Annotated in this window: 59 protein-coding genes and 3 pseudogenes (1 of these 62 running past the window's edge); 36 read left to right on the forward strand and 26 right to left on the reverse strand. The window is 51.9% G+C overall.

Going from position 1 to position 56,500, the window contains the following annotated elements; all coding sequences use genetic code 11:
• The first annotated feature begins 66 nt into the window (after positions 1-66).
• Positions 67-663: a nucleoid occlusion factor SlmA gene (slmA, locus tag KGP21_RS28150; RefSeq protein WP_094981571.1), complete on the forward strand. Its 597-nt coding sequence runs from the start codon at positions 67-69 to the stop codon at positions 661-663.
• 34 nt (positions 664-697) lie between these two features.
• On the opposite strand, the gene pyrE is transcribed toward slmA, so the two are convergent.
• Both pyrE and rph read right to left on the reverse strand, forming a co-directional pair.
• A complete protein-coding gene (gene pyrE, locus KGP21_RS28155; protein WP_059199331.1) occupies positions 698-1,339 on the reverse strand; it encodes an orotate phosphoribosyltransferase in 642 nt (213 codons plus the stop codon).
• 82 nt (positions 1,340-1,421) lie between these two features.
• Positions 1,422-2,138 carry a ribonuclease PH gene (gene rph / locus KGP21_RS28160; protein ID WP_037376445.1) on the reverse strand — a complete coding sequence of 239 codons (717 nt, stop codon included), beginning with the start codon at positions 2,136-2,138 and terminating at the stop codon, positions 1,422-1,424.
• A gap of 126 nt (positions 2,139-2,264) precedes the next feature.
• On the opposite strand from rph, the gene KGP21_RS28165 reads away from it, so the two are divergent.
• From KGP21_RS28165 to KGP21_RS28185, 5 genes are all read left to right on the forward strand, one after another.
• Positions 2,265-3,128: a YicC/YloC family endoribonuclease gene (locus KGP21_RS28165; RefSeq protein ID WP_021181835.1), complete on the forward strand. Its 864-nt coding sequence runs from the start codon at positions 2,265-2,267 to the stop codon at positions 3,126-3,128.
• Between the two features lie 188 nt (positions 3,129-3,316).
• Positions 3,317-4,576, forward strand: a complete 1,260-nt coding sequence (locus KGP21_RS28170; protein WP_223536661.1) for a site-specific integrase — start codon at positions 3,317-3,319, stop codon at positions 4,574-4,576.
• A gap of 95 nt (positions 4,577-4,671) precedes the next feature.
• Positions 4,672-5,559: a hypothetical protein gene (locus tag KGP21_RS28175; protein WP_223536664.1), complete on the forward strand. Its 888-nt coding sequence runs from the start codon at positions 4,672-4,674 to the stop codon at positions 5,557-5,559.
• A 103-nt stretch (positions 5,560-5,662) separates the two neighbouring features.
• Complete coding sequence (locus KGP21_RS28180) at positions 5,663-5,884, forward strand: AlpA family transcriptional regulator (protein WP_186529176.1); 222 nt, start codon at positions 5,663-5,665, stop codon at positions 5,882-5,884.
• A complete protein-coding gene (locus KGP21_RS28185; RefSeq protein WP_223536667.1) occupies positions 5,877-6,509 on the forward strand; it encodes an ORF6N domain-containing protein in 633 nt (210 codons plus the stop codon). Before KGP21_RS28180 ends, KGP21_RS28185 begins: the two co-directional genes overlap by 8 nt.
• A 162-nt stretch (positions 6,510-6,671) precedes the next feature.
• Here the strand turns inward: KGP21_RS28185 and KGP21_RS28190 are convergent, their stop codons facing one another.
• Positions 6,672-6,986 carry a YlcI/YnfO family protein gene (locus tag KGP21_RS28190; RefSeq protein WP_223536670.1) on the reverse strand — a complete coding sequence of 105 codons (315 nt, stop codon included), beginning with the start codon at positions 6,984-6,986 and terminating at the stop codon, positions 6,672-6,674.
• Between the two features lie 196 nt (positions 6,987-7,182).
• On the opposite strand from KGP21_RS28190, the gene KGP21_RS28195 reads away from it, so the two are divergent.
• From KGP21_RS28195 to KGP21_RS28240, 10 genes and pseudogenes are all read left to right on the forward strand, one after another.
• Positions 7,183-7,377, forward strand: coding sequence for a host cell division inhibitor Icd-like protein (locus tag KGP21_RS28195; protein ID WP_223536674.1), 195 nt, complete (start codon positions 7,183-7,185; stop codon positions 7,375-7,377).
• Positions 7,370-7,561: a hypothetical protein gene (locus KGP21_RS28200; RefSeq protein ID WP_223536677.1), complete on the forward strand. Its 192-nt coding sequence runs from the start codon at positions 7,370-7,372 to the stop codon at positions 7,559-7,561. Before KGP21_RS28195 ends, KGP21_RS28200 begins: the two co-directional genes overlap by 8 nt.
• Positions 7,554-7,772, forward strand: coding sequence for a hypothetical protein (locus tag KGP21_RS28205; protein ID WP_223536679.1), 219 nt, complete (start codon positions 7,554-7,556; stop codon positions 7,770-7,772). Before KGP21_RS28200 ends, KGP21_RS28205 begins: the two co-directional genes overlap by 8 nt.
• Positions 7,773-7,776: 4 nt before the next feature.
• Positions 7,777-8,076: a DUF4222 domain-containing protein gene (locus KGP21_RS28210; RefSeq protein ID WP_223536680.1), complete on the forward strand. Its 300-nt coding sequence runs from the start codon at positions 7,777-7,779 to the stop codon at positions 8,074-8,076.
• Positions 8,076-10,844: a TOPRIM and DUF927 domain-containing protein gene (locus KGP21_RS28215; protein WP_223538552.1), complete on the forward strand. Its 2,769-nt coding sequence runs from the start codon at positions 8,076-8,078 to the stop codon at positions 10,842-10,844. The genes KGP21_RS28210 and KGP21_RS28215 overlap by 1 nt, the downstream gene beginning before the upstream one ends.
• Positions 10,845-10,980: 136 nt before the next feature.
• A complete protein-coding gene (locus KGP21_RS28220; protein WP_223536682.1) occupies positions 10,981-11,664 on the forward strand; it encodes a M50 family metallopeptidase in 684 nt (227 codons plus the stop codon).
• 41 nt (positions 11,665-11,705) lie between these two features.
• Positions 11,706-12,830: a hypothetical protein gene (locus tag KGP21_RS28225; RefSeq protein WP_223536683.1), complete on the forward strand. Its 1,125-nt coding sequence runs from the start codon at positions 11,706-11,708 to the stop codon at positions 12,828-12,830.
• Between the two features lie 722 nt (positions 12,831-13,552).
• On the forward strand, positions 13,553-14,476 hold the full coding sequence (locus tag KGP21_RS28230; RefSeq protein WP_223536684.1) for an IS5 family transposase: 924 nt from the start codon (positions 13,553-13,555) through the stop codon (positions 14,474-14,476).
• Between the two features lie 245 nt (positions 14,477-14,721).
• Positions 14,722-15,257 (forward strand): annotated as a pseudogene (locus tag KGP21_RS28235) (plasmid pRiA4b ORF-3 family protein).
• A 179-nt stretch (positions 15,258-15,436) separates the two neighbouring features.
• Positions 15,437-16,840, forward strand: coding sequence for an ISKra4 family transposase (locus KGP21_RS28240; RefSeq protein ID WP_223536686.1), 1,404 nt, complete (start codon positions 15,437-15,439; stop codon positions 16,838-16,840).
• 153 nt (positions 16,841-16,993) lie between these two features.
• Here KGP21_RS28240 and KGP21_RS28245 read toward each other — a convergent pair whose 3' ends face one another.
• Genes KGP21_RS28245 through KGP21_RS28255 form a run of 3 tightly spaced genes read right to left on the reverse strand, consistent with a single transcriptional unit; the run spans position 16,994 to position 18,416 of the window.
• Positions 16,994-17,266, reverse strand: coding sequence for a hypothetical protein (locus tag KGP21_RS28245; protein WP_223536688.1), 273 nt, complete (start codon positions 17,264-17,266; stop codon positions 16,994-16,996).
• 21 nt (positions 17,267-17,287) lie between these two features.
• Positions 17,288-18,205: a fimbrial protein gene (locus KGP21_RS28250; protein ID WP_223536690.1), complete on the reverse strand. Its 918-nt coding sequence runs from the start codon at positions 18,203-18,205 to the stop codon at positions 17,288-17,290.
• A gap of 13 nt (positions 18,206-18,218) precedes the next feature.
• Positions 18,219-18,416: a hypothetical protein gene (locus tag KGP21_RS28255; protein ID WP_223536693.1), complete on the reverse strand. Its 198-nt coding sequence runs from the start codon at positions 18,414-18,416 to the stop codon at positions 18,219-18,221.
• Between the two features lie 284 nt (positions 18,417-18,700).
• Here KGP21_RS28255 and KGP21_RS28260 point away from each other — a divergent pair, with 284 nt between their 5' ends.
• From KGP21_RS28260 to KGP21_RS28270, 3 genes are all read left to right on the forward strand, one after another.
• The gene (locus KGP21_RS28260; protein WP_223536695.1) at positions 18,701-19,624 is read left to right on the forward strand and encodes an IS5 family transposase; all 924 of its coding nucleotides are present in this window, start codon (positions 18,701-18,703) and stop codon (positions 19,622-19,624) included.
• Between the two features lie 929 nt (positions 19,625-20,553).
• The gene (locus tag KGP21_RS28265) at positions 20,554-20,922 is read left to right on the forward strand and encodes a hypothetical protein (protein ID WP_223536698.1); all 369 of its coding nucleotides are present in this window, start codon (positions 20,554-20,556) and stop codon (positions 20,920-20,922) included.
• A gap of 335 nt (positions 20,923-21,257) precedes the next feature.
• Positions 21,258-21,425, forward strand: coding sequence for a hypothetical protein (locus KGP21_RS28270; RefSeq protein WP_223536701.1), 168 nt, complete (start codon positions 21,258-21,260; stop codon positions 21,423-21,425).
• Between the two features lie 13 nt (positions 21,426-21,438).
• Here KGP21_RS28270 and KGP21_RS28275 read toward each other — a convergent pair whose 3' ends face one another.
• Positions 21,439-21,699 (reverse strand): excisionase, encoded by a 261-nt coding sequence (locus KGP21_RS28275; protein WP_223536703.1) that lies wholly within the window; start codon positions 21,697-21,699, stop codon positions 21,439-21,441.
• Complete coding sequence (locus KGP21_RS28280) at positions 21,696-22,190, reverse strand: toxin YdaT family protein (protein ID WP_223536705.1); 495 nt, start codon at positions 22,188-22,190, stop codon at positions 21,696-21,698. The genes KGP21_RS28275 and KGP21_RS28280 overlap by 4 nt, the downstream gene beginning before the upstream one ends.
• A 175-nt stretch (positions 22,191-22,365) precedes the next feature.
• On the opposite strand from KGP21_RS28280, the gene KGP21_RS28285 reads away from it, so the two are divergent.
• The gene (locus tag KGP21_RS28285; RefSeq protein WP_245398495.1) at positions 22,366-22,530 is read left to right on the forward strand and encodes a DUF4224 domain-containing protein; all 165 of its coding nucleotides are present in this window, start codon (positions 22,366-22,368) and stop codon (positions 22,528-22,530) included.
• 389 nt (positions 22,531-22,919) lie between these two features.
• Here KGP21_RS28285 and KGP21_RS28290 read toward each other — a convergent pair whose 3' ends face one another.
• Together KGP21_RS28290 and KGP21_RS28295 are read right to left on the reverse strand one after the other, a co-directional pair.
• Complete coding sequence (locus KGP21_RS28290) at positions 22,920-23,792, reverse strand: hypothetical protein (protein ID WP_223536707.1); 873 nt, start codon at positions 23,790-23,792, stop codon at positions 22,920-22,922.
• A complete protein-coding gene (locus KGP21_RS28295; RefSeq protein ID WP_223536709.1) occupies positions 23,789-24,550 on the reverse strand; it encodes a HipA family kinase in 762 nt (253 codons plus the stop codon). Before KGP21_RS28295 ends, KGP21_RS28290 begins: the two co-directional genes overlap by 4 nt.
• A 423-nt stretch (positions 24,551-24,973) precedes the next feature.
• Here KGP21_RS28295 and KGP21_RS29820 point away from each other — a divergent pair.
• Both KGP21_RS29820 and dinD read left to right on the forward strand, forming a co-directional pair.
• A pseudogene (locus KGP21_RS29820) lies at positions 24,974-25,145 on the forward strand (IS3 family transposase); the annotation flags it as partial.
• A 208-nt stretch (positions 25,146-25,353) separates the two neighbouring features.
• Positions 25,354-25,614, forward strand: a pseudogene (gene dinD / locus KGP21_RS28305) (DNA damage-inducible protein D); the annotation flags it as partial.
• Positions 25,615-25,731: 117 nt separating this feature from the next.
• Here the strand turns inward: dinD and KGP21_RS28310 are convergent.
• Genes KGP21_RS28310 through KGP21_RS28330 form a run of 5 tightly spaced genes read right to left on the reverse strand, consistent with a single transcriptional unit; the run spans position 25,732 to position 28,803 of the window.
• The gene (locus KGP21_RS28310; protein WP_223536711.1) at positions 25,732-26,409 is read right to left on the reverse strand and encodes an ABC transporter ATP-binding protein; all 678 of its coding nucleotides are present in this window, start codon (positions 26,407-26,409) and stop codon (positions 25,732-25,734) included.
• Complete coding sequence (locus KGP21_RS28315; protein WP_371824833.1) at positions 26,403-27,080, reverse strand: energy-coupling factor ABC transporter ATP-binding protein; 678 nt, start codon at positions 27,078-27,080, stop codon at positions 26,403-26,405. Before KGP21_RS28315 ends, KGP21_RS28310 begins: the two co-directional genes overlap by 7 nt.
• A complete protein-coding gene (locus tag KGP21_RS28320) occupies positions 27,065-27,775 on the reverse strand; it encodes an energy-coupling factor transporter transmembrane component T (RefSeq protein WP_021807284.1) in 711 nt (236 codons plus the stop codon). The genes KGP21_RS28315 and KGP21_RS28320 overlap by 16 nt, the downstream gene beginning before the upstream one ends.
• Positions 27,775-28,353 (reverse strand): ECF transporter S component, encoded by a 579-nt coding sequence (locus tag KGP21_RS28325; RefSeq protein WP_021807285.1) that lies wholly within the window; start codon positions 28,351-28,353, stop codon positions 27,775-27,777. Before KGP21_RS28325 ends, KGP21_RS28320 begins: the two co-directional genes overlap by 1 nt.
• A 27-nt stretch (positions 28,354-28,380) precedes the next feature.
• The gene (locus tag KGP21_RS28330; RefSeq protein WP_094981604.1) at positions 28,381-28,803 is read right to left on the reverse strand and encodes a PPC domain-containing DNA-binding protein; all 423 of its coding nucleotides are present in this window, start codon (positions 28,801-28,803) and stop codon (positions 28,381-28,383) included.
• A 224-nt stretch (positions 28,804-29,027) separates the two neighbouring features.
• On the opposite strand from KGP21_RS28330, the gene KGP21_RS28335 reads away from it, so the two are divergent.
• Positions 29,028-29,411 carry a hypothetical protein gene (locus KGP21_RS28335; protein WP_094981556.1) on the forward strand — a complete coding sequence of 128 codons (384 nt, stop codon included), beginning with the start codon at positions 29,028-29,030 and terminating at the stop codon, positions 29,409-29,411.
• Positions 29,412-29,453: 42 nt separating this feature from the next.
• Here the strand turns inward: KGP21_RS28335 and KGP21_RS28340 are convergent, their stop codons facing one another.
• Positions 29,454-29,843, reverse strand: a complete 390-nt coding sequence (locus tag KGP21_RS28340; RefSeq protein WP_024482934.1) for a hypothetical protein — start codon at positions 29,841-29,843, stop codon at positions 29,454-29,456.
• A gap of 465 nt (positions 29,844-30,308) precedes the next feature.
• Between KGP21_RS28340 and fdnG the strand changes: the two genes are divergently transcribed.
• From fdnG to fdnI, 3 genes are read left to right on the forward strand one after another with little or no spacing between them, the layout of a single operon-like run.
• Complete coding sequence (fdnG, locus tag KGP21_RS28345) at positions 30,309-33,356, forward strand: formate dehydrogenase-N subunit alpha (RefSeq protein ID WP_209529702.1); 3,048 nt, start codon at positions 30,309-30,311, stop codon at positions 33,354-33,356.
• 12 nt (positions 33,357-33,368) lie between these two features.
• On the forward strand, positions 33,369-34,262 hold the full coding sequence (gene fdxH / locus KGP21_RS28350; protein ID WP_024527856.1) for a formate dehydrogenase subunit beta: 894 nt from the start codon (positions 33,369-33,371) through the stop codon (positions 34,260-34,262).
• Entirely contained in the window at positions 34,249-34,890 is a 642-nt protein-coding gene (gene fdnI, locus KGP21_RS28355; protein WP_024482937.1) for a formate dehydrogenase-N subunit gamma, read from the forward strand. The genes fdxH and fdnI overlap by 14 nt, the downstream gene beginning before the upstream one ends.
• A 43-nt stretch (positions 34,891-34,933) precedes the next feature.
• On the opposite strand, the gene KGP21_RS28360 is transcribed toward fdnI, so the two are convergent.
• Positions 34,934-35,821, reverse strand: a complete 888-nt coding sequence (locus tag KGP21_RS28360) for a LysR family transcriptional regulator (RefSeq protein WP_209529705.1) — start codon at positions 35,819-35,821, stop codon at positions 34,934-34,936.
• Positions 35,822-35,930: 109 nt separating this feature from the next.
• Here KGP21_RS28360 and KGP21_RS28365 point away from each other — a divergent pair, with 109 nt between their 5' ends.
• Complete coding sequence (locus KGP21_RS28365) at positions 35,931-37,010, forward strand: linear amide C-N hydrolase (RefSeq protein WP_209529707.1); 1,080 nt, start codon at positions 35,931-35,933, stop codon at positions 37,008-37,010.
• 190 nt (positions 37,011-37,200) lie between these two features.
• Complete coding sequence (locus tag KGP21_RS28370; RefSeq protein WP_071683771.1) at positions 37,201-38,385, forward strand: NupC/NupG family nucleoside CNT transporter; 1,185 nt, start codon at positions 37,201-37,203, stop codon at positions 38,383-38,385.
• A gap of 45 nt (positions 38,386-38,430) precedes the next feature.
• Here KGP21_RS28370 and KGP21_RS28375 read toward each other — a convergent pair whose 3' ends face one another.
• Positions 38,431-38,868, reverse strand: coding sequence for a DUF3574 domain-containing protein (locus KGP21_RS28375; protein ID WP_209529709.1), 438 nt, complete (start codon positions 38,866-38,868; stop codon positions 38,431-38,433).
• Between the two features lie 231 nt (positions 38,869-39,099).
• Between KGP21_RS28375 and KGP21_RS28380 the strand changes: the two genes are divergently transcribed.
• Positions 39,100-39,717: a trimeric intracellular cation channel family protein gene (locus KGP21_RS28380; protein ID WP_024527839.1), complete on the forward strand. Its 618-nt coding sequence runs from the start codon at positions 39,100-39,102 to the stop codon at positions 39,715-39,717.
• On the opposite strand, the gene ligB is transcribed toward KGP21_RS28380, so the two are convergent.
• Entirely contained in the window at positions 39,714-41,438 is a 1,725-nt protein-coding gene (ligB, locus tag KGP21_RS28385) for an NAD-dependent DNA ligase LigB (RefSeq protein ID WP_209529712.1), read from the reverse strand. The genes KGP21_RS28380 and ligB overlap by 4 nt on opposite strands.
• A gap of 284 nt (positions 41,439-41,722) precedes the next feature.
• Here ligB and gmk point away from each other — a divergent pair, with 284 nt between their 5' ends.
• From gmk to recG, 5 genes are read left to right on the forward strand one after another with little or no spacing between them, the layout of a single operon-like run.
• Positions 41,723-42,346 (forward strand): guanylate kinase, encoded by a 624-nt coding sequence (gene gmk, locus KGP21_RS28390; protein WP_024482944.1) that lies wholly within the window; start codon positions 41,723-41,725, stop codon positions 42,344-42,346.
• A 54-nt stretch (positions 42,347-42,400) separates the two neighbouring features.
• Positions 42,401-42,676, forward strand: coding sequence for a DNA-directed RNA polymerase subunit omega (rpoZ, locus tag KGP21_RS28395; RefSeq protein WP_024482945.1), 276 nt, complete (start codon positions 42,401-42,403; stop codon positions 42,674-42,676).
• Positions 42,677-42,694: 18 nt separating this feature from the next.
• On the forward strand, positions 42,695-44,809 hold the full coding sequence (spoT, locus tag KGP21_RS28400; RefSeq protein ID WP_223536715.1) for a bifunctional GTP diphosphokinase/guanosine-3',5'-bis pyrophosphate 3'-pyrophosphohydrolase: 2,115 nt from the start codon (positions 42,695-42,697) through the stop codon (positions 44,807-44,809).
• Positions 44,810-44,814: 5 nt separating this feature from the next.
• Positions 44,815-45,513, forward strand: a complete 699-nt coding sequence (trmH, locus tag KGP21_RS28405) for a tRNA (guanosine(18)-2'-O)-methyltransferase TrmH (protein ID WP_024482947.1) — start codon at positions 44,815-44,817, stop codon at positions 45,511-45,513.
• Positions 45,510-47,591, forward strand: coding sequence for an ATP-dependent DNA helicase RecG (recG, locus tag KGP21_RS28410; protein WP_209523663.1), 2,082 nt, complete (start codon positions 45,510-45,512; stop codon positions 47,589-47,591). The genes trmH and recG overlap by 4 nt, the downstream gene beginning before the upstream one ends.
• Before the next feature lie 243 nt (positions 47,592-47,834).
• Here the strand turns inward: recG and KGP21_RS28415 are convergent, their stop codons facing one another.
• Together KGP21_RS28415 and gltS are read right to left on the reverse strand one after the other, a co-directional pair.
• A complete protein-coding gene (locus KGP21_RS28415) occupies positions 47,835-48,434 on the reverse strand; it encodes an ester cyclase (protein WP_223498629.1) in 600 nt (199 codons plus the stop codon).
• 283 nt (positions 48,435-48,717) lie between these two features.
• The gene (gene gltS / locus KGP21_RS28420) at positions 48,718-49,929 is read right to left on the reverse strand and encodes a sodium/glutamate symporter (RefSeq protein WP_094981549.1); all 1,212 of its coding nucleotides are present in this window, start codon (positions 49,927-49,929) and stop codon (positions 48,718-48,720) included.
• A gap of 237 nt (positions 49,930-50,166) precedes the next feature.
• Here gltS and KGP21_RS28425 point away from each other — a divergent pair, with 237 nt between their 5' ends.
• Together KGP21_RS28425 and KGP21_RS28430 are read left to right on the forward strand one after the other, a co-directional pair.
• Entirely contained in the window at positions 50,167-51,564 is a 1,398-nt protein-coding gene (locus KGP21_RS28425) for an NCS2 family protein (RefSeq protein ID WP_024527836.1), read from the forward strand.
• A 141-nt stretch (positions 51,565-51,705) separates the two neighbouring features.
• Positions 51,706-53,370 (forward strand): AsmA family protein, encoded by a 1,665-nt coding sequence (locus tag KGP21_RS28430; protein WP_223536718.1) that lies wholly within the window; start codon positions 51,706-51,708, stop codon positions 53,368-53,370.
• 64 nt (positions 53,371-53,434) lie between these two features.
• Here the strand turns inward: KGP21_RS28430 and bamE are convergent, their stop codons facing one another.
• From bamE to KGP21_RS28455, 5 genes are all read right to left on the reverse strand, one after another.
• Positions 53,435-53,785, reverse strand: coding sequence for an outer membrane protein assembly factor BamE (gene bamE / locus KGP21_RS28435; protein WP_209523655.1), 351 nt, complete (start codon positions 53,783-53,785; stop codon positions 53,435-53,437).
• Positions 53,782-54,309 (reverse strand): hypothetical protein, encoded by a 528-nt coding sequence (locus tag KGP21_RS28440; protein ID WP_223500553.1) that lies wholly within the window; start codon positions 54,307-54,309, stop codon positions 53,782-53,784. The genes bamE and KGP21_RS28440 overlap by 4 nt, the downstream gene beginning before the upstream one ends.
• A 212-nt stretch (positions 54,310-54,521) precedes the next feature.
• The gene (locus KGP21_RS28445) at positions 54,522-54,827 is read right to left on the reverse strand and encodes a hypothetical protein (RefSeq protein ID WP_223500554.1); all 306 of its coding nucleotides are present in this window, start codon (positions 54,825-54,827) and stop codon (positions 54,522-54,524) included.
• A gap of 7 nt (positions 54,828-54,834) precedes the next feature.
• Complete coding sequence (locus KGP21_RS28450) at positions 54,835-55,926, reverse strand: hypothetical protein (protein WP_223536720.1); 1,092 nt, start codon at positions 55,924-55,926, stop codon at positions 54,835-54,837.
• Between the two features lie 233 nt (positions 55,927-56,159).
• On the reverse strand, positions 56,160-56,500 hold the 3' portion of the coding sequence (locus tag KGP21_RS28455; RefSeq protein ID WP_223500557.1) for a hypothetical protein. It continues 43 nt past the right edge of the window; only the last 341 of its 384 coding nucleotides appear in the window; its start codon lies off the right edge, out of view — the gene reads right to left on this strand; the stop codon is at positions 56,160-56,162.

A 56,500-nucleotide genomic window follows, 5' to 3' on the forward strand; every position in this document is an offset into this window, starting at 1 on the left:
GTTTTCGCAAATCTATACCCGAAGAGATTGAGGGGATAAGCCGTTTTAGCAAGGGTCTAATCAAACATGGCAGAAAAAGAAAATACCAAAAGGAATCGGCGTGAGGAGATATTGCAGGCGTTAGCCCAGATGCTGGAATCCAGCGACGGCAGCCAGCGCATTACCACAGCCAAGCTTGCCGCAAACGTTGGTGTCTCTGAGGCTGCCCTTTATCGGCATTTCCCCAGCAAGACGCGGATGTTTGATAGCCTGATCGAGTTTATTGAAGATAGCCTGATAACGCGCATCAACCTGATCTTGCAGGATGAAAAAGAGACGTTCAACCGCCTACGCCTGATTGTATTGTTGGTACTGGGGTTTGCAGAACTCAACCCAGGCCTGACCAGGATCATGACCGGCCACGCGCTGATGTTTGAGCAGGATCGCCTGCAGGGCAGGATCAACCAGCTGTTCGAGCGGATTGAAGCGCAACTGCGTCAGGTGTTGAAGGAACGTAAGCTACGGGAAGGAAAGGGCTTTATCGTCGATGAGACCTTGCTGGCCAGCCAGATCCTGGCTTTTTGTGAAGGGATGCTGTCGCGCTATATTCGCTCTGAATTCCGCTACCGCCCAACGCAGGATTTTGATGCACGCTGGCCGCTGTTAGCGGCGCAACTGCAGTAACAAGTATCGCCGGGTTCAACCCGGCGCTATTATTTTAAACCCCGTACTGCTCGCGATATGCCTTCACGGCCACTAGGCTTTCGGCCATTTCCGGCTGCTCTTCCAGGTAAGCAATCAACTCCTTGAGCGTAATAATCGAGATCACTTTGCAGTGATAATCACGCTCCACTTCCTGGATTGCAGAAATGTCGGCACGGCCACGTTCCTGACGATCGAGAGAAATCAGCACACCTGCCAGGCTGGCGTTATGGGCACTGATAATTTCCATCGATTCGCGGATGGCCGTCCCGGCGGTGATCACGTCATCTACCAGCATCACACGCCCCTGCAACGGGCTGCCTACCAGCGTACCGCCTTCACCATGTTCCTTGGCTTCCTTACGGTTGAAGCAATAAGGCACATCGAGATTGTGATGTTCTGCCAATGCCACTGCGGTGGTGGTCGCGATCGGGATACCTTTGTAGGCTGGGCCAAACAGCAGATCGAACTCGATGCCGGAATCCACCAGCGCTTCGGCATAAAAACGCCCTAACAGCGCCAGATCACGCCCGGTATTAAACAGGCCGGCATTGAAGAAATAGGGGCTGGTACGGCCGGATTTCAGGGTGAACTCGCCGAATTTCAATACCTGCTTGCGGAGCGCAAACTCGATAAACTGGCGCTGGTAGGCTTTCATTACTGCTTCTCCTAATTGGGTCGATAACTTTGGTTCTATTTTCCGGGCATAAAAAAGGCGACTGCTTGGTCGCCTTTAAAAATCAGTCTGCCAGCGCCGCTTTCTGCGCCTGGAAGATGGTTTCGATGCCCCCTCGGGCCAGCGCCAGTAGCGCCAATAGCTCATCGTGGCTGAACGGCTCACCCTCGGCGGTGCCTTGCACCTCGATCATGCGGCCATCTTCCATCATCACCACGTTCATATCGGTTTCTGCGGCGGAATCTTCCACATACTCCAGATCGCACAGCGCTTCGCCGCCAACGATACCGACTGAAACCGCAGCCACCAGCCCTTTCATCGGGTTGGCTTTCAGTTTACCGGCGGCAACCAGCGCATTCAGCGCATCGGCCAGCGCCACACAGGCTCCGGAGATGGAAGCGGTACGGGTACCGCCATCGGCTTGCAGCACATCGCAGTCCAGAGTGATGGTGAACTCACCGAGCTTTTTCAGATCCACTGCGGCACGCAGTGAACGAGCGATCAGACGCTGGATCTCCAACGTACGGCCACCCTGCTTGCCTTTGGCCGCTTCGCGGGCATTACGGCTGTGGGTAGAACGCGGCAACATGCCGTATTCTGCGGTGATCCACCCTTGCCCTTGGCCTTTCAAGAAGCGCGGAACGCCCTCTTCTACCGTGGCGGTGCACAAAACTTTGGTATCGCCAAACTCAACCAGCACTGAACCTTCAGCGTGTTTCGTGTAGTGACGGGTCAGTGTCAGGGGGCGAACTTGTTGTGGTGCTCTGCCTGCAGGACGCATGGGCTCTCTCCGGCTTCTTATTAACGTTTGGCTGCGCATTATACGGGCTTCGTGACGTTATGCCTATCCTGCCCGCAGGTGCGACGCTATAATCGTTCCATCTTTTCCTATTTACGGGTACGCACAATGATCCGCAGCATGACCGCCTACGCCCGGCGTGAAATCAAGGGTGAATGGGGCAGCGCAGCTTGGGAGCTGCGTTCCGTTAACCAACGCTACTTAGAAACCTACATCCGTCTGCCTGAGCAGTTCCGTAGCCTCGAGCCAGTGATCCGCGAGCGTATCCGTGGCCGCCTGACGCGTGGCAAAGTGGAGTGCAACCTGCGCTTTGAGCTCGACCCAAGCGCGCAAAGCTCGATGATCCTGAACGAAAAACTGGCCAAGCAGCTGGTTGAAGCCGCTAACTGGGTCAAAATGCAGAGCGACGAAGGAGAAATCGATCCGATCGACGTCCTGCGCTGGCCGGGCGTGATGTCCGCTCAGGAACAGGATCTGGACCTCATCAGCAACGAGCTGATGCAGGCGCTGGAAGGCGCACTGGATGATTTCATCGTGGCACGCGAAAGCGAAGGCACCGCGCTGAAAGCCCTGATCGAGCAACGCCTCGACGGCGTGAGCGCCGAAGTGATCAAAGTCCGCGCCCAGATGCCTAATATCCTGCAATGGCAGCGCGAACGTTTGGTCAGCAAGCTGGAAGAAGCCCAGGTACAGCTGGAAAACACTCGCCTGGAGCAGGAACTGGTGCTGATGGCACAGCGTATCGACGTCGCCGAAGAGCTGGACCGCCTGGAAGCGCACGTCAAAGAGACGCACAACATCCTGAAGAAGAAAGAAGCCGTTGGCCGTCGCCTCGACTTTATGATGCAGGAATTCAATCGCGAATCGAATACGCTGGCGTCCAAGTCGATCAATGCCGAAGTGACTACCTCAGCGATTGAGCTGAAGGTGCTGATTGAGCAGATGCGCGAGCAAATTCAGAATATCGAGTAAGTATTCAGGAAGAATCAAGAAGCAGCAAAAAACCAGAAGGCCCGCCAAACAGCGGGCTTTTTTGTTGTCATGAGCTAGCATAAAGAATCAAGAAAGCGCATCATTACCGTGTACACCTGGGTGTACCCCTAGCATTAGATGTACACGACTAGGTGTACACCCCTCCATTCAATACTCAGGGCTTCATGATGCCAAAACTAACAGACATGCAGATCCGCGCATGGATAAAGGCCGGAGAACGATTTGAAGGCCGCTCAGACGGCAATGGGCTTTATCTTTCCTATCGGGAAAGCTATCAAACGCCGGTTTGGCGCTTCCGGTATAAATTTGCCGGAAAGTCACGGGTAATGATGATCGGCTCCTATGCAGAACTGTCGTTGGCTAAAGCGCGGGAGACAGTCAAAGAGCTTTCAGCCCGCGTTGCCCTGGGTTATGACGTGGCCGGAGAGAAGCAGGAACGTAAATCCGAAGCGCTGGAAAAGATGGAGCAGGAGAAGCACGCGATGCGAGTATCAGGGCTGGCCGCTGAATACTTTGAACGCCAGATCCTGCCACGCTGGAAGCACCCCGACATACTGCGCCGCCGCATCGACAAGGATATAAACCCGCACATTGGTAGCATGAAGGTGGAAGACGTTAAACCGCGCCACATTGACGACATGCTAAAAGCTATCGTTGATCGTGGAGCACCGACCATAGCAACCGACGTCTTAAGATGGACGCGCCGCATATTCGATTACGGCATCAAGCGCCATGCATTGGAGATTAACCCTTGCTCGGCCTTCGAGGTTTCCGACGCTGGCGGGAAAGAGATAGCGCGTGACAGGTGGTTAACCCGTGACGAACTGATCCGACTGTTCCAGGCTATGCGAACCGCCAAGGGATTCAGTAGGCAAAACGAACTCACATTCAAGTTATTGTTGGCCTTATGTGTGCGCAAGATGGAGCTATGCGCGGCACGGTGGGAAGAATTCGATCTAGATGCTGCTATCTGGCATCTACCAGAGGAACGCAGCAAGAACGGTGACGCCATCGACATCCCATTACCGCCACCAGCGGTTGAATGGTTGAGAGAACTTCACACGTTCTCATGCAATAGCGCCTGGGTACTGCCAGCCAGAAAGATGCAAAACAGAATGATTCCCCACATACAGGAAAGCACCCTACCTGTGGCACTGGCAAAGGTACGGGCAGAAATGCCAGATGTGCCAAACTACACCATTCACGACTTCCGCCGCACGGCACGGACTCACCTTGCAGCGTTGGGCGTTGATCCTGTTGTGGCTGAACGCTGCCTGAATCACCGTATAAGGGGCGTAGAGGGCATCTACAACCGGCATCAATACTTTGACGAGCGCAAAGCAGCACTGGCGCAGTGGGCGGCATTGCTGGTGGCTTTGGAGCGTGGCGAAGGCTACAACGTGACACCAATCAAAAAAGCTAAGTAACCGAACAGATTGAGCCTAGTCCGACGGGGCGAAAAGCGGAAAGCCTTACCGCCTGGCTCAATCACTTTTTAAGGCATGGCGTCAAAGGTGGCGTGATGAATAAATTATTTAAATTAAAAGAATGGCTAACTCTGGAAGAAACATCCAGACGATTAACCACTTCCTTTCAGGAAGCCGTGTCTGTTGCAGATTGTTTACAGCTCGCCTTAGATGGACACATAAAAATATCTGTATTAATAGAGAAATCTAAGTTTGGGATACGTTGCAAAGAAGAAATTATTGGTTCAGAGCTATTATATGGATTTGTAGAATTTATGAAAGATACAGGTAAATTCTCAGAGGAAATGATAAAAACTGCGGAAAATGGCTTAAAAAGTCATGCTAACCAAAAGGAAATAGTTCAGTACGGTGATGTGTTTAAAGTATCACATGGGGTTTACGATTTACCAATGATGGGAGCGGAACGCCTTGATGTGCTTCATCTTTGCTCAATGTTGCAAGGGAGAGAGCCCGCCACACTCATTAATATGGACGGGCCTTTACTTCACTGCGGGGATGGTTTTATAAATATAATAGAACCATTTGATCATAACGACATCGAATACAAGACAAACGAACACGGAAAAATCAGTTTATTTGACAAGAAAAACGGAAGATTTATTAATGAAAAAAACCACTCCTCGGTATTTTACCCCGCTGATGGATTAGGAAATGTTGAATTTGTTTTCCGTAGGTTAAATATTGAAGCCTTCGAAAAAAGTCAGATAGAAAATGACCAAAATGACTTAAACATTTCTCTAAATGGAAGCCTTGAAATTATTGGAGCAATCATTTACTCAATAAAAAACACCCCAACAAAAAGCAAAAGATGGACTCAGGATGCGCTTAAAGCTGAAATGATAGAGAACAGAAAATCATTGAAGCCTCGAGAAATTGATGATTATTTTGCTCAATCAAATAAGGTATATAAAACAGATAGTTAATTTCGCACCGAAAATCCATTTTTCGCTGCGATGACTTTCCATCTCATTCTTTCAATCATTACCCCGTAACGACTCAACAACCACCAACAAGGGGTTACGGGCTATGACCACAGCACAAAAGACACAAGTCGCAATTCCCACCACCGGCTATATCCGCCGCTTTCGCCTAGCTGAAATGCTGGGCGTTAGCGTTGCTACCATCGACCGCAAAGTTAAAAACGGCACATTGCCGCGCCCGGTTAAGTTAGGCGAGAAAATCACAGCTTTCGACGCAGTAGAAATCAATCGTTGGCTGGATGCACGGCGGGAGTCTAGCAATGCGTAGCGTCATCACCGTACACAACAACCGTGTGCCGCTGGTGGAGTTCCAGGGGCAGCGAGTGGTCACATTCGCTATGGTGGATATAGCCCACCAGCGGCCCAAAGATACAGCCCGGAAAGCTTTTAAACGCAACCGCGCCCGATTTATTGAGGGGGAAGATTTTTTTATCGTTGCCGCGTCAAAAGTAGATTGGGCGAATACTGGTTGCTTAGCCAGGGGCATGAAACGCCCAGGCAAAGAATTGAACAGTGCCATTCCGATTCGCGGGAAGGTCACGTTGATTACTGAATCTGGCTATCTGCTGTTAACGAAGCCTTTCAACGATGATTTGGCTTGGCAGGTACAGCGCCAGTTAGTCAAAGCCTATTTTCGGCACATTCCCCAATTCCCAGAACTGCATAAGGTGCGCGTTCCTGATGCTGCTGAACTGATTGAAATGCCATTGCCGCAGGCACAAAACCTGATTGCAGAGATCGAACGCGAGTCATTTACCCAGCACGGGCAGAAAGGCAGCGCAGCTATGCGCCTGCGTCGCGATGAGCTTAAAAAACTGCGTCCGGCGACAAGGTTTGTGCGGGAGCGAGGACAAATTGAGGTTGCCGATACCGGGGATTATGCCGATGAATAATTTCAGTGACACTACCCGGCAGCGCCATACATCTATGAATAGCACCGGCCAGAAAAAATCCCTTCCCCTGGCTGGCATCCGTTGCCGTGCAGCTGGTGGATCGGCCCCAATAAAAAAAGGCGAGGATTGCGCCCCCGCCCTTTGGTATCACCTGAACAAAACTCAACTTTCTGGCGTTCCCTGCTTTGCTTTGCGGCGCTGTAGTTCTTCACGCGCCACGCTGATCAGCCGGTTAATTTCCTCACTGGCAGTAACGCCGATCGCTTCGACTTGCTCCAGCGCATCGAGCGACGAAAGCAGGTGGTTTTCTGTCGCGCCATCTGTCTGGCGCCTGGTTATCTCCCCGCGCATGGCTGCGACAATAAACCCGGCGGTGCTCTCGTCCGCGCACTTAACTGCATCCATGTCATCCATGACGTCATGGGGAATGCGGATAGAGATCTGTTTTGATTTGTCGTTGATGGTGTTCTTTGCCACGTACATTCTCCTGATAACTGACTGTGATTCAGTATACACGAAAATGAATCACAGAAAACACTTGACCTGTGATTCAGTTAAACTTAATTTAAATCACACCATGAGTGTTCAGGTGGCAAAAAACGGCGAAGCCCGGCAGTGCGTCAACACTAACCGGGCCTCTAACCACAACGATAGAATCAGTATCGAGGTAGCCATGTCAAATATTACCACAGCGCCGCAGCGCTTCACCTTCCTGTTTTTGGCCGTAGTTCGTGCCAATCCACAGGCCTTACCTCACCGCGAGCAGGTAACAGCCGCCACCGAGCGCGAAGCCCGTTCTTTTCTGGCTGGCCGCTATGTCCTGCTGTTCGCTGGCCGTCTGCCAGTACGGGAGGTGAGCCATGTTTAAAATCATCGTCACCACCACGAACCACCGCACCGGTAAAACAACGGTAGAAACCTGCCGCCGCCGTTATAAAACCTATTGCGGTGCTGAGAAAGCCGCTCAGGGCATGCGCTGGGTATGTAGACCGGATGGCGTAACCGCCACCGAGGAAGTTTCCGCCGAGGTTGTGGAGGTACGCCATGCATAACCAGATCCCTCAATGCGTATGCGACGTAAGTTTGCATGTATCCCCTGAGTTCTCTGGCAGAGTCTTGCTGCATATGGAGCAAGGACGCCTTATTTCCGATCTGCGCATACATGAAAGTTATCACCTGTTAAATCTGGAAGGCTTTATCGAGTTGGCACGCCGTGCCGGATGGCGAGTTGAACCCATAATCGAACCGAATAGCGGGGAATAAAACCATGAAAAAAATAAATACCGGACCAGCATCCGGGGGATCCGCTCACCCTGAAATCCGCCCAGGGGATATTTACCGCGATGGCCGAGGCGTCCAAATCACTGTTACAGATTACGCCTACAACCGCGTGACCTATTTACGCGACGGTTATCAAAATCCCTGCATCTGCACGCCTGAGCGGTTCGAGCGTGAATTTAAACGGGTAAGGGGCGAAACGATTACGGAATGGTGCAGCAAAACGCCCGTATCCGAAAAAATAGAAAAGTTGAAAAAGGTTATTCGCGAAAGGAGACAGCACCCGTGATCAACCGTCTGGATTTTATTCGTGAGGTAAAGCGTGCCGCTGATGGCAGTTGGTCAACGTTGCTGCCTTCTTGCGGTGTCACCGTGCCGGGGCGTGGCAAGCATGGCGCCTGCCCAATTTGTGGCGGTACCGATCGCTTTCACTTTATTGATGACCACGGTGGCGGTGAATGGCATTGCCGCCAGTGCGACGAACCAAGCCACGGTGATGGCCTCGACCTGATTGCTCGGGCTCATGGTATTACTGTAATGGCGGCCGCCGAGCTGGTGGCCAACCCAGCGGGGGTTTCTTTCCCGGTGGCGGAAACCTTGCCGAATACCACCAGCCAAAATAAAGCCACTGTGGAGGTGGAGCGGCAGCGCCGGGAACTGGAGCGCCAGCAGGCGGAAGCCACTGAACTGGAGCAGAAGCGCCAGCGGTTCAATCGCCGCTATACCGCGTTATGCAATAGCGCCGCGATGGGGGGATCGGCCTACCTTGCGGCTAAAGGGCTGACCGGCTTCACCTTCCCCATTCTGCCTGATGGCCGGTTGCTGGTGGAATTGACCGACGAAAGCGGCGCGGTGACGGCAGCGCAGACCATTACGCCAACCGGCGAAAAGCGGCAGGTGACGGACGGGGCCAAACGTGGCGCATTCCATACCTTGGCAGGCGGGCCAGAGCATCCGCAGGCGGTCATTATTGCCGAAGGGCTGGCAACCACTCTCACAGCTCACCTGATGCGCCCGGATGCGCTGACGGTGGTCGCGATCGATGCCGGTAATCTTCTGCACGTTGCGGAGGTAATGCGCCGGAAGTATCCCGATGTGCAGATCATCATTGCCGGGGATAACGATTGGCACGCACCGGGTGAGCTGGACGAACACGGCAAGCCGAGGAGGAACAGCGGGAAGATAGGCGCAGAGAAAGCCGCCAGCGCTGTTTCTGGCTGGGTGTCTTTGCCACCGACAGAGCATAAAGCCGACTGGGATGACTACCGCCAGCAGAACGGCACAGAGGCCGCAGAGCGGGCATTTAATGATTCGCTCTATCAACCCAAAGCCGCGGGAGAAGAAAAACACGCCGGTAGCCAGCGCGATCCACTCAGGCCTCACGTCGTCAGCCGAAAAGATGGCGTTTTCTGGATAACGCCGAAGGTGGATAGAGACAGTGGTGAGGTGATCAACTATGAAAGCTGGCTATGTTCCCCCCTTGAGGTTATCGGTACCGGCAGGGACGACAAAGACCAATACCTGATTATCCGCTGGCACCCTGCCGGGGAAAAACTACCGACAACCGCCGCCGTTCCCCTGGCTGATATTGGTGAGCGGGAGGGCTGGCGCACGCTGAAAGCGGGCGGGGTGAACGTAACCACGAAAACCGCACTCAGGGCCACCCTGGCCGACTGGTTGCAGCGTGGCGGCTCCTGCGATATCTGGCGCGTAGCGCAGGCCACCGGCTGGCAGTGTGGCGCGTACATCATGCCGGACGGGCAAATCATCGGTACGCCTACAAGGCCGGTGCTGTTCAATGGTCGCAGTGCGGCCGCTGCCGGGTACACCGTCAAGGGAACGCCAGAGAGCTGGCGCAACTCGGTGGCACGCCTTGCCCGTGGCAACCCCTCCATGATGGCCGGTATCGGTGCGGCACTGGCTGCGCCACTCATTGGGCTGGCCGGTGCTGACGGGTTCGGTATCCACTTCTACGAGCAATCCAGCGCCGGTAAGACCACCACCGCCAATATCGCCAGCAGCCTATACGGTGAGCCGGACGCCTTGCGCCTGACATGGTTCGGTACCGCGCTGGGTATTGCCAACGAAGCCGCCGCGCACAATGACGGCCTGATGCCGCTTGATGAGGTGGGTCAAGGTGCTGATCCGGATAGCGTGGCGAAATCGGCTTACACCCTGTTTAACGGTGTCGGAAAGCTGCAGGGGGCCAAAGAAGGCGGCAACCGTGATTTGAAGCGCTGGCGAACCGTGGCCCTCAGTACCGGGGAAATGGACATTGAAACCTTTATCGCCTCAACAGGCCGCAAGGTGAAGGCGGGCCAGTTGGTGCGCCTGCTGAATATCCCGCTGGAGAAATCGCAGCAACACCACGAAACGGCGAACGGCAAAGCCCACGCTGACGCATTGAAAGACGCCTACCAAAGCCACCACGGGGCCGCAGGGCGTTTCTGGATCAAGTACCTTGCCGACCACCAGCAACAGGCCATTGCTGCCGTCAGAGAGGCAGAGAGCCGCTGGCGTTCGCTGATACCGGCAGACTACGGCGAACAGGTCCACCGTGTTGCTGCACGGTTTGCGGTACTGGAAGCGGCCCTGTTGTTCGGGCGGTCTGTCACTGGCTGGGATGCGCAGGAATGCCGGGACGCAATACAGCACAACTTCAACGCCTGGATCAAAGAGTTCGGTACCGGCAACAAAGAACACCAACAGGCCATTGAGGCAACCGAAGCTTTCTTGAATGCCTATGGATTTAGCAGGTTCGCGCCGCTTCCCTATGACCCGCAGAGCCTGCCTATTCGTGATTTGGCCGGGTACTGGGACAGAGGCAAACATGATTGTGACACCATGGTGTTCTACACGTTTCCTGCTGCGTTCGAGGGGGAGATAGCGCGAGGGTTCAACTCAAAGCATTTTGCCAAGGCGCTGGCAGAGGCCGGGATGCTGACACCGCCAGCCAGTGGCCGGGGCTATCAGCGGAAATCACCGCGCATCAATGGACGTCAAATCAACGTTTACGTGATCCACCACCTGCCAGAGAACGACCAGGGGGAGGATTAATTTTCTCTACGTGCGAGAAAAACATGTTGGTTCAGTTAGTTCAGTTGGTTCAATTTGTAAATACGGTTGTTTTTAAAGGTAATTATTTTTTAGAAGTGCCGTTTTTGAACCAACACTGAACCAACAAAGGGGCGTTTTGAACCAACAAAATAATAAATCAGATGGAGATCAACCCATGAGTGTGGTCATTGAATTTAGTTCACAGCCCAAAATTAGCCGCCGAACGGCAATACATGAAGCTGGTCACGCGGTGGCAGCATGGTTTACAGGTCGGAGCAATATTGAAATAGCGGCAGCGGATGGGGCGAGAAAAGCGAAAACATCAATGGGGCTGGTGGCGGACTGTGTTGCCGTAACCCAGTGGCAGGGTGTAACACCGAGAACCCTGGACGACATTCAAAACCTATCACTACGGGAGCGCACCGATCCCGACCAAGTTAGAGACATAAAGACACAGGCGACTATTGATATAATCATCGCCATGTCAGGCATCGTGGCCGAGTCTATTTATTCTGGTGTGGAAATAGGCGAACTAATGAACACATCAGGAAAGTCTGATATGGAGAGCATTTCAGACTTGAAAAAAGTATTGCTGGCGGTAGGAGCAACACAGGAAGAAGCCGAAGACATCCAAGATAAGTCACTTACCCGGTGCTATAGCTTTGTGCAAATGAAGTGGTGGGAAGTGATCGCGCTGGCAAAAATTATTGAGAATAAATCACACATTCCTCCGAGTTATTTTATCGCTATTATGGGTATGATTGACCATCCATTCCCTACCGTTATCAGCCTACAGGATATGGATAATATCGCATCGTAGTTGAGCGTTAGGATGATTATCAATCAGTTATGGAAATAAAAATGCCGCCACTCAAAATCATTAAGCTGTCTATTTTTATCTTTGCCACTGTGATAACCGCAGGGTGTTCAAACGGAAAGATCGCCCCAGAAAACACCCTGGCCGCACTCCATTTAAAGAAAAGCGAGGGGTATAAAAATCGCCCTGGATGGGCGGCGCTGGTGGCTCTCTCTAACGACGACTGCCAAGCGTCCAAGTCTCATGGCACATCGTTGATAGACTGGGGTGATTCAGCATGCACGCCGAGCAAGCTCATCGAAACCGTTAATGCTAAGCCAGAGCTCATCCCGGTATTTTACGCAGCTTACCATGAGTATGGTGAAGGTAAGAACGGTGTGGTGAAGGGGCTTGCGCGTGATGGGTACGGTTTGAGTGAAACCTCTACCCAGTCACTACTTTTCATGTCTAATTTGGCCGTGCGTGTTTCTGACAAAAAAACTGTAGAGGCGGTTTACTCTGATTTTAAAGGTGACCGCTGGAGCATGGGCCTTGCTGATGTCAGTGAAAGCGACTTTAAACTATCACTTAGTAAATTCGCTGATAAAGCACCAGAGATAAAGAATAAATATGATCAGGCCGAACGTGAGCGCATAGACAAAGTGGTGCGGGAGAATGAGCGCATTAGCGCGGAGCAGGATAAGCGCAGAGCGGAGATCGAGGCTAGCTTAACATCAATGCGTTTTTATCCTGATTTCGGTAGCACCCCCTCGGCCAGTGAAAAACTTATAAAGCAACAGCTTGACCAGCTTAAGTTCACAAGAAAGCAGTCCGTTGATGGATCAGGGAGGTTAACCGCTGGTATGGGTTATTATTTGGAGGGAAGAAAAATATACCCTACAGGTTACTTCGATGTTGATGATTTCATTAGAAGCATACGCATAAGCATTCGTGGATGTTATGAGGTCGGGGCTTACACTGAGTCAAAGGCGGTGAATAATGCCTGTGTGGAAGGGATAGCCCAGGGCATCAAGGAATGGGGAGCAGCCGCAAGAGATAAATCAATTTCCGATAGGGCATGGTTCTATGGTGCAAGTGAGGGGACGCTTCGACACTCGGCTCTGGTTGAAGAAATATTGTTCTCTCATTGGGCTGGCATGGCGAGGGTATACTCATCCAGAGGGATGTAACCATTCCACGATCCTGACACTTCCAGAAGCCCGCCACCAGCGCGGGTTTTTCTTTTGCCATTTTCTGCCGGCAGGCGTGCGTAAGTGCGCAAATCGCGAATTTCGCATTCGGGAAAAACTGCGAATTGCGCATTCGGGAAAAAACTGCGAATTCGGTAATTGCGCAATTCACTGCGCAGATTGGTGAAAATTAATTATTATCAATAGATTGTAAGATTTCAAAGTCCAGTCGTGAACCTGAAAAAACTGCGAATTGCGCACGTGATACCCCAAGAAAGCCCAAGTATTTCGCATTTTTGCGCACTCCGAATTCGCAAAAAAAAGCGAATTAAACTCCGAATTCGGGAATTCGCAAAACAAGCAAAAAAGCCCGGCACGCCTGATGCTGCCGTGTCTGTAACTCCGAATTCGGGGGAGACCGAACCGCAAGAAAGCGCAAGTTTTCGGGTTTTTCAGCGCGGTTAATCGCGGTGTTTCGTGGTTATTGCGCACGGCTGCGCATGGATCCTAACGAATCATAACGTCCAAACGATTCTCCATTCCCCTCCAAGTGATAAGCTTTGATAAGGTTCGGACGGTCCCGCCATAGCGACAAATATAGACGTTCAAGCCTCCCGCCCGCCTGCAAAGCTTCACCCTGGACGGGGCTTTGTTGAATAAATCGAACTTTTGGCCGTAGTCAGGATCAGATCACCACACTCCTCATCCTGCAGCGATATCACGTGGCAAAACAAAAGTTCAAAATCACCAACTGGGCTACCTACAACAAGGCACTCATCCATCGGGGCTCACTGACTTTCTGGCTTGATGAGTCGGCCATTCAGGCCTGGTATGACAAGCCCAACACGTCTTCACGTGGTCGTCCTCAACGTTATTCTGAGCTCGCTATTTCTACCGTACTGATGCTCAAACGCGTTTTTCGCCTCACGCTGCGCGCCGCACAGGGATTTATTGACTCCATTTTTACCCTGATGAAACTCCCGCTCAGGTGCCCGGATCACTCCTGCGTCAGCAGGCGGGCTAAGTCCGTCAACATCCCGTTTAACCCCCCCACGCGCGGCGAAATTGCCCATCTGGTTATCGACTCCACCGGATTAAAAGTCTTCGGTGAAGGGGAGTGGAAGGTGAAAAAAAACGGTCAGGAAAAGCGCCGCGTCTGGCGGAAACTTCACCTGGCGGTGGACGCCGGTACTCATGAGGTTATCTGCGCTGACCTGTCCCTGAATAATGTGACTGACGCAGAGGCATTCCCAGGACTTATTCGTCAGACCCACCGGAAAGTTAAGGTCGCTTCTGCCGATGGCGCTTATGACACAAAACGTTGCCATGACGAGCTGCGGCGAAAAAAAATCAAGGCGCTTATCCCGCCGCGAACCCGGGCGGGTTACTGGCCGGCGGAGTATGCAGACAGAAATCAGGCGGTGGCCAGGCAGAGGCTTACCGGGAGCAATGTTTACTGGAAATGGAACACGACTTATAACCGGCGGTCGGTGGCCGAAACGGCAATGTACCGTGTTAAACAACTGTTCGGTGGTCACCTGACGCTGCGTGACTACGATGCACAGGTTGGTGAGGCTATGGCCATGATCCGTGCCTTAAACAAAATGACGCGTGCAGGGATGCCAGAAAGTGTGCGGATTGCCTGAGGAAGTCAGTGACGGGAGGCGCTTTTATCTAAATCCGATTTAATCAACAAAGCCGTTCTGTCCGCGAATCAGGGATCTCCACGACAAAAAGCTGTTTTTATCATAGAGAGCATGAAAAAGTGTGGGGCAGTCACCGAATGTATCGCCTGCTGGGGCTAGAATAACCAACATCATTTCATAACAATACCTGTTACCTGGCTATGAAGATCTACGTCATCAAAATCGCTGTTCGTGGAGTCAGTCCCATGGTCTGGCGCCGGCTAAGGATCGCTGCTGATACGTCGCTGGCCGCACTTCACTCCATTTTCCAGATCGTGCAGGGCTGGGGTGATGATTACCTCCATCAGTTTCATATTTACGGCAAAGATTACGGTATCTCTTACGACGGTGGCATTGGCTTTCCGGATAACCCGTTCCAGACCGTGATTGATGATTTTAGTTTTGATATCGGCGATCGCTTTACCTACGAATACAACTTCTTTGAGCACTGGCTTCATGACGTTCGGGTTGAGGCCATTCATGAAGACTCAACGCTGAAAACACCATTTTGTACAAGCGGTCATGGCCAACCCCCGAGGATGAAGCTGATAAGACGCTGGCGTTTCTGGAGGCCATCGTTAATGCGGATGATGCAGCAACGGTCGGTGATATCCGGGCATTTGTTGACGACCTGGATGCTGTTCGGTTCAATCGCAATAAAATCAACAGGCAATTGAGCAAACTCGACCTGGCGGCGCCAGCACTGGAACCTGAAGTGATCTGGTTGGGTCGCCGCCGCTGACGGATATCTATAAAGGTATACTTCTCTAATTCAGGAACTTGGCGCGCTCAGGCCCAGAGGTGTCAGACTCAGGATCGCCTGCGACCACGTAAGCCTTGGTATTTCAATATATTATAAACTTCGCAACCAGATGAAAAACCAGTAACCAGTAGATAATCCCACCACCGCAGGAGGCAACGATGAAATTGACGCTCCAGATAGTTATAACCGATGAGTCAGGCGTGAGTCGAACGGAAGAACTGATGACGTTACAGAAGTCAGGAGATGCCCGAAATGATATCGGATTATCGCTTTCAGAGTCGAAGAGCTTGCTGAACACCGTCCAGCAGTCAATGGTTCAGCAGCAGGCGGATGAATATACTCACCAGCATATCCAGTGTCCTCACTGCCTTGCAGCGCGTAGAATCAAAGGTCGGCAGAAAATACAGTACCGGACACTGTTTGGTATTATTCCCGTATCGGGGCTCCGGGTGTACCGATGCCGCTGCGAAGAAAGTGCAACTAAGACCGTCAGCCTTCTCAGTGACTGGGCGGGCGATCACACTCATCCTGCCCTGAAATATATAGAAACCCGCTGGGCCTCAATGATCTCGTATGAAATGACAACCCGTCTGCTGAAAGATATTCTGCCAGTGGGAGACAGCCTGAATGCCTCAACGGTGAGGAATCACTTATGTCAGGTGGCGCAGCGCCTTGATGCAGAGGCAGAAGCGAATTCTGGCTTTCTTTCCGGTTGCCCCCGCGACTGGGGGAACCTGCCCAGACCGGGTAAACCGTTTGTGGTGGGTATTGATGGGGGTTATGTTCGGGATCGGGACGAAAAAAAGCGTAATTTTGAAATTATTGCCGGCAAATCCTTTTCAGTCGGTTCGCCGGCAGACACGCGCCGCTTTGGTTTTGTCCAGAATGACGACTGTCATCCGGAACGCAGACTAATGGCACACCTCTCCGCCCAGGGAATGCAGGCCAACCAGCAGATATTCTTTTTATCCGATGGTGCGGATAACCTGAGGGAACTGCAGTTCGGTATGTATCCTGAGTCAACTCATGTGCTTGACTGGTTTCATATTACGATGCGGTTGACTGTGTTAATGCAATATGCAAAGGGGCTGCAAGCATCAGATCCGGAGACGGGCAGTAAGGTTTTGGCGCTTCTGGAAAGCACTAAACGATACCTCTGGCATGGTAATGTTGCCGCCGCACTGGAACATATTGATGAGTGCAGCATGTACTGCGATGACCCTGAACTCAGCTATACAAACCTTAAATCCCTTCAAAAACAACTGGATGAAATGTATACCTACATCCTGAACAATAAGATGATGATCCCAAACTACGGTGAAATGCACCGGTACGGAGAACCTGTTTCAACGTCGTTTGTGGAATCAACGATCAATGAAGTGATCGCCAGACGAATGGCCAAAAAACAGCAGATGCAGTGGAGCAGAAAAGGTGCGCATTATTTGTTACAGACCCGGATCGCTGTTCTGAACAATGAGCTGCAGGATAAATTCGCCTGCTGGTATACGGGGTTCTCAATAGGCGAACAAAGTGATGGAAAGGTATCAGCGATGGCAGCGTAGATTACGACTGCCCCAAGCTTTTTCATGCTCTCGTGGAAGGACAGGCCGACTTCAAAACGCAGCCTTAAAATTTCATGGATTTTACGCATGACGATTCTCTTGTTTGGCATATCTCTTTCCCTGGAATGAAAGAAAGAGATATAGCAGTAAAAATCAATGCGTTAAGAATAATTCTGGCGGTGTGAACGGCAATTCCGGTCGGGTGAACACCGATTCTGGTAAAATGAACAGGGATTCTGGCCATGGTGCAAAATCGTGGTATTTTCCGCCGGAATACGCGTTCACGTTCCCCCAGAATGAGTGTTCACGTTGAGCCAGAATATGCAAAAGACTCATTCGGTGATTGCCCCACACTTTTTCATGCTCTCGTATCAATAAGTGAAGCAGCCAGACTGACAGGAAAAAGTCGCACAACAGTGCAGTCATACGCCTCGTTCAAAAGCATATTCAAGGATACAAAAAGGTCACACCCACCACGGCATTGACATTACCCGCCACTACCTGACCGGTAGTGCGCGCATAGTTGGCGGTCAAACCTAAACTGACTGAAGAACTGCCGACGGTACCCAGCGCGACGTTCCTGTTGGTTGGAATAACGCCATTGCGGTTGGCAATCTGAATGCCAATCCCCTGAGCCACCGGCGCAGAGGCGGTATTGGCAAAAATCGTGGATGCGGCATCCGTGGTTGGCCCGGTCAGGTAATAGGCCAGGTTTTGGTTCTGGGCACAACGTACCGTCAACGGTATCGACACCGTTCCCGGATAATCTGGCAGATTCACGGTGACATCGCGGGAAGAGACATCACAGCCACCGGTAGGGATCACCACGCTATTGCGGGCATATATATTCCAAATATACGCATACGAATTTCCTACGTTATTGGTTTGATGCATATTTAACACCGCAATCAAAGAACCACTGGTTATCGCCACGCCACCTGCGGTACTGATAAGCTTGAGATAAAGCGCGGCGGGCCATGGCGTCATAGTGTTGGTTCTATAGACAACGGACTTGGTTTCAGAGGTTGTCGGGAATGGGTAAGAAGTACCGTCATACACAAAGCTACCGGTGAAACCTGTCAGTATACCACCATAGGCCGAGCCTCTTTGCAGAGAAGCGTAGTCTATTCGCGTATCTGGACGATCATTTTGGCAGGATATCTGACGGGACAAATCAACGATCAGGTTTTGGCCCACCCCGATCTGCGGAGTCAAATCAACAAACACGTTGGCGCTTCCGCCACCGACAGGGATGGTCGCCCCGGCAGCCGTTTGGCAAGTAAAGGCATGAGCACTGGATGAATAGCCAATCAAGAGCGCAGCTGCACCCAGATATTTCAGAAATATGCGGATTAAGTCTTTCATATGTTCTTCATCATCAGGAATAAGTGTAAACCACGTTGATCAGGGATTGAATCGATCCCTGCGTCACATTGCCGCTGGGCGTGATGGCCCTCACCTGCAAAACCAGGCTGGCGACCAGCGATGCGTCTTTCACCGCCACGACTTTGGTACTGCCGTTGGGCAGATTTACCCCGCCGCTATCGGCTAGTTGCAATGCAACAAAGTGACCCACTGGCTCAACAAATCCTTCGTCTTTGTATAGGGAAAACAGTCTGCATTTTCAACTATCCTCTGTCCGTTGGAGTAAGCCGGAACATCGCATTTAAACTGGCAGTAACCCGGTCACTGGCCCAATGATATGTATTTTGAACGATTACAGATTTCATATCCAATTGGTTTCATAGATCAATAACCATTTATTGATCGTTAGGATCGATCGGGCTTTGTTGAATAAATCGAACTTTTGGCCGTCGTCAGGATCAGATCACCACACTCCTCATCCTGCAGCGATATCACGTGGCAAAACAAAAGTTCAAAATCACCAACTGGGCTACCTACAACAAGGCACTCATCCATCGGGGCTCACTGACTTTCTGGCTTGATGAGTCGGCCATTCAGGCCTGGTATGACAAGCCCAACACGTCTTCACGTGGTCGTCCTCAACGTTATTCTGAGCTCGCTATTTCTACCGTACTGATGCTCAAACGCGTTTTTCGCCTCACGCTGCGCGCCGCACAGGGATTTATTGACTCCATTTTTACCCTGATGAAACTCCCGCTCAGGTGCCCGGATCACTCCTGCGTCAGCAGGCGGGCTAAGTCCGTCAACATCCCGTTTAAACCCCCCACGCGCGGCGAAATTGCCCATCTGGTTATCGACTCCACCGGATTAAAAGTCTTCGGTGAAGGGGAGTGGAAGGTGAAAAAACACGGTCAGGAAAAGCGCCGCGTCTGGCGGAAACTTCACCTGGCGGTGGACGCCGGTACTCATGAGGTTATCTGCGCTGACCTGTCCCTGAATAATGTGACTGACGCAGAGGCATTCCCAGGACTTATTCGTCAGACCCACCGGAAAGTTAAGGTCGCTTCTGCCGATGGTGCTTATGACACAAAACGTTGCCATGACGAGCTGCGGCGAAAAAAAATCAAGGCGCTTATCCCGCCGCGAACCCGGGCGGGTTACTGGCCGGCGGAGTATGCAGACAGAAATCAGGCGGTGGCCAGGCAGAGACTTACCGGGAGCAATGCTTACTGGAAATGGAACACGACTTATAACCGGCGGTCGGTGGCCGAAACGGCAATGAACCGGGTTAAACAACTGTTCGGTGGTCACCTGACGCTGCGTGACTACGATGCGCAGGTTGGTGAGGCTATGGCCATGATCCGTGCCTTAAACAAAATGACGCGTGCAGGGATGCCAGAAAGTGTGCGGATTGCCTGAGGAAGTCAGTGACGGGAGGCGCTTTTATCTAAATCCGATTTAATCAACAAAGCCCCTGGACGGTAAAGACCTGTTAGAGATTCGCGCCAGGGTAGCGGCACCAGTGGCCGCCAAGGAACGCCACCCCACCACAACGCACGCACCGGCCTACCAGTGGAAGAAGCCAGCACCGCGCCTGTAATGCCCCGTAAGCTCCACCACAAGGCTGCGCAAGCCGGATGTACAGAAATGTTAAGGTGATCGCCGTGATGTACGCTGCAGGGTGATCGGCACTGAACCAACACGAAAACCCCGTTTGTTGGTTCAAAATGGGGTGTTGTCGGTTCACTTTTGGAAAAAAACTTATTTAAAAACAACCGTCTTTACAAATTGAACCAACTGAACCGACTGAACCGACATGTTTACGCTTATATATAGCGAAATATCAGGGAAAAAAAGCCCTTTCAAACGGTGGAATGCGGCTTTGCGGGCAGGTGATTACCGGTTGCTCTGTCTGTTGTGGTTTTTAACCCCCTCGATGGGAGGTTGAGCGGTACGCAAAGTGGTACGCAATAACGGTACGCAGGTACGCAAAGACGGTACGCAAAAAATGGAGTGCGTACCAAGCGAGGCCCCTTCACTGCTGGCTATGGCGAAAAGTACGCACCAAGGCCGAACGATTCACCGCCAGATACGAAACGGAACAGCCGCAGCGGAAACCCCGACCATTATGGACGGTCGGAAAAAACGGTCGGAAACGAAAAACGGTCGGACGGTCGGAACCGCACCAGCTCTGATGTCGACCATGATCCGGATGATAAGAAGCGGACGGGCGAACCGCAAGAAAGCGCAAGTATTTTAAAATCCGACCAAAATGGACCGACGGAAAACGCAGGCATTCACGCCATCCAGGGTAAAATTAGACAAAGCCGCTGGAAGCGGTGCGAAAAATGAAAAAATCGAACCAACAATCAAGATCGGGCTGGGGTGGAAAGCGTGCAGGTGCAGGCGCCCCATTGGGTAACACCAACGCCGTGAAGCATGGCGAACGGAGTAGGCAGGCATTCTTTACTTTGGCCGGCGCCGAGAACTTACCCCCGTTGGTATCCCTCCGGGGTAATAACCTGGTCATTGCCGAGCGTGCGGGGGAATTGTTACGCATTGAGCCACACCCCCACACTGAGGCATGGCGCGAACTGATGCTGTTGGACGGCATCATGTGGCAGCATACCCGGCGCATGTTCAGTATTGAGCTGGAGGCGGTACGGTCAAAACTACGCCTTGCGAAAGCGACCAGGCGCTCAGGTGGTAAGAAATAGTGAGGTTCTGCCACCAGCTGCGCATATGACCTTAAGCGCCTGGTTGGTTCGCACTGAGGTTCGCACCGAAACCGTGGTGTTTTTAGTGCGAACCTTGATGCGTGGATCTTGCCCCACACCGAAATTTTATCCGGTAAAATGACCATGGCCACGACGGGCTGATAATAAAAAACTCTGAGAGGTGGCACTAATGCGAAATAATCAACGTAAAAAGACCACGCAACCTACCGCAACGATCACAGGCACAATCACCAAAGCACCCAGGCGCATAAAGACACAGACGAGCCGAGTTATAGCGGCCGCCACAGTGCTGGTAGAGTCAGAACCCGTACCCGATGCAGGTAATCGGGTTTGACATGTTGGCGCTGGAAGTGATGATCCACCACCGGGGAGAGCGGTTAACGGTGACCGGCGCGGCTGGTTATCACAACGGCTACCAGATAACGGCGCGTGAGGTAATCAATAGCAGTTATTCGTATCCGAAGAAACCAGCGCACCGTTAAAAAGCTATAATATTTACCGTTTTTTATTTATTGAAACCGGAGTTACACTCGTGGTTTTATCGATGAACTGGAGGAGCTTACTCTTATAGTATGACGGAGAGTAATTAAGAGGATCGATGTAAATGGCATCCTCCCTGACACGATATTGCTTACCGTGTTTCTCAGGTGGCGGATAGATATTCCCGTTTCTTGCCCAGCGCTGTAATGTTTGTAACGAAGGATAATCACTGGAGTAAATTGTTTTAATCCATTCTTCCAAGGTTAGGAGTTTCATTTCATATGTCCTTCTTTCGATAATTGATGCTGTAGTGCATGTAGGGCATTTTGGACTCTTAATACATGTTGGGTGATGCTACGATCTTCCAGCAAAATGGCCGTTATCATGTTTGATGTGTCGCGCAGTAACATTGATATCAGGTAATTTACTGTCTTGCCTTCGAGGCGCGCTCTACGCTCAGCTGGTAAGGCTTCGGTCAATGCTTTAGCCAACTCCTGTACTTTCACACTTGCAGCAATGGAATCACTACGTAACCAACGAAAGATAGCCTGCTTATTGACGTTGATTGCTCGCAAATCCACTTCTCCGAATTTGTTCTCGATCGGGTACAACCTCACCTTTCGCGGTTTAGCACTAGAGCTTAGCCACATACGTGAGATCTCAATCGCCACATGTTGCTGTCCGCACGTAGCAGCCCAGCCAATAACCTCACTTTTCAGCTTTTCTATTTTTTGCCTTTCTTTCCTCAATTTTTCTATGTTTCTCATAGGTAGTGTCTCCTGTCGCGAGTTGAAAACCTGATTAGGCTTAATCAGATTGCCATTCCCTATCGGTGATCATCTATCAAATGGCCGTTTAAATATCGAACAACTACGCAGGATAAGAGACTGGCACAGAATGGAAAAACGCGATCAAAGCATGATGCTTATAACTGAGGAAGAAATGATAGAGATCACTGGCGCACACTATCCCAGTAACCAATGCCAAATTTTTCTGGATAATGGCATCCCTTTTGTAAAGCACATGGATGGCCAACCAAGAACAACTTGGTACAACCTGAATCACCCTCTCAGTACACGACATCCCAAGCCAGAGAAAAAACTATAGTTGAGCCTAACTGGGTGGCCATGGATGAACCCATACCGGGAAGAAAAAATAGGTCAGGTTGATGTCATTAAAATCTTAGGTTTGCCCTTCTATTCAATTTCAATCTTGCATCCACCAGTAAGATCGCCTCGAACGCCAACAACTATGGATAAAGCATAGCACCTAAAAAATACGCAGGGAAAAATTTACCCCGCCCTAATGCTTGATGGCCGTGAATACCTGTTAATGAAAATGCCGTGCGGAAATATCAATAGCCATAGAAGTGCATAACACAGACTACTACCATGATGAGGAATAGTAAAATTTTAAATGATATAAAAACTGCGGATCAACTACGATTGACTTAATTTGCTTCCTTGTATCATAACGAACTAATTATTTTGAAAATTTTACGCGGCTTGTTTAATAACTCTCAGCGCAGCTTGTTTTGCATTCTCTACGGCAAAAAACTCTATACCTTCTGATAGGGCTAAGTCCGTCATTTCCTCTAAATAACCTTTCATTTTCAATACAGTTTTGGGTGGAATAGTAGGATCATCAAAAGATGGAATGCCAACTATAATATCGAATCGCTGCGGTTTGAGGACCATAGAAGATCGAGATAACGACTCCAGATCATACACCTTTGCCTTTATGGAGTTTAATGAACTTGACAACCGACTCGGAACCATAAGGCCAAAATTAGATGCGTACATATCATTCATAAATCCAAATTTTGTATGAACATTAACCGATGATAGTTGAACTCGAGCGCCAAAATAATCCGCCAGTTTAGGGTTTATAAACTTTGTCTCATCCGAAATACGTGTGGCCCATTGTTCTGATTGTTTCTCATTTGGTCTATCGTCTTCGTCGTTTCGTTCAGCTTCCAAACTCAACGTACCTAGACTCGCAGTCAAACGAACAGCCTGTCGCAGAACTCCTGTTAAGCTATCGTCAAGAGCATTAGCCTCCATCGATATGTGAAAACCTCCAACAGGTGAAATCCACGTATCCAAGGAAGAATTACTATCGATATGGGATTGCAATGAACACCTAACCCATTGAATCATATCTTTAATACCATCTGATTTTATACCATAAATAGCATCGAGAATTTCATCTCTAATCGATTGGATTATACGTACTTTTGTATCTTCTCCTTTCGCAACAATGATCACATTAATTCGCTCCCCTGAACCAACGATTGGCTCAAAAGATATTGACCACCATCTACCGCCATAAGATGGCTTGCTCGGGAATAATGTATGGTCAATGATCATAAGAACATGTCCGTTTGTTTGATGCCTATGCGAGATCTTATCAGACTTTCTAACACTGGCAACCTACGACTAAGGAAGGATAAGATACCGTTGATTTCAGCACTAGGTATGTATTTCTCAGCCAACGTTGAGTCCATGATTGATAGAAGGTTCAGCGAATGGCATACAGGCGTAATATTCTGAGATGCTGCTCTTAGCACACGAAACTTCTCTATTTCTGTCTTCAAGGAGTATAAAACTCTAAGAATGTTGTTATCCGACGCAGGCATGGTAGGTAAAAGATCATTTGGGATGGCAAGGCCATGATCTATGAAGAAAAAATCTTCCCCACCGTCATACAACATGTTACCTAAATTTCGGTCATGGTTAGCAATCCACTCATCGAAAACCCCCACATCCAAGGATGACTTGAACGCCTCAAGTTTCTCCATTGCTTCTTTACATTGTGCGTATCTACGAAAGCTAGGATAAGCCGCATCTTCCGATCCGAACATCAGAGCATGATGTCCTGGCGATAGCACATCAAGGCTACTGCTATCGGCTAAAATGAGGAAAGGTTTAGGAATGGGTATACCCAACGCCTGGCCTAAAAGAGCGCAATATGCCTCTATACAAATTTCTCTTGGTGGAATCAGTTTTGCAAATACAACAACTGTATCAGTGTTAGTTTTAACATGCCCTTTCCATGTTTGATTTATATTGCTTTCATGGAACTTTTTTGCTCCTGGCAGAAGAGTTGCTACCTCTATACTTTCCATAGCCCACCAATATTTTTTCTCTATGTCGAGAGATTACATGGGTTCTTTAAATTGTATAGCCCTGAAATTTGATCAGTACTTAATGTTCTACTTTCGGAGCCTGTTGGCTGATTAAGTCAGCCTGTTTGACTGGTGTACAGGACAGTGCAACTTGCACGACACTACAACTGTGAGCAAAAAGCAAACAATCACGCAGAGCACTCCGTTTTACCGTGTACACATGGGTGTACACAATCAAAAATCGCATTATCACAAACCCAATCACAGCAAGGCTTAGATGCCGATACTCAATGAATAAATTCAGTCGCTACCACTGGATAGCTAAAAACCTTAGAGCCCGCACATTAACGGGCATTTTTGTAGTGATTGACCCGTCCTGAATAGCGTTGACACGTTTTCGACTTAAATCCGGATAACGTGATAATGGCCGAGTTTAAACGCACACAACGTGACTATCCTTTGTCTTTTAAAATTGCTGTTGTTGAGCAGGTTGAAAAAGGCGAAATGACCTACAAGCAGGCTCAACTGCGCTATGGTATTCAGGGACGTTCCACCGTTCTGACCTGGTTGCGCAAGCATGGCCATCTTAACTGGGCTCCAGGTCTTCCCCATCTCTCCAGCCGGGAGTTGCCCATGAGCCAACCGCCTGCCCCTTTAACTCCTGAGCAAAGGAGCAGGGAACTTGAAGAACAGCTTGAGCTGGTCACCCAGAAAGCGGAGTTCCTTGATGCTGTCGTTAAAATGCTGAAAAATGACTATGGGATCAGTGTCATAAAAAAACGGCCAGGCAAGTCCTCACGCAAAAACAGAGCCAAAAAATCCTCGACCATATGGGTTCTACTGAGCTTGCTGCCAATCTGTTCCGAGCAACCCAAGCGGAAGAAAAACTGCGCCGCGACCAGGTAAAATCAAAACAACAGGCAAATCAGACCCATTTCGATGTAGGTAGGAAAGTACGACAAACTATTGAAGAACTAGTTGGAACCATGCCGGAAAATCTCCCTACGCCGGAAAAAAGCATCAAGCAACTCGAATCAGCAGCGAAACGCCTGGATAAGAAATAGACCACTTAACGGGCGCATTTTTGCTTAGCCCCTACGACACGAATAGGGCAAAGCTTATCATCAGTAACCTGTGCCTAAGCCATTGCGAGGATATCCTCGTAATGGTTCGCCTTAAGGCTAGCCCACTATCCGACCCGCATCGCCATCCTCCGCAATAACCCCATCAGCCAAACGGATCACACGCGGAAAGTGCGTTTTAACAAAAACATAATCATGGCTAATGGCCAGCACGGTGGTGCCTTGCGAACGGCAAACCGCTAACCAACGGGCAAATACTCCTAACCAATAGCTATCAAAGTCACGGCTGGGTTCGTCCAACAGCAGCAGAGGTGGTGCAACGGCAGCGAGGCTGGCAACGGCTACCATACGCCGCTGACCGGCATGTAAATCCAATGGGTGAGCATCCGCTACATCCGTTAGCTCACAAAGCGCCAGCGTTTGATTAACACGCTGCTCCAGACTATCGCCGCGTACACCCTGATGGCGTAAACCAAAAGCGATCTCATCGCGTACCCGGTTACGAAATATCTGCCGTTCTGCTTCCTGAAATAATACTCCCAGCAACGGCGCACGCTGTGCCGCTTTAAGGGTGGCAATATTTTGACCCTGCAAGAGAACCTTGCCGCCGGTCGGTTTTAGCAACCCGGCCATCAGGCGTAATAACGTGGATTTCCCGGCACCGTTATCCCCGATCAAGGCCACCCATTCCCCCGCCTCAATGGTCAAATCCAAACCGTTAATGATGGGTTCGCTCACGCCTGGCCACTGATATTCCAGCGATTCAATCGTTAGCATAATGAAAGCCTGCCTTGCTCCAGCGCCCAGGTTTGCAGGCAATAAGCGGCAACCTTGGTGAGTGACCGCTCAAAGAGCAAAACCACGCACTGCTGCTGATTAGCGTAAGTAACCAGCTGTTGTAACAGCTTGGCGGTAGCTTCAGGTGTCAGGCGGCTAAAGGCTTCATCCAACAATAGTAGCCGTGGGCGCATCGCCAGCGCACAGGCCATCACCACCCGTTGTGCCTCACCGCCAGAGAGCGTAGCTGGATGACGATGGCGTAAGGCGTGGCAATCGGTGAACATCAGCGCCTGTTCGATACGCGCCATTATCTCGGCTTCATCCAGGCACAGATTCTCCGGCCCGAAGGCGATCTCCTCTTCGACCGTGAAAGTACAACCGGAAAGTTGCAGTTGGGGTGCCTGTTGAATGAGCTGCACCTGCTGCGCCATTTCAACCAGCGGACGCGAACCTATTTCCTCACCGAGGACCACTCCTGAACCCTGTATTGTGCCGGGTAAGAAGTCGGGGAAACAGCCTGCCAACAGCTGGGCAAGCGTGGTTTTTCCGCTGCCATTCCCACCGCTAATGCCATATAAACCTGGAACCTCGCAATGTAGATCGATGCTTTCCAACTGCCAGCGACTACCTTGAGGAATAAAGCTCAGCGCATTCAGTGCCACAACCACAGCCAGGCTCCTATTTCCAATGCCGCCACCAACAGCAAGCCATAGCGCACGCTACGTTGCAGCGGGCTGTCGCTCGGTGCCCATAGCGTTGTGCGTCTGGGATGCAGCCGAAAAGCACGCATATCCAGCGCCGTGCTGCGCGCGGTTAAATCATTCAACGCACTGTGGGTTAACGGGATAACCAATGCCGGAATGTAGCGCAATCGTTGATACCAATAGCCGTCTAGCGGCACGCCTCGCGCCAGCTGTGCCTGGTAAATCGCGGCCAGTTGCGCTCGCAGCTGTTCAGCAACCAACAGCGGCCCTGCCAGCAGGTAGGCCAACCCGAGCGGCAAACGGCTGGCAAACAGAGCGCGAATAACATGCTGCGGCGGCACGTATTGCAGCCAGATTTGCCCAAAACTTAGCAACGCCAACAAGCGTAGCCAGAGCGCGGCAGCGTTGAGCATTTCGCTATCATCACGCGCCTCCCCCCGTAGCCACCATGCCAGCCAACCGCTATGCACCAGCCATAAGCCACCCGCCATGGGTAACATGATCCACGCCACATAGCGCCAGCGATGCCGGGTACTTTTCATCAGGATCAGCAATAGAAAGCTCGCCAGGCTATAGGCTAGCAACGGATAACCAAACGGCATCAGCAAGCTGCTGGTACCCAGTACCAGCCAAAGAGCCAGCGAGGTGAACGGGTGCATTAACGCACGGCAGCCATTGCGGGGAAATTACGCAAGGTTCGCTGCGACATATTACGCACCAATAGCCAGACGATGATGGCAACCAGCACTTTATCTATCAAGTTGATCCCCAACACAGTCATTGCGACGGATTCGATCAGATTGCTACCCATTGAATGCACATAGGCGACAAAGAAGTCTGCGCCACTGCCAGTGACCCCGGCGAACAGATAGGTTCGGATCGGTACGGCAACAATCGTCACGGCCAAGGTGATCACTACGCCACTCAGGATCACTTTCGGTAACGTCCGGAACCAACCGATGCTAGCCAATAAGCCAGCGACCAAACCAATCACCATCGCCACCGGCGCGAATGCGGCCGCAATCGGGCCGGTGAGCAGGCCCCAGATCAGGTTGGTCAATAAACCGGTCAACATGCCGATAATCGGCCCGGCGAGAATTGCACTCAGCAAGGTACCGATAGAATCGAGGAAAATAGGCAGCTTCAGCATCGATACCAACTGCCCGCCAATCATGTTGATAGCAATTGAAATCACCATCAACACCAACGTCTGACTCGATAACCCATTACGTGCCATAACAACCTCACTCAACTAGTAGGAAAATTAGCGTTGCTCGACGTTTAATTCGTCATAGCCCGAAAGCGCGCAAGGTTGTCGGTTAAATACGACATCGTTCAATTCCCCAATCACCAATTCGAGCGTGGTGCGCACGGTGCAGCCTGCCATCACATGGCCGCCGGTCATATGGCCATGCTCATCGGCCACGGCCAGATGCAGATGTTCGCCTCCGGCCTCCAACGTGCCAATCAGTGAGACCACTTCAAATTTTCCGGTCAATAACGTGGTGCCTTCACAGCTGGCATAGCGCAACGCCACGTCACTCAAGCTGCCGACGCAACCACTGATCCAGGCGGCACGCAAATCCTGCTGCCGGATAAAATCACGAAGTGCAGCCAGCAAGTCTTGTTGCGGTAACAGACGCAAGGCATAAAACCGAGCCGTAGACGGCGTTGATGTCTCCACGATAAGATCCTTTACCCCAGTGGGTTGGGTGATACGGAAAAGAGGGAAATGGCGTCGGGAAGGTAGGATGCTGCATGAGGGATGTGACTCCAAATAACTCCGAACCTCGGACGTTATGCAGCATGATAGAGATTGATACGGCCTATGTATGTGACATAGGTCAGTAAAAGCGGCGGTACTGGTATGCTGGCCAAAAGCGAAATTGGAATGGGTCTGAAAGAACACTGATGCCAAAAATAAAAAGCCAAGAAACTCTGGTACGCGAGCGTAAGCGCTGGGTAGCGCTAGCGATCCTGGTGGCGGCCATTGTTGGCAGCTTCCTGTGGTGGAAACAAGGGACACTGCGATACGAAGAGTGGAGCCCCAACAAACAGTATGTGGTGCGCAATTATAAAACCTTCGAGTTTATTCCGCGTTTCACCATGCCTGGCGATGGCGGGCATTACTCCGGCTACATGCGGGTTTATGACCGCAACGGCAAGCTGCTCTACGAAGAGTATTCCGACCTGCTCGACTTTGTCGAAGGCCCATTCTGGGCAAAAGAAGGCGTTTATTGGATGGGGAACGACAATCAGGACATCGTTCGCCTACCCACCTCGCCTGTGGATTGAAGCTTGCTGACAAGTGGCCTCCTGAAGGGAGGCTTAACCCGATCAGTTATAAGCGGCGGCCTGCTCTTCGGTGATCAGCTCCATTTTTTCAAGCTGAACCGCAATGCCGCGCAGTGAGCGCCCAAACTCCACGCTTAACGCCTCTATCGTTTTACCAGCGCTGTAGCCTTCCTCCAATAGCTTCCTGTCTTCTTCCGACCAGGGGAAATTGAAGTTGGCAGGCCGACCCTCGGCAATATTTTTCTGCCGCCGCTCCTCGGGTGATAACTTTGCCTTTTTCACCCGTTCTCGCTCGGCGTAAAACTCATCCGCCAGGGCAAACAGCATCCGGATCGTCTCTGGGGAATGAACCAGCGAGGTATGATTCAAAAACTCCCCCGTTTCTGGGTTAATCCCCCTCGCCAACGCACGCAACGTCAGGTAGGTCTGCATCATGGTTTCCGTCCTTAAAAATCTAACCGTCATTCTCGCGGCTAGTTCCCTGCCTATTGTTGCTCATAAAACGAACTATTCAACGATTCGATCGGAATGCGTATTAACTTTGCGAAGCAAATTCCAAATTAACTCTATTTCTTGCAAGAAAATAACCACTTAAAAAAATACCCATTCGGAAATGGGAAACTCAATGCCGTCGATAATTCTCCCGGCAATCGGTGAAACAGGTTTATCTTCAATATTTACAGATAGTTTTCACTTGAAATTAATAAGGTAAATTAACCACTTACCCGATTTATACCGAACGCGATAAATTAAGGATTACTCACCGCACCGCTGGCTACTTATTAAGGAGTATTTTCCCGCTAACTCTCCCTTATGTTGATTTCCCTCAATAACGCTTGGGTTATTGCTGTTAGTTTGCCATGACTAAAAAACCACTGATAAGCATTAGGGAAAGCAATGGACGTCAATCGCAGACAGTTTTTTAAAATCTGCGCTGGCGGGATGGCTGGGACCACGGTGGCAGCATTAGGCTTCGCGCCCAAGGCTGCGTTAGCGGAAACGCGCAACTACAAATTATTGCGCGCCAAAGAAACCCGCAACACCTGTACCTACTGTTCCGTAGGCTGCGGTTTATTGATGTATAGCCTGGGCGATGGGGCAAAAAACGCCAAATCGACGATTTTCCATATCGAAGGCGACGCGGATCACCCGGTAAACCGCGGGGCGCTGTGCCCGAAAGGCGCTGGCCTGCTGGACTATATCCACAGTGATAGCCGCCTGCGTTACCCAGAGTATCGCGCGCCTGGTTCAGATAAATGGCAGCGCATCAGCTGGAATGAGGCCTTTGACCGCATTGCCAGGCTGATGAAAAATGACCGGGATGCCAACTTCGAAGCCACCAACGCCGCTGGCGTGACGGTAAACCGTTGGCTCTCTACCGGGATGTTATGCGCCTCTGCGGCCAGTAACGAAACCGGCATGCTGACACAAAAGTTTGTCCGATCGCTGGGCATGCTGGCAGTTGATAACCAAGCGCGTGTCTGACACGGACCAACGGTAGCAAGTCTTGCTCCAACATTTGGTCGCGGTGCGATGACCAACCACTGGGTTGATATCAAAAACGCCAACGTTGTGATGGTGATGGGCGGCAACGCCGCTGAAGCGCATCCGGTGGGATTCCGCTGGGCGATGGAAGCCAAAAACAACAACGACGCCACGTTAATCGTCGTCGATCCCCGCTTTACCCGTACCGCATCGGTCGCCGATATCTACGCGCCGATACGCTCCGGCACCGACATTACCTTCCTGTCGGGCGTGTTGCTGTACCTGATTTCCAACAACAAGATCAACGCTGAATACGTGAAGCATTACACCAACGCCAACCTGTTGGTCCGGGATGACTTTACGTTTGAAGATGGCTTGTTCAGCGGTTATGACGACAACAAACGTCAGTACGACAAAACCACCTGGAACTACCAGTTCGGTGAAGATGGTTATGCCTTGCGTGATGATACGCTCCAGCATCCGCGTTGCGTCTGGAACCTGCTGAAAGCACACGTCAGCCGCTACACGCCTGAAGTGGTGGAAAACATCTGCGGCACCCCAAAGGAAGATTTCCTGAAGGTGTGTGAAGTCCTGGCTTCCACCAGCGCAGCAGACCGTACCACCACCTTCCTGTACGCCTTGGGCTGGACCCAGCACACGGTCGGCGCGCAGAACATCCGTACCATGGCGATGATCCAGTTGCTGCTCGGCAACATGGGCATGGCTGGCGGCGGCATCAACGCCCTGCGCGGTCACTCCAACATTCAGGGGTTGACCGATATTGGCATGCTGTCCACCAGCCTGCCGGGGTACCTGACGCTGCCTTCGGATAAACAGACCGATCTGACTACCTATCTGGCCGCCAATACGCCAAAGGCCACCTTGCCTGGCCAGGTTAACTACTGGAGCAATTACCCGAAATTCTTCGTCAGCCTGATGAAGAGCTTCTACGGCGACGCTGCCCAGAAAGAGAATAACTGGGGCTTTGATTGGTTGCCGAAGTGGGATCAGTCCTACGACGTCATGAAGTACTTCCAGATGATGGATCAGAATAAGGTCAACGGCTATATCTGCCAGGGCTTTAACCCGGTCGCCTCCTTCCCGGACAAGAATCAGGTGGTCGCCTCACTGGCCAAACTGAAGTATCTGGTGATCATAGACCCGTTGGTTACGGAAACTTCCAATTTCTGGCAAAACCACGGCGAGATGAACGATGTCGATACCGCGTCGATCCAAACCGAAGTGTTCCGGCTGCCATCTACCTGCTTTGCCGAGGAAGACGGCTCGATCGCCAACTCCGGCCGCTGGCTACAATGGCACTGGAAAGGCGGCGATGCCCCAGGTGAAGCGATTACCGACGGCGAGATCCTGGCCGGCCTGTACCATCGCCTGCGCCAGATGTATGGCAGCGAGGGCGGTAAAGGTGTCGAGCCACTACTGAAGATGGGCTGGCACTATGAACGGCCAGACCACCCAGAATCCGAGGAAGTGGCCAAAGACAGCAACGGCTACGCGCTGGAAGATCTGTATGACGCCAACGGCAATCTGCTGGCGAAAAAAGGCCAGTTGCTGGATTCCTTCGCGATGCTGCGCGATGACGGCAGCACGGCTTCAGCCTGTTGGATCTATACCGGCAGTTGGACCAGCAAGGGCAACCAGATGGCCAACCGTGATAACAGCGATCCGTCAGGGTTGGGCAACACGCTGGGCTGGGCCTGGGCATGGCCGCTGAACCGCCGCATTATCTACAACCGCGCCTCCGCTGACCCAATGGGTAAACCTTGGGATCCGCAACGCATGCTGATTGAATGGAACGGCAGCAAGTGGGTCGGGAATGATATTCCAGACTACAACACCGCCGCACCGGGCAGCGGCGTTGGGCCGTTCATCATGCAACCGGAAGGGCTTGGTAGGCTGTTTGCCCTCGACAAAATGGCCGAAGGGCCGTTCCCGGAACATTACGAGCCGTTTGAAACGCCGTTGGGCACCAACCCACTGCATCCAAACGTGATCTCTAACCCGGCGGCCCGTCTCTATCCGTCCGACGCCAAGCGTATGGGTGATAAATCCGAGTTCCCTTATGTCGGTACCACCTATCGTCTGACCGAGCATTTCCACACCTGGACCAAGCACGCGCGCCTTAACGCGATCATGCAGCCGGAACAGTTCGTGGAAATCAGTGAACGGCTGGCGAAGGAGAAAGGGATTGAGCAAGGCGATACCGTCAAGGTCAGCAGCAAACGCGGCTTTATCAAGGCGAAAGCCGTGGTGACCCGCCGTCTGCAAACCCTGAAGGTTAACGGGCAGGATGTCGACACCATCGGTATTCCACTGCATTGGGGCTTTGAAGGGGCAGCCCGCAAAGGCTACCTGGCCAACACCCTGACGCCGTTTGTCGGCGATGCCAACTCGCAAACGCCGGAATACAAGGCGTTTCTGGTTAACGTGGAAAAGGTGTAAGGAGCCGAATTTATGTCCATGCAATCCCAAGACATTATCAAACGTTCGGCCACCAACACCCTGACGCCGCCTCCCCAAGCGCGTGATTACAAGGTCGAGGTCGCCAAGCTGATTGACGTTTCCACGTGCATCGGTTGCAAGGCCTGTCAGGTGGCCTGTTCCGAATGGAACGATATTCGCGATGAAGTAGGACACTGCGTTGGGGTTTATGACAACCCCGCCGATCTGAGTGCCAAATCCTGGACGCTGATGCGTTTCTCGGAGGTGGAGCAGAACGGCAAGCTGGAATGGCTGATCCGCAAGGATGGCTGTATGCACTGCGCAGATCCGGGTTGCCTGAAGGCCTGCCCGTCTGCCGGGGCGATTATCCAATATGCCAACGGCATCGTGGATTTTCAGTCCGAGCACTGCATCGGCTGTGGTTACTGCATCAGCGGCTGCCCGTTCAACATTCCACGGCTGAACCCGCAAGACAACCGGGCGTACAAATGTACCCTGTGCGTTGACCGCGTCAGCGTGGGCCAGGAACCGGCCTGTGTGAAGACTTGCCCAACGGGCGCAATCCACTTTGGCACCAAGGCAGAAATGCTGGACGTGGCACAGGAGAGGGTCGAAAAGCTGAAGAAACGCGGCTTTGAGCATGCGGGCGTGTATAACCCGCAAGGCGTTGGCGGCACCCACGTGATGTACGTACTGCACCATGCCGATAACCCCGAGCTGTACCACAATCTGCCAAAAGACCCGCATATCGATCTGTCGATCGGGTTGTGGAAAAGCGTACTCAAACCCTTATCCGTGGCGGGCTTCATCGCCACCTTTGCCGGTTTGATTTACCACTACATCGGCATTGGCCCGAACAAGGAAGTGGATGATGAAGACGAGGAGGACCATCATGAGCAAAAGTAAAATGATCGTTCGCACCAAGTTTATCGACCGGGCCTGTCACTGGACGGTGGTCATCTGCTTCTTCCTGGTGTCGCTGTCCGGCATTGCGCTGTTCTTCCCCACGCTGCAATGGCTGACCGAGACCTTTGGTACGCCGCAGATGGGTCGCATCCTGCATCCTTTCTTTGGTGTACTGATCTTTATCGCGCTGATGTTTATGTTCTTCCGTTTTGTGAAGCATAACATTCCCGAGAAAGAGGACTTGCCGTGGGTCAAAGGCATCGTGGAAGTGCTGAAGGGTAATGAGCATAAGGTCGCTGACGTCGGCAAATATAATGCCGGCCAGAAGATGATGTTCTGGAGCATCATGAGCATGATTTTCGTGCTGTTGATCACCGGCATTATCATTTGGCGCCCTTATTTCGCCCACAACTTCCCGATCCCGGTGATCCGCTATGCACTGTTGATCCACGCTGCATCGGCGATCGTGCTGATCCACGCCATTTTGATCCATATGTATATGGCATTCTGGGTGAAAGGCTCGATCAAAGGCATGATTGAAGGCAAGGTCAGCCGCCGCTGGGCGAAGAAGCATCACCCGCGCTGGTACCGTAAGGTCGAGGCTGAAGAGCAAAAAGACGAGCAGTAACCCGTTGAAATTCGCCCCTTCGCATGAAGGGGCGACTCTCTCCTCAAGCGACCACTGAACCATCAAAGATCTGCTGCATGCTTTCGATCAGGCTCAGCAACTCGCTATTGGCCCCAGGCTTCCACAGTGCCACCATCGGGTGCATCAGTCCCTGTTTCCCTAATTCCGTATTGAGCCGCTCTACCTGCGGCAGATGCTGCATTTGTAGATGAGTTGGCAGGAATGCCCAACCCAGCCCGGCGGTTAACAACGTTTGCAGCAAAGCCGGTTCATTGACGACCTGGATGCGATCGGCGATTTGCAGGCGCTTCGCCATCGGCTCGGGCAGGTCATAAAAGAGAATAAGTTGGGTGCTGGATGCCAACGACAGCAAGGTGACCGGGCTACCCACGGGGAAAAAACCCTCGCGAGCATAGACGGCCAACTCAATGGCCCCCAAGGCTCGCCACTTAAATTTTTCGCCAATCGAACGGTTGATCGCCTGATAAACGCCAATATCCGCCACATCGTCTGCCAACGCCTGTTCACCCTCACCACGCTCCATCATCAGCAAATTAAGCTGAATGCCACGCTGGCCCAAAAACATCGCCAGTTCCGTTAAAAAAGCGCGCGGAGTAAACGGGTCATAGCACAGCGTCAGTTTCTGCCGCACCTGCTGCGGAATATGCTGAGCCAGCAGGCTAAGGGCCTCTGCCTCCTGCAAAAACAGCCGAGCTTGCCGGTAAAGGCGCTGGCCCGCCTCGGTCAATTGCAATGGGCGGGTACGGCGATCGCACAGGGAATAGCCTAGATCCAATTCCAGATTTTCGATCAGTTCACTGACGGTGGTGCGATCCTTCCCCAACCGTTTGGCGGCCTGGGTGAGATTGCCGGTCTCACAAACGCTGGCGAAAGCTTCAATCTGCGCCAACGAAAAACCTATCTTCCCCATCTCTCCTCCACAAAATTGCGGGGGATTTCCCCCCGTTCATCCACTCTACGATATTAGTTCGCGGGCTTACCATTATTTTGTTCACCTCATTCAGGTAAGGAAAATAACCATGAAAAAGCTCACACACAGCGTATCAGCCCTACTGGTAGGTGCTGCACTCAGCGCCAGCCTGGCAACCGGGGCGCAAGCCTGCACCCGCGCCTTTATGAATATGTACCCAGGCTATATGGTCAGCGCACGCAATCTGGATTTCTTCGGGCCGGTAGATCCCTCACTGGTGATCACACCACGCGGTATTGCGCATAACGGCGGGGATGCGAAGAACGCCGCCCAGTGGCAAACCCACTACGGCAGCGTCGTGGTTTACGCCGATGGCGTGTTCCCAATGGACGGTATGAATGAAAAGGGGCTAGCGGGCCATACGCTGTTTTATATGAACGGCAGCCAAGTGCAGCAGGACAATCAGGACAAGCCGGTGATCGAAAGCCGCGCCTGGTTGAGCTACATCCTGGATAACTACGCCACCGTTGATGAAGCGGTTAAAGCCATCCGTAGCGACGTACGCCTGGCCGCCGCCCATATGCCTATCGATTACGCCTCGGATACCAAACACATCGCGATCGAGGACGTTAGCGGTGATTCTGCCATCATTGAGATCGATAATGGCAAAGTGAATATCTATCACGACAAAAATTATCGGGTGATGACCAATCCCCCCTCTTACGATAAACAACTGCAGAACCTGGCCAAGTATCAGAATGCCACGCGCAGCGAGATCCCTGGTGGCTTGGAAGCGGATGAGCGCTTGGTGCGCGCCAGCTATGATTTGAAAAACCTGCCGCAGCCGGACAATAAAAACCAGGCACAGGGCTTCATCTTATCGGTGCTTAATAACGTGGCTTATCCGATCGGCTCACCGGCAGAGCCAAGCGAACAAAAGGTCACCGACATGTATGCCAAATACAGCAAGCGCCCGGACCAGAACAAAGGCATCGGGACTTACTGGACGGCGATTTCGGATCTGAGCCATGCGGAGTATCACTTCAAGTCCGCCTTTGCGGCCTCGCAGGTTTGGGTTCCGCTGAATGACATCAACTTCAGCCAAGGGCAGCCGGTGCGTAAGATCGCCCATCTTAACGACTATGCCCAACAGGGCTGGGAAGGTAACGTGCTGGCCCAGGCGAAATAACGCTTAACCCACTATTGTTATAAGGGTAATTTCACGATCAAACGCTGCTGGCCGCCAATGGCCAGCAATAATCTGAACGCATAACACACGCCCAAAGTATTTTGTTCTAATCGTCATGCGGGGTAATGAAAGGCACCACGGGCTGTGGCTAAATAGCGCTTTCCTAGCCTGTATGCCGTTCGGATTGTTTATGTCGCAAATTTTGCAATTTATTTTAGCCTTGGTGGTTATTGTCGTTCTCGCGTTATTGGTCAGTAATGACCGCAGGAAAATCCGCCCACGTTATATTATTCAGTTGCTGGTGATTGAAGCCGCACTGGCCTATTTCTTCCTGCATTCAGCCAGCGGACTGGGCGTTATCAAGCATGTGGCCGATTTCTTTGGCATCCTGCTGGCCTTTGCAGCACAAGGCTCTGACTTTGTTTTCGGTGGCATGAGCAATCAGGGGCTGGCCTTTATCTTCCTCGGCGTGTTGTGCCCGATTATCTTTATCTCTGCATTGATCGGTATTTTGCAGCATTTCCGCATCTTGCCGTTGGTGATCCGCGTCGTGGGCACTTTGCTTTCAAAAGTGAACGGCATGGGCAAGCTGGAGTCCTTCAACGCCGTCAGCACGTTGGTGCTGGGCCAGTCGGAAAACTTTATTGCCTATAAGGGCATCATTGCGGATATCTCCCCACGCCGGATGTACACCATGGCCGCCACCGCGATGTCGACGGTTTCGATGTCGATCGTGGGTGCCTATATGGCGATGATCGACGCACAATACGTAGTGGCCGCGTTAATCCTCAATATGTTCAGCACCTTTATCATTCTCTCGATCATCAATCCTTATCAGGTAGACGACGAGCCGGAACTCAAGCTGAATAAACTGCATGAAGAGCAGAGCTTCTTTGAAATGTTGGGGGAATATATTCTCGCGGGTTTCAAAATTGCGATGATCATTGCCGCCATGCTGATCGGCTTTATCGCCCTGATCGCCGCCGTGAACGCCATTTTTGCTGCCATTTTTGGCATCAGTTTCCAGCAGATCCTGGGTTACGTGTTCTACCCGCTAGCCTGGCTAATCGGCATTCCGGCGCCTGATGCGCTTCGGGCTGGCAGCATTATGGCCACCAAGCTGGTCGCCAATGAATTTGTGGCGATGATTGAACTGAAAAAAATCGCGGCAGAGCTGTCCCCACGTGGTTTGGGGATCCTCTCGGTGTTCCTGGTGTCCTTCGCCAACTTTGCTTCCATCGGCATTGTTGCCGGGGCCATCAAGGGATTAAACGAACGCCAGGGCAACGTGGTTTCCCGCTTCGGCCTGAAGCTGGTTTACGGTTCCACGCTGGTTAGCCTGCTTTCGGCAGCGGTTGCCGGGCTGGTGCTGTAAAAACAATAGCCAGGCTTGCTGTAGTTGCGGCAAGCCGGGTATTCATTAGAACGCGACGCACACCGGCGCATCGACACGCATCACCGAGTCTTGGGCAAACTGCTGTTTATAGCGGGTGCGCAGCGCCTCAATGTTTTGCTCACTGGCAGCATCAGGGCTATGGATCAGCATCAACGCCTTGCTGTTTTCCCGCGCCAGCTTGCCATCGTTCCCCAACCATTGCCCTTTGGCATCAAATACCGATAACCCATCTTTAAAACGCGGGGTTACCTGCTGATCGACAAATGTCTGCCATTCAACCGCCGTAATTATCGGCCCTGCCGGGCGATTCAAGCCAAAATAGAGCGTGGTTTGGGTCATCGGCTCGCCGATGCTGCACGTTGCTTCTGGTTTTAACGGTGAGGCCTGTTGCACTGGCGCTACGCAGCCGCTCAACAGCAAGGTTATGGCGACGGCGACTGCCAATATCGGGGTGTTTTTCATCTCGCTTTCATGTTCCTTAAATAATCATCAACAGACACTAACAATAAATTTCTAATGTGCTGTAAAAATCACAAGTAGCACTAGAGACTAGTAGTAAGCAAAAATCACCTATTTAGCATTAGGTAAAGTAATTCGAAAGCGACACCAACAAAAAAACTCAGTGGTGCGTTGCCATCAGGCTCGTTACCCTCCGGCGTTGACACCCTTGCCCTCCGACCCAGTGAATCCACTATGTTACTGAGCATTCTTTATATCATCGGCATCACCGCAGAAGCCATGACCGGCGCGTTAGCCGCAGGCCGCCGCCAAATGGATTTGTTTGGCGTGATTTTTATCGCCTCCGCTACCGCCATTGGTGGGGGCTCGGTGCGTGATATGCTGCTTGGGCACTTCCCGCTGAGCTGGGTTAAACACCCTGAGTATATTGTTATCATAGCCATAGCGGCAATTATCACCACCTGGATGGCTCCGCTGATGCGCCACCTGCGCCATCTGTTCCTGGTGTTGGACGCCATTGGGCTGATCGTATTTTCGATCATCGGCGCGCAGGTGGCTCTGGATATGGGCCATGCCCCACTGATTGCAGCCATTGCCGCCGTGATCACCGGCGTTTTCGGCGGTGTGCTGCGCGATATGTTCTGCAACCGTATCCCGCTGGTTTTCCAGAAGGAAATCTATGCAGGCATCGCTTTTGCCGCTGCCTGGCTGTATATCGGCCTGCAATACCTTAACTTGCCGCATAACATGGTGATTATTATTACCCTGGTTGCTGGCCTCAGCGCTCGCCTGATCGCACTGCGCTTTCGCCTTGGCTTGCCGGTGTTTAACTATCAGCATCCCGATCATTAATTCGCGAAAGCATCGCCAAGCGGTTCGGCACGATCGGGAACCGCATCAAAGCCGCTGATATGGTGCTGCTGCAAGGTTTGAACTAGTGCCAGAAAGGCAGGGTATTGCAAAAATTCCTGCACTTTTCTGGCTTTTTGCGCACCCAAGCCAGCAAGTTCCTGCCACTGTGCCAACGTCATCTGCTGTACCTGCGGCCAATTTTGTAGCGTTGCCAGCTGTGATGACGAAATTGGCACACCGAGGGCGATCGGCCAACGCTCGAAAGGTTGCTGCCGCGCCAGCCGAAATTGACGATAAAGCGCCTGCGCACGCTTCGCCCCCAGGCTGGGCACCGCGCTGAGCTGTTCCGGAGTTAATTCCAACCAATCCAGCAGGTTATTCACCAATCCTTGATCAATCAGCACCTGCCAGCCTGCTTTATTCAACCCGGTGATGTTCAGCCCATTGGCGCTGCTCAACCAAACCAACCGCGCCAGAAACTGCTGGCGACATCCGGGCTGCAAGGTAAAGCAGCTCAAAGCATGATAATCCTCCGGTTTTGGCGCAATGGGTGTTGCCCTTGCAACCTCACGCCAGACCACCTGTTTCAAATGCGGGATGCCATGCCCCATCAGGCTAATCGCAATATGATCGCCTGGCACGATGTCCAATTTTTGCCACAGGGCCAGCGAGCCCACGTTCACCCTCCGGATCCATTTATCGTCCATACGCACCGGCTCCAGGCGTAGCATCACGGCAATTTTGCCAGTGCGACCAATGGCAAATTCAACATCCGTGACTCTGGCCACTTGCTGGACCGGGGTATATTTCCAGGCAACCGCCCAGTCATTGGGTTTGGCCTGCCAGTAGCGCCCCCGAGGTTCTTGCCCTTGGTGGATCACCACGCCATCGGTGACAAACGGCAAAGGGCCGCTGTACCAAGCTGCCCGCCACTGCTCCACCTCCGCCAACGTGGCGACCGGTTGTGAATATTGCTGCGGCAGCGTAAAACCCATGGCTGCAAGCTGTTGCAAACGTTCGGCCATGGTTGGCGGGCCATCGGGCCACGCCCAGACGAACAGGCCAAGCTGCTCAAGTTGCGCAGTGCGCGGATTACGCATCAGCATCCCGGCAACCTTGGAGCGGGCGTTGATGCCCCCTTGGGTTTGCTGGTGATGATCGTTCACCATCAGGAACAGCTCCCCTTGCAGTACTATATTGGCCGTAACCTCCGGTAAAACATTGGGGATAGCGGGGATCGCCTTGACCTTTTCCAGCCAGTTTTCACCCTTCTGCCCATCCCCCCGGCTAATGGCGTTCACCAATACGCCTTGCCGGTAGACCAAAGTGACCGCCACACCATCAACCTTGGGTTGCACCCACAGATCGTGGCGGCCCTGCATCCATTGTTCTATGGCACGCGAGTTGCGCAGTTTACGCAATCCGATGTGCGCCACCGGATGCGGTACTTTGCCCGCTGGCAATGGCCGCGTACCGTCTTCTGCTACACCGACACAACGCCGCCAATCTTGCAGTTGCTGCAGCAAGCTGTCGTAGAGCTCATCATCGATCGGGCTGTTGCCCAGGCGATAATAAGCCTCATCCCAGCGCCCGAGCTGATCATCCAGCGCAGAAATTTCCACCTGTAAGCGCTCTGGCGACCACACTGGACAATCTCCAGCCCATGCCGAGCTACACAGCATTCCAACCAACACCAGCGCCCGATAAATACCTCTCCACATTGAGTACCTCCTTGCTTCCCAGCAGTAAATACTCAATCGCCTTTGCTGGCTAACGCCAAAAACCGGAGGTGCGAAACGCTTCCCAAAAGGAATGCGTATTTGCTGAAAACGGCAAAAATTTCCCGATCCGCCGCGCAAATTGACTTTTTTACGCTGTTTTTAGCAGAAAGCGACGGCCAAAATGCGAGCTAACGCTGCATACCGCCCGTTAGCCGTGTATACTGTGCGGAGAATTTACACATCCGCTGTCACTGACTCATCAACCGCTAGCAACGAACATCATCATGGCTCAAGGCACGCTTTATATTGTCTCTGCCCCAAGTGGCGCAGGGAAATCAAGTCTGATTCAGGCTTTGTTAAAGACGCAACCGCTGTACGATACGCAGGTTTCGGTTTCACACACCACGCGCGATAGCCGCCCGGGTGAAAATCACGGCGAGCACTACTTTTTCGTCTCCAAAGACGAATTCCGCCGGATGATTGAGCAGGATGCGTTTCTTGAGCACGCAGAAGTATTCGGCAACTATTACGGCACGTCCCGCGCGGCCATCGAGCAGGTACTGTCGACCGGCGTTGACGTCTTCCTGGATATCGACTGGCAGGGCGCACAGCAGATCCGTGCCAAAATGCCCCAGGCGCGCAGCATCTTTATTCTGCCGCCGTCGAAGGAAGAGCTTGGCCGCCGCCTGCGTGGCCGTGGGCAAGATGCGGATGACGTGATCGCCAAGCGCATGGCGCAGGCCGTCGCGGAGATGACGCACTTCGCGGAGTATGATTATTTAATCGTGAATGACGATTTCGATCTGGCCCTGTCCGATCTGAAGACCATTATTCGCGCCGAACGCTTGCGTTTGGGCCGTCAAATGCTGCGGCATGATGCTTTAATCAGCAAACTATTGGCAGACTGAAGACAGTTTCAGTATTATGCCCAGTCTTTTCGTCACCTGTGGAGTAGCACAAATATGGCACGCGTAACTGTTCAAGACGCTGTAGAGAAAATTGGTAACCGTTTTGACCTGGTGTTGGTCGCTGCTCGTCGGGCACGTCAAATCCAGACCGGTGGTAAGGATGCACTGGTACCTGAAGAGAATGACAAGTACACCGTTATCGCTCTGCGCGAAATCGAAGAAGGCCTGATCAACAGCCAGATCCTCGATGTTCGTGAGCGCCAGGAGCAGCAAGAGCAGGAAGCCGCAGAGATCCAGGCGGTTACCGCGATTGCTGAAGGTCGTCGTTAATTAGACTGTGAGTCTGCCTTGTACCTGTTTGAAAGCCTGAATCTGCTGATTCAACGTTACTTGCCTGAGGAGCAGATTAAGCGCCTCAAACAGGCATACCTCGTCGCACGTGATGCTCACGAGGGACAGACACGCTCCAGTGGTGAGCCCTACATTACTCACCCGGTCGCCGTGGCCTGTATTCTGGCGGAAATGCGTCTCGATCATGAGACGCTGATGGCAGCCCTGCTGCACGACGTCATCGAAGACACCCCGGCCACCTATCAGGATATGGAACAACTGTTTGGCAAAAGCGTTGCCGAACTGGTTGAGGGCGTATCCAAACTAGACAAATTAAAATTCCAGGATAAGAAAGAAGCGCAGGCGGAGAACTTCCGCAAGATGATCATGGCGATGGTGCAGGATATCCGCGTCGTGCTGATCAAGCTGGCGGACCGCACCCACAATATGCGAACGCTTGGCTCGCTGCGCCCGGACAAACGGCGGCGTATCGCCCGTGAAACCCTGGAAATCTATAGCCCATTGGCCCACCGCCTGGGTATTCATCATCTGAAAACCGAGCTGGAAGAGCTGGGTTTTGAAGCGCTTTACCCGAACCGCTACCGCGTCATCAAAGAAGTGGTGAAAGCCGCGCGCGGTAACCGTAAGGAGATGATCCAGAAAATCCTCTCCGAGATCGAAGGTCGTTTGACCGAAGCGGGTATCCACTGCCGCGTCAGCGGGCGGGAAAAGCACCTCTACTCCATCTACTGCAAGATGCATCTGAAAGAACAGCGCTTCCATTCCATCATGGATATTTACGCGTTCCGGGTGATCGTCAAAGAAGTGGATACCTGCTATCGGGTGCTGGGCCAGGCACACAGCCTGTATAAGCCGCGCCCGGGCCGGGTAAAAGACTATATCGCCATTCCCAAGGCTAACGGCTATCAATCGCTGCATACCTCACTGATCGGCCCGCACGGCGTGCCGGTTGAGGTACAGATCCGTACCGAAGATATGGATCAGATGGCCGAAATGGGGGTCGCCGCGCACTGGGCCTATAAAGAAAAGGAACAGGGCGAAACCGGCGGCACCACCGCACAGATCCGCGCCCAACGCTGGATGCAGAGCCTGCTGGAGCTGCAACAAAGCGCCGGTAGCTCGTTTGAATTTATTGAAAGCGTAAAATCCGATCTGTTCCCCGATGAGATTTACGTTTTCACCCCGGAAGGCCGTATTGTCGAACTGCCAGCCGGCGCTACACCGGTCGACTTTGCCTACGCCGTGCATACCGATATCGGCCACGCCTGCGTTGGCGCACGTGTCGATCGCCAGCCGCATCCGTTGTCACAAGCTTTAGCCAGTGGCCAGACGGTAGAGATCATCACCGCTCCGGGTGCCCGGCCAAATGCCGCCTGGCTGAACTTTGTGGTGAGCTCCAAAGCCCGCGCCAAGATCCGCCAGATGTTGAAAAACCTCAAGCGCGATGATTCCGTCAGCCTCGGCCGCCGTTTGCTCAACCATGCGCTCGGGGGCAGCCGCAAACTTTCGGAAGTGCCGCCAGAGAATATCCAGCATGAGCTGGATCGCATGAAGCTGGCTACGCTGGACGATCTGCTGGCAGAAATCGGCCTCGGTAACGCCATGAGCGTGGTAGTCGCGAAGAACCTGCAGGGCGATCAGTCCAGCCTGGGCTCCTCGAACGGCGTGCGCAACCTGGCCATCAAAGGCGCCGATGGCGTCCTGATCACCTTTGCCAAGTGCTGCCGCCCAATTCCAGGCGATCCGATTATTGCCCATGTCAGCCCGGGCAAGGGCCTGGTGGTTCACCATGAATCCTGTCGTAATATCCGCGGCTACCAGAAAGAGCCAGAGAAATTCATGGCGGTCGAGTGGGATATGGAAACCGAGCAGGAGTTCATTGCGGAAATCAAAGTGGACATGTTCAACCATCAAGGTGCGTTGGCCAACCTCACGGCGGCGATCAACGCTGCCGAATCGAATATTCAAAGCCTGAATACCGAAGAGAAAGATGGCCGGGTCTACAGCGCCTTTATCCGCCTGACCACCCGCGATCGCATCCACCTGGCAAATATTATGCGTAAGATCCGTATCATGCCGGATGTGATTAAAGTTAACCGTAACCGAAACTAGCGCCTATGAGCCCCGAACGCTATGCGCGGATTTGTGAAATGCTGGCCACCCGGCAGCCCGATCTGACGGTCTGCCTGGAACAGGTTCACAAACCGCATAACGTCTCCGCGATTATCCGTACCGCCGATGCCGTCGGCGTACATCAGGTGCATGCCGTGTGGCCTACCCCGCGGATGCGTACCCTGGTCTCCTCCGCTGCGGGCAGCAATAGCTGGGTGAGCGTAAAAACCCATCCCACCATCGCCGATGCAGTCACGCATCTAAAAGGCCAAGGGATGCAGATCCTGGCAACTCACCTTTCTGCTCGCGCCGTCGATTTTCGCGAAATAGACTATACCCGCCCCACCTGCATACTGCTGGGGCAGGAAAAAACCGGCATCACCGAAGAGGCACTAGCCCTGGCCGATCAGGACATTATCATTCCGATGATCGGTATGGTGCAGTCGCTGAACGTCTCTGTCGCTGCGGCACTGATCCTGTATGAGGCCCAACGCCAGCGGCAAAACGCCGGTATGTATCGCCGCGATCTCAGCGCGTTAGATGAGCAGGAACAGCAACGCCTGCTGTTTGAAGGCGGCTATCCGGTGTTAGCCAACGTGGCCAAGCGCAAAAAGCTGCCGCGCCCGCAGATTGACGATCAAGGCCAAGTGGTTGCCGACGCCGAATGGTGGGCAGCCATGCAGGCAACGACGGTACGCCGATGAAAGGCCGCCTGCTGGATGCCGTCCCACTCACTACTCTTTCCGGGGTTGGAGCCAGCCAAGCGGGGAAACTGGCCAAAATTGGCCTGAATACCATCCAGGATCTGCTGCTGCACCTCCCGTTACGTTACGAAGACCGCACCCGCCTCTACCCAATCAACGATCTGCTGCCGGGCATTTTTGCCACGGTGGAAGGGGAAGTGCTGCGCAGCGATATCAGTTTTGGCCGCCGCCGCATGCTCACCTGCCAGATCAGCGACGGCACCGGCATCCTGACTATGCGCTTCTTCAACTTCAACGCGGCGATGAAGAACAGCCTGGCTACTGGCCGCCACGTAACGGCCTATGGCGAAGTCAAACGCGGCACCCACGGAGCAGAAATTATCCACCCGGAATACCGTGTCCAGGGGGAAAACAGCGAGGTCGAGCTACAAGAAGCCCTGACGCCGGTGTATCCCACCACCGAAGGGATCCGCCAAGCCACGCTGCGCAAGTTGACCGATCAGGCGCTGGAGTTGCTGGATACCTGTGCGATTGCCGAGCTGCTGCCGCCGGAATTAAGCGGTGGCTTGATGAGCCTGCCGCAGGCGCTGCACATGCTGCACCGTCCGCCGCCGGATATCCAACTGGCTGATTTGGAACAGGGTAAGCACCCGGCACAGAAACGCCTAATCCTTGAAGAGCTGCTGGCGCATAACCTCAGCATGTTGGCCGTCCGTGCCGGTGCGCAAAGCTACCGGGCATTATCGCTAACGCCTGACGATCGGCTGAAAAACCGCTTCCTGGACCAGCTCCCCTTCTCTCCTACCGGTGCTCAAACTCGGGTTGTGGCAGATATTGAAGCGGACTTGCAAAAAGGTTTCCCGATGATGCGCCTGGTACAGGGCGACGTCGGCTCAGGTAAAACTCTGGTTGCTGCCCTGGCCGCACTACGCGTCATTGCTCACGGCAAACAGGTGGCGCTGATGGCCCCCACCGAATTACTCGCCGAACAACACGCCAATAACTTCCGCCAGTGGTTTGAACCCTTGGGGATTGAGGTGGGTTGGTTGGCTGGCAAGCAAAAGGGCAAAGCACGCCTCGCCCAACAGGAAGCCATTGCCAGCGGTCAGGTGTCGATGGTGGTCGGGACGCACGCCATTTTCCAGGAGCAGGTGCAGTTTAATGGCCTGGCCCTGGTGATTATCGATGAACAACACCGCTTTGGTGTGCATCAGCGGCTGGCGCTGTGGGAGAAAGGCGAAGAACAAGGGTTCCATGCTCATCAGTTGATCATGACCGCCACGCCAATCCCGCGCACGCTGGCGATGACCGCCTACGCCGATCTGGACACCTCGGTGATCGATGAATTGCCGCCGGGCCGTACGCCGGTGACAACGGTGGCGATCCCCGATACGCGCCGGGCCGATATCATCCAGCGGGTAAAAAGCGCCTGTATCGAAGAAGGTCGCCAGGCCTATTGGGTCTGCACGCTGATCGAAGAGTCTGACTTACTGGAAGCCCAGGCCGCAGAGGCAACCTGGGAAGAATTGAAGATTGCACTGCCGGAACTGAAGGTGGCGCTGGTGCATGGCCGCATGAAGTCAGCGGAGAAACAGGCGGTAATGCAGGCCTTCAAACAGGGTGAACTGCAATTGCTGGTAGCCACCACGGTGATTGAAGTGGGCGTTGATGTACCAAACGCCAGCCTGATGATCATTGAAAACCCAGAGCGGCTTGGTTTGGCCCAGTTGCATCAGCTGCGTGGCCGGGTTGGCCGTGGTGCGGTAGCCTCTCACTGCGTGCTGCTGTATAAAACCCCGCTCAGCAAAACCGCCCAAAAACGCCTGCAGGTGCTGCGCGACAGTAACGACGGCTTTGTTATTGCCCAGCAAGATTTGGAGATCCGTGGGCCGGGTGAGCTATTGGGAACGCGCCAAACCGGCAGTGCAGAGTTTAAAGTGGCCGATTTGTTACGCGATCAGGCCATGATCCCCGAAGTCCAGCGCGTAGCACGCCATATTCACCAGCAGTATCCGCAGCATGCACATGCCTTAATTGAGCGCTGGTTACCAGAAACGGCTCGCTACTCAAACGCTTAAGCATCTTCCCCCTAATGAAAGAGGGGGCCTATACCGGAGCCCGCTTGGAAAAATGGAGAATTACCCTACGCCAAACTTGTCTTTATTGTTATGTCTAGCCATTATATTCAAAAAACGAACAATAATATTATTATGGATCAATACAGAAATTGTACCCCTTGTAATCTTAACTAACATACAAAAGAGTGCCCCATCAGGAGCACCAGCTTTTGTAATATTAATAATTAAAGGTGACTCTACATATTATTTCAACAACCCTAATTGCTTCATAAAGGTGTAATCGTCATAGAACAGCCACTCTTCATCCATGGTGCCTTTGTCATTCCAACGGCCTATGGTTGCCATCTCTATCTCAAAACGTTTACCTGTGGGTTGGATAACCGTACCGTCTGACAGTATCATTGGTTTGGTGAACGTTCCTCGCCATACGCCGGTGACCGCCGTGTACTTATCCTGGCCGATACGTATATGGTGTATAGGGTTCTCGGTGTCAGGGGCAAAAGCGAAAATCTTCTTGGATTTCTCTAAGTGTTCTTTTAGATTGTGGGTCACCGAGCCATCTGGATAATGAACAATGATATCCTCTGCATGACTTCTGTGCATTTCATCCCACTTTTGATGGCTGTAGACATTAAAGTCTAGATCATCAAAGTTTTGCAGATTTTTTTCGACAGTTTTCCTTTCTGCTTTAAACTCCTCCAAACTCTTATTGATGCGTTGTTCAGCATGGGAATCGGACATTGAAGAGAAATCATCAGGTTTATTTGCTGCTGCACTCACGGCAAGGCTTAATATAAACAGAGAGGCAATGCTTGCTTTTAATACATGACGTTCATTTTTCATAAAGGTACCTTCCATCTTCCTTATTATTTAACTCTATATATACGATAACTTCCTTTTGAATTTATATAGTAGAGCAGACGATACAAAAAAATTACCAAGTAAATTTGCTTGAGTCATTCAAAAATAATGAAGGGATTTTCAAACGGAGAAATGGCTAAATAAGCAATGGGGTTAACGCTATTGAAGGTATACATCGTAGGCAGAACACAGGCTCAATTTCTAAAGCTGTTCGAGGCACGCATAAAAAACAGCCCCTGAAGAGGGGCTGCCACTACTTGATGATTCAGCCGATCGCCGGGAACACCGGCAGCATCAGATACAGCTTAATCACGATGGCATTAGCGATATCGATAAAGAACGCGCCCACCATCGGCACCACCAAAAATGCCAGATGCGAAGGGCCGAAACGATCGGTGATCGCCTGCATGTTGGCAATGGCCGTTGGCGTCGCCCCCATGCCAAAACCACAGTGCCCCGCAGCCAGCACGGCAGCATCGTAGTTTTTACCCATCACGCGATAGGTCACGAAGATGGCATACAACGCCATAACCAGCGTCTGCACCGCCAGGATAGCCAGCATTGGCAAGGCCAGCGAAGCCAGCTCCCACAGGCGCAGGCTCATCAACGCCATCGCCAGGAACAGCGACAGGCTCACGTTACCCAGTACGGAGACCGCACGCTCAAACACCTGGTAGAAGCCCGTTGCCGACAGGGTGTTGCTGAGGATCACGCCAACAAACAGCACGCAGACAAAAGTCGGCAGTTCGAAGGCCGTGCCATTCAATAACCCGGCAATAAAGTTACCGAGGCTCAGGCAGATGGCGATCATGGCGATGGTTTCGATCATCACCAGCGAGGTGATCAGGCGGCCACTTTCCGGCTTCTCAAAGCCGCTCGGCTGCACGCTGTCATCCGGTGTGCCTTCCGGCGTTGAGGAGTGTTTCACCAGATAGCGGGCTACCGGGCCACCAATCAGGCCACCCAGCACCAGACCAAAGGTGGCGCAGGCCATGGCCACTTCGGTGGCATTTTCAAACCCATAGCGCTCGATGAACACCTTGCTCCAGGCCGCCCCGGTGCCATGCCCACCAGAAAGCGTAATCGAGCCCGCAATCAACCCCATTAATGGATCCAGGCCCAGCATTTTCGCCATGCCGATACCGATGGCATTCTGTACCAACAGCAGACCCAGCACCACGAACAGGAACACGACCAGTGCCTTGCCCCCCGCCCGCAGGCGCGCCAGGTTGGCATTCAGACCGATAGTGGCAAAGAAGGCCAGCATTAATGGGTCTTTCAGCGACATATCAAAGCCGACTTCCCAGTTCACCGTTTTCTTCAAAACCAAGAGCAGGAGCGCCACCAGTAAACCACCGGCAACAGGAGCAGGAATAGTATATTTTCTCAGCAGAGGAATGGAGCGTACGCATTTGCCCCCAAGCAGCAGGACCAGCGTAGCGGCAACTAACGTGCCGTAAGTATCGAGATGAAACATCTAGCTACTCCGTGTAGTGATTAAATCCAATAAATTAATAAGTTATAAAATTTACTCAGTTTTTTAACTTGATGAAGGGGGGATTAAAAGTAAAAACGGCTAATAACACAAGAAAAAATGAACGAAAATGCGACATTAATGGGTTCAGCATCGTAAAAAATATTAATGCGCAACCGTTTGCTTTTGTGAGACAGATCATTAAAATGCCTTCTTTGCCGCCTTTGGGAAAGCCACACCATGTCCAGCCAAACCGCCGAGCTTGATGCCGCGCAAAAAGCATCAGCCCCCGTTTCACACAATAGTGAACTGATTTACCGCCTGGAAGACCGCCCTCCACTGCCGCAAACGCTGTTTGCCGCCAGTCAGCACTTGCTGGCGATGTTTGTTGCCGTGATCACCCCGGCCCTGTTGATCTGCCAAGCGCTTGGCCTGCCAGCGCAGGATACGCAACACATCATCAGCATGTCGCTGTTCGCTTCCGGTTTGGCCTCGATACTGCAAATCAAAACCTGGGGCCCGGTGGGGTCTGGCCTGCTGTCCATTCAGGGTACCAGCTTCAACTTTGTCTCACCGCTGATTATGGGCGGGCTGGCGCTGAAAAACGGCGGTGCAGACGTGCCCACCATGATGGCCGCACTGTTCGGCACATTGATGGTGGCTTCTTGTACCGAAATCCTACTGTCACGCGTGCTGCACCTGGCGCGCCGCATCATTACCCCGCTGGTCTCCGGCATTGTGGTGATGATTATCGGCCTGTCGCTGATCCAGGTCGGGCTGACCTCTATCGGTGGTGGCTATGCGGCGATGGGCGATCACACCTTCGGCGCGCCCAAGAATCTGCTGCTGGCAGGCGCGGTGCTGGTGGTGATTATTCTACTTAACCGCCAACGTAACCCTTACCTGCGCGTCGCTTCGTTGGTGATCGCCATGGCCATAGGTTATCTGCTGGCTTGGGCGATGGGTATGCTGCCGGAAACCGAACCGGCTACCCAAACGACCTTGATCACCGTTCCTACCCCGCTGTATTACGGCCTGGGTTTTGACTGGAACCTGTTATTGCCGCTGATGCTGATCTTTATGGTCACTTCGCTAGAAACCATCGGCGATATCACCGCCACCTCCGACGTTTCTGAACAGCCGGTCAGTGGCCCGCTATATATGAAGCGCCTGAAAGGCGGGGTGCTGGCCAACGGCCTGAACTCAATGCTGTCTGCGGTATTCAACACCTTCCCGAACTCTTGCTTTGGCCAGAACAACGGGGTGATCCAGCTGACCGGCGTTGCCAGCCGCTACGTCGGTTTTGTGGTAGCACTGATGCTGATCCTGCTGGGGCTGTTCCCGGCCGTTGCCGGTTTTGTGCAGCATATTCCTGAACCGGTGCTGGGCGGCGCGACCATCGTGATGTTCGGTACCATTGCGGCCTCCGGCGTGCGTATCGTTTCCCGCGAGAAGCTAAACCGCCGCGCCATCATGATTATGGCGCTGTCGCTGGCCGTCGGTATGGGGGTTTCCCAACAACCGCTGATCTTGCAGTTTGCACCGGACTGGCTGAAAACCCTGCTTTCTTCCGGTATCGCTGCCGGTGGGATCACCGCCATTGTGCTGAACCTGCTGTTCCCACCAGAAGAAAAATAAGCGCTCCCCGCAGCAAACCAACGGCCATTGGCAAACCGCTACTGGCCGTTTTTTTATTGTCTTTCAGGCCATTGCCCTTGAGCTGGAAGGCTATTTGCGGCATAAACAGGGTATCTTTTCTGTCCGCTACGGATCCACACGATGAAATTTATCGGAAAACTATTGATCACGTTGCTGCTGCTGATAGTGCTGGCCATTGTGCTGCTCTACGTCGTGGGGCAAACCCGCTGGGCCGCAGGCTGGTTGAGTCACTGGATCAGCGATCGTGGTGATTACCAGCTGTCGGTAGAAAAAATAACGCATTCGTGGAGCAAACCAGGACAGCTCAGCCTGGAGGGCGTAACCCTCGCCCGTGCCAACCAACCGCAACTCTTGGCGGCCAAGCAGGTGGATATGGCTTTCAGCCTGCGGCAAATTATCGAGCCACGCTATTTCGATAGCATCACGCTGCGCGACGGTACCCTAAACGTTCAGCCTTTGCAGGGCGCACCGCTGCCAATACAGGCCGATGTGCTGCAACTGAGCAATATGGCACTGCAATCTAACGATGAGAGCTGGCAGCTTAACGCGCAGAAGGTCAATGCCGGGATCAACCCGTGGCAGCCAACGGCAGGCCATTTGCTCGGAGATAACAATCAGTTCCAGTTCAGCGCCGGTTCGATGGTGGTCAACGGTATTCCGGCCTCACAGGTGTTGATCCAGGGCGAAATCAAACAAAACCAGCTGATATTGAGCGACTTTGGTGCCGATCTGGCACAGGGCGATCTCACCGGGGTAGCCAGCCGAGCTGCCGATGGCAGTTGGTTGGTTGAACGGTTGCGGCTAAGCAACGTCCGCCTACAAGTACCAATGACGCTAGAACAGTTCTGGGACCGCTTCACGGCGTTGCCACCCATTACGTTGAAACGCTTCGATCTGATTAACGCCCGCCTGGAAGGTAACGCCTGGGCGGCGAACGACCTCGATTTGTCGATGCAAAATATCACCTTCCAACAGGGGGATTGGAGTAGTCAGGATGGCGCGATCAATTTCACCGCCGACGACCTAATCAATGGTAACTTCCATCTCATCGATCCGATTATGGATATGCAACTCTCGCCAGCGGGCATTGCCATTGGCCAGTTCAGCACCCGCTGGGAAGGTGGATTGCTGCGTACCACCGGCAACTGGCTGCGCGCCAACAAGCGCCTGCAACTCGACGAGGTGGCCGTCTCTGCGTTGGAGTACACCTTGCCCAGCAACTGGCGTGAACTCTGGTTACAGCCGCTACCAAGCTGGCTGGCGGAGGTGTACGTCGCCAAGATGAGCACCAACCGTAACCTGATCATCGATATCAACCCGGATTTCCCCTTCCAGCTCACCTCGCTGGATGGTAACGGCAGCAATCTGCTGTTGGCCAGTGACCATCAGTGGGGGATTTGGTCCGGCTCGCTGAAACTCAACGCCGGTGGTGCCACCTTTAACAAGATCGACGTACGCCGCCCATCGCTGGCGTTGGATGCGGATGCACAGCAGATCAACGTTACCGAGCTGAGCGCCTTTATGCCCGATGGCCTGTTGGATGCCAAGGCCAACGTCAGCCAACTGCCAGGTAAACCATTCACCCTGTCCCTTAACGGACGCTCGGTGCCAGTGAATACCTTGCAGCAATGGGGTTGGCAGCATGTGCCGCTGGAGGGTGATGGTAATCTGCAGTTGCAGCTGAAGGGATTACTCAACAGCGATGGGCCGTTTAAAGCGTCTTTGAAGGGCCAGTTGCAGGCTACCAGTAAGGATGGGCAGACTCTGGAGCAGCAGGTGCCGTGACCTAAACAGGGTTCGGCAGTGCCGAACCCTGTTTTCTTCTCTGAATAATGCAGTGAGACGCTATTTACTGTTTTAGTTCCTGATATTTCATATCCTTGAGGATCTTTGCATCATTAAATGTTAGCTCCAAAACTTGGTTTCTATCATTGATAACAGGAATTAAAAAAATTACTCTTCTATCAGTCTTTTTAGAATTATAAAACCATACATTAAGCCCGTTATAATCTTCTGGAGAATTTGGTCTACCAAGGAGTTTAATGACATCTTTTTTTGTTGTTGAGCCAACAATCAAAGATTCTTTGATTGTTTTTTCTGTATATTGGTCAAGCGCTGTAACCTTTGTTCTATCAACATTAGAAGCACAACCCACTAATAAAAAAAACATAAAAATAACTGGACACTTACTCATTTTCATTTTATTTTCTCTTCAATATAAGTTTCATTGATGCTGTCGTACTTGATTTCATTCCCATATAAAACACAATATCCAGATTTGTCTGAGTAGTTATATTTAAACTCATACAACCCTTTTTCATTAGGAGTGAAATCCAAACTGACGCTACATCCCCCTCCATCTGGATTACTAATTCTATGAGAAATTGTTGTTTTGATTCCTGGAGTTACCGTAACCTCAGTATAAGTATCACTGTAGTCACCTTGTGGTAACTTAGGCATACCTATTGACTTCGTACTATCAGGAATAATATTTAGGAAACGCCTATGCTTTTGTACATATCCACCACTAGACTCACCATTTGATTTTTTCTGACTAATCGAATAGGTCAGTGGGTTTCCTAGAAGTCGAACTTTTGCAACCGTACCATCATTTGGGGGTGGAACGTACATAGGCGGGTCAGGAAACAGACTACAACTGGCTAATGACATGGTAGCCATCAATGAAAAAAATATAACACTTACTCTGGTTTTCTTATAAAGCATATCAACTCCTTGATAATATATAATTAACAAACCACACTACCCCGACCAGTTAGCAGAGCTCCTTCACAGGAAGCGACCCAACTGAAGTTGTAGCTCAGAAACTAAAAATTTTACGTAACACATTATATTTATTGACATATTCCCTCAATTTACCGGTCATGTCCCGTACGCAATAAAGATCCCGGCCAACTGCCCGGGATTTATCACGAGATCTAGATTAGGTCTTCACCATTTAAAAGCACGATTACATTGTCTGAACCTAACTCTTTTCTGATCATCTCTGCCATTTCGTCTGTCGATATTTTAAGAGATTTGTTATTCACACTGATAACAAAGTAAGAGCAGGACACCAATCCAAAATCACTTGCAACCTCTCGCTGAATTGGATGAGGTATAACTCCATTTGATAAATAATATTGAGCAGGGAATACACAGGGGTATTTTTCTGCAAATGCATTCAATTTCCCCTGCAATTCAGCAAGGTTATATGTTGTATAGCATGAAATATGTATAGACATAATCCCCTCACTTAATCCTTATAGTATTGCCTGATTTATCAACAACAATAACCTTCTCAAGTCCCATTATTGGCCACTTAGTGAGTTGTTGCTGCAATGCAGGAATTGACACTTTTGTATCACTCATATTAATAACAACATTTGTTGTTTGCCCCGAGTCAATTTTTTCTTTAACACCAGACCATATATTCCTAACACTGCTAGAACTAGGAGCATAGTTATCAAAAATCTCGCCATTAATCCGGTAATCCGGATTTTTCCTTCCAGCTATAGAAGGGTTCTGCTCCACATAAAATCCTGATTGTGAAAGAATTTGAGCACTCTCATTTTCCCGGTTCAGCGAGCGGATATTCTCCTTCGTCATCCCTGATTCCATCTTGGTGACAGGCCCCGTTAACGCCCCCTCAGACTTCGTAATCACATTACCGATAGAACCGGTTTGCCATATACTAGAGTTACCCGGTGACGCTATTGCGCTATCTGTCTTACCTATAACATTATTTCCAGCAACACCACCAAAGATTGCCGCTGTCCCTAAGCCGATATTCAGTGCACCTTCGCCGTAGTTGCCATCAACTACCTGGCCGATCCCTGTACCAGTTTGATAACCCCCACTGGCTGCCAGCGTTGAACGAGCAATAATCCCCGGAGCACCCGGTAAAGCGAGCAAAGCATCGGTTCCTAATGCAGCCTGGCCGGATTGCACGCTGTACCCTTTCAGATAACTCAGCGCCTCGTTATACGCTTTGGTATCTCCTGTGGAGGCAACAAACGCTTTGCCTGCGACCAGTGACTGAATAGCGTCAGCCGCTTGCCGTGGGGTATACCCGTACATAGACTGAAGTTCATAACCATACTGGTTAAGCAATCCAGCTAGCTCTTGCTTCTGGCCTTCTGTCAGTGGTTGGCCTGATTGGTACTGTTGCAGCAACACATTGCTAGCTCGGTCTTCATTCGTCAGCCTGACGATATTCTGTGAAGCCTCTAGCAGGTTTTTACCAGCTTTCTGATCCTCAATAGACTTATTCAGCGTTTCAGCTTGTTGTGGGCTAAGGAAGTTATTCTCCACAACAACTTCATCCAGAGCGGAGCCCGTCATAGAACGGAATTTTTCCTATAAAACTCAGCATCTTACAACAAATTTTTCCCTGTACATTCTGGCCCAGGCAACTTTTTCCCAGACGCGCTTTTTCAGCCCGTTACGCCATTTTCCCCAACGCTGTTAAAGAGCAACCAACCACAACATCGTACCTGGTGTGGTCCGGTTGCAACCGCGGAAGGTGATAATTTTCAATGAATAAGAACCCCAGCCAGTTGGACGGGGTTCTTATCTCAGTTCAAAATATCCGCTGACACATTGCCAGTATCGAAAAACTCTTTAAAAACCCTGACAACAAGTTCAAAGTCTTTTGTTAGTTGTCGTTCAGACCAATAATCACCCAATATCAATAATTTCTCATTAGGTAGAGATTTATCCCAGTAAAACCGTACCCTGTAGTCATCATCTGTTTCTTCGCCAAGAGTCAGCATATAATTACCATTCTCTGCTCTTACCTGAAGCATATCAGGCCCAATGTCTGCACCATCAAGGATATCAAGAGTCAGAGTTCCTGCTTTACCTTCTAATTTACTTAGGTATCCTTCAACCTCGTCCCATGTAGGTGATTTTTTTT

Source organism: Serratia sp. JSRIV004 (assembly GCF_019968705.1).
GTDB lineage: Bacteria > Pseudomonadota > Gammaproteobacteria > Enterobacterales > Enterobacteriaceae > Chania > Chania fonticola_B.

Excerpts from the sequence above, each read along its gene's own strand:
- slmA (WP_094981571.1), top strand. The coding sequence starts at position 67 with ATGGCAGAAAAAGAAAATACCAAAAGGAATCGGCGTGAGGAGATATTG.
- pyrE (WP_059199331.1), bottom strand. The coding sequence starts at position 1,339 with ATGAAAGCCTACCAGCGCCAGTTTATCGAGTTTGCGCTCCGCAAGCAG.
- rph (WP_037376445.1), bottom strand. The coding sequence starts at position 2,138 with ATGCGTCCTGCAGGCAGAGCACCACAACAAGTTCGCCCCCTGACACTG.
- KGP21_RS28165 (WP_021181835.1), top strand. The coding sequence starts at position 2,265 with ATGATCCGCAGCATGACCGCCTACGCCCGGCGTGAAATCAAGGGTGAA.
- KGP21_RS28170 (WP_223536661.1), top strand. The coding sequence starts at position 3,317 with ATGCCAAAACTAACAGACATGCAGATCCGCGCATGGATAAAGGCCGGA.
- KGP21_RS28175 (WP_223536664.1), top strand. The coding sequence starts at position 4,672 with ATGAATAAATTATTTAAATTAAAAGAATGGCTAACTCTGGAAGAAACA.
- KGP21_RS28180 (WP_186529176.1), top strand. The coding sequence starts at position 5,663 with ATGACCACAGCACAAAAGACACAAGTCGCAATTCCCACCACCGGCTAT.
- KGP21_RS28185 (WP_223536667.1), top strand. The coding sequence starts at position 5,877 with ATGCGTAGCGTCATCACCGTACACAACAACCGTGTGCCGCTGGTGGAG.
- KGP21_RS28195 (WP_223536674.1), top strand. The coding sequence starts at position 7,183 with ATGTCAAATATTACCACAGCGCCGCAGCGCTTCACCTTCCTGTTTTTG.
- KGP21_RS28200 (WP_223536677.1), top strand. The coding sequence starts at position 7,370 with ATGTTTAAAATCATCGTCACCACCACGAACCACCGCACCGGTAAAACA.
- KGP21_RS28205 (WP_223536679.1), top strand. The coding sequence starts at position 7,554 with ATGCATAACCAGATCCCTCAATGCGTATGCGACGTAAGTTTGCATGTA.
- KGP21_RS28210 (WP_223536680.1), top strand. The coding sequence starts at position 7,777 with ATGAAAAAAATAAATACCGGACCAGCATCCGGGGGATCCGCTCACCCT.
- KGP21_RS28225 (WP_223536683.1), top strand. The coding sequence starts at position 11,706 with ATGCCGCCACTCAAAATCATTAAGCTGTCTATTTTTATCTTTGCCACT.
- KGP21_RS28240 (WP_223536686.1), top strand. The coding sequence starts at position 15,437 with ATGAAATTGACGCTCCAGATAGTTATAACCGATGAGTCAGGCGTGAGT.
- KGP21_RS28245 (WP_223536688.1), bottom strand. The coding sequence starts at position 17,266 with ATGACTGCACTGTTGTGCGACTTTTTCCTGTCAGTCTGGCTGCTTCAC.
- KGP21_RS28250 (WP_223536690.1), bottom strand. The coding sequence starts at position 18,205 with ATGAAAGACTTAATCCGCATATTTCTGAAATATCTGGGTGCAGCTGCG.
- KGP21_RS28265 (WP_223536698.1), top strand. The coding sequence starts at position 20,554 with ATGAAAAAATCGAACCAACAATCAAGATCGGGCTGGGGTGGAAAGCGT.
- KGP21_RS28270 (WP_223536701.1), top strand. The coding sequence starts at position 21,258 with ATGCAGGTAATCGGGTTTGACATGTTGGCGCTGGAAGTGATGATCCAC.
- KGP21_RS28275 (WP_223536703.1), bottom strand. The coding sequence starts at position 21,699 with ATGAAACTCCTAACCTTGGAAGAATGGATTAAAACAATTTACTCCAGT.
- KGP21_RS28280 (WP_223536705.1), bottom strand. The coding sequence starts at position 22,190 with ATGAGAAACATAGAAAAATTGAGGAAAGAAAGGCAAAAAATAGAAAAG.
- KGP21_RS28285 (WP_245398495.1), top strand. The coding sequence starts at position 22,366 with ATGATAGAGATCACTGGCGCACACTATCCCAGTAACCAATGCCAAATT.
- KGP21_RS28290 (WP_223536707.1), bottom strand. The coding sequence starts at position 23,792 with ATGATCATTGACCATACATTATTCCCGAGCAAGCCATCTTATGGCGGT.
- KGP21_RS28295 (WP_223536709.1), bottom strand. The coding sequence starts at position 24,550 with ATGGAAAGTATAGAGGTAGCAACTCTTCTGCCAGGAGCAAAAAAGTTC.
- KGP21_RS28310 (WP_223536711.1), bottom strand. The coding sequence starts at position 26,409 with ATGCTAACGATTGAATCGCTGGAATATCAGTGGCCAGGCGTGAGCGAA.
- KGP21_RS28320 (WP_021807284.1), bottom strand. The coding sequence starts at position 27,775 with ATGCACCCGTTCACCTCGCTGGCTCTTTGGCTGGTACTGGGTACCAGC.
- KGP21_RS28325 (WP_021807285.1), bottom strand. The coding sequence starts at position 28,353 with ATGGCACGTAATGGGTTATCGAGTCAGACGTTGGTGTTGATGGTGATT.
- KGP21_RS28335 (WP_094981556.1), top strand. The coding sequence starts at position 29,028 with ATGCCAAAAATAAAAAGCCAAGAAACTCTGGTACGCGAGCGTAAGCGC.
- KGP21_RS28340 (WP_024482934.1), bottom strand. The coding sequence starts at position 29,843 with ATGCAGACCTACCTGACGTTGCGTGCGTTGGCGAGGGGGATTAACCCA.
- fdxH (WP_024527856.1), top strand. The coding sequence starts at position 33,369 with ATGTCCATGCAATCCCAAGACATTATCAAACGTTCGGCCACCAACACC.
- fdnI (WP_024482937.1), top strand. The coding sequence starts at position 34,249 with ATGAGCAAAAGTAAAATGATCGTTCGCACCAAGTTTATCGACCGGGCC.
- KGP21_RS28360 (WP_209529705.1), bottom strand. The coding sequence starts at position 35,821 with ATGGGGAAGATAGGTTTTTCGTTGGCGCAGATTGAAGCTTTCGCCAGC.
- KGP21_RS28365 (WP_209529707.1), top strand. The coding sequence starts at position 35,931 with ATGAAAAAGCTCACACACAGCGTATCAGCCCTACTGGTAGGTGCTGCA.
- KGP21_RS28370 (WP_071683771.1), top strand. The coding sequence starts at position 37,201 with ATGTCGCAAATTTTGCAATTTATTTTAGCCTTGGTGGTTATTGTCGTT.
- KGP21_RS28375 (WP_209529709.1), bottom strand. The coding sequence starts at position 38,868 with ATGAAAAACACCCCGATATTGGCAGTCGCCGTCGCCATAACCTTGCTG.
- KGP21_RS28380 (WP_024527839.1), top strand. The coding sequence starts at position 39,100 with ATGTTACTGAGCATTCTTTATATCATCGGCATCACCGCAGAAGCCATG.
- ligB (WP_209529712.1), bottom strand. The coding sequence starts at position 41,438 with ATGTGGAGAGGTATTTATCGGGCGCTGGTGTTGGTTGGAATGCTGTGT.
- gmk (WP_024482944.1), top strand. The coding sequence starts at position 41,723 with ATGGCTCAAGGCACGCTTTATATTGTCTCTGCCCCAAGTGGCGCAGGG.
- rpoZ (WP_024482945.1), top strand. The coding sequence starts at position 42,401 with ATGGCACGCGTAACTGTTCAAGACGCTGTAGAGAAAATTGGTAACCGT.
- trmH (WP_024482947.1), top strand. The coding sequence starts at position 44,815 with ATGAGCCCCGAACGCTATGCGCGGATTTGTGAAATGCTGGCCACCCGG.
- recG (WP_209523663.1), top strand. The coding sequence starts at position 45,510 with ATGAAAGGCCGCCTGCTGGATGCCGTCCCACTCACTACTCTTTCCGGG.
- KGP21_RS28415 (WP_223498629.1), bottom strand. The coding sequence starts at position 48,434 with ATGAAAAATGAACGTCATGTATTAAAAGCAAGCATTGCCTCTCTGTTT.
- gltS (WP_094981549.1), bottom strand. The coding sequence starts at position 49,929 with ATGTTTCATCTCGATACTTACGGCACGTTAGTTGCCGCTACGCTGGTC.
- KGP21_RS28425 (WP_024527836.1), top strand. The coding sequence starts at position 50,167 with ATGTCCAGCCAAACCGCCGAGCTTGATGCCGCGCAAAAAGCATCAGCC.
- KGP21_RS28430 (WP_223536718.1), top strand. The coding sequence starts at position 51,706 with ATGAAATTTATCGGAAAACTATTGATCACGTTGCTGCTGCTGATAGTG.
- bamE (WP_209523655.1), bottom strand. The coding sequence starts at position 53,785 with ATGAAAATGAGTAAGTGTCCAGTTATTTTTATGTTTTTTTTATTAGTG.
- KGP21_RS28440 (WP_223500553.1), bottom strand. The coding sequence starts at position 54,309 with ATGCTTTATAAGAAAACCAGAGTAAGTGTTATATTTTTTTCATTGATG.
- KGP21_RS28445 (WP_223500554.1), bottom strand. The coding sequence starts at position 54,827 with ATGTCTATACATATTTCATGCTATACAACATATAACCTTGCTGAATTG.
- KGP21_RS28450 (WP_223536720.1), bottom strand. The coding sequence starts at position 55,926 with ATGACGGGCTCCGCTCTGGATGAAGTTGTTGTGGAGAATAACTTCCTT.